The 57,033-nt window shown below is 70.6% G+C and carries 52 protein-coding genes (1 of these 52 only partly in view); 24 read left to right on the top strand and 28 right to left on the bottom strand.

The annotated features are described in order from the left end of the window. The 6 genes in view from KME78_RS67680 to KME78_RS53375 are tightly spaced (at most 51 nt apart) and all read left to right on the top strand, a layout consistent with a single transcriptional unit that may run on beyond the window. Window positions 1-677: the 3' portion of a DUF418 domain-containing protein gene (locus tag KME78_RS67680; RefSeq protein ID WP_219537723.1), read on the top strand. It extends 274 nt beyond the left edge of the window; the window shows 677 of its 951 coding nt (coding positions 275-951); its start codon lies off the left edge, out of view; the stop codon is at window positions 675-677. Next, a complete protein-coding gene (locus KME78_RS53395; RefSeq protein WP_219537722.1) occupies window positions 637-1,428 on the top strand; it encodes a carbon-nitrogen hydrolase family protein in 792 nt (263 codons plus the stop codon). The genes KME78_RS67680 and KME78_RS53395 overlap by 41 nt, the downstream gene beginning before the upstream one ends. A gap of 9 nt (window positions 1,429-1,437) precedes the next feature. Next, window positions 1,438-1,884: a hypothetical protein gene (locus tag KME78_RS53390; RefSeq protein ID WP_308127475.1), complete on the top strand. Its 447-nt coding sequence runs from the start codon at window positions 1,438-1,440 to the stop codon at window positions 1,882-1,884. Continuing rightward, window positions 1,881-2,279: a UCP033725 family protein gene (locus KME78_RS53385; RefSeq protein WP_219537721.1), complete on the top strand. Its 399-nt coding sequence runs from the start codon at window positions 1,881-1,883 to the stop codon at window positions 2,277-2,279. The genes KME78_RS53390 and KME78_RS53385 overlap by 4 nt, the downstream gene beginning before the upstream one ends. 51 nt (window positions 2,280-2,330) lie before the next feature. Continuing rightward, the gene (locus tag KME78_RS53380) at window positions 2,331-2,810 is read left to right on the top strand and encodes a SigE family RNA polymerase sigma factor (RefSeq protein WP_219537720.1); all 480 of its coding nucleotides are present in this window, start codon (window positions 2,331-2,333) and stop codon (window positions 2,808-2,810) included. Beyond that, the gene (locus KME78_RS53375; protein ID WP_219537719.1) at window positions 2,807-4,813 is read left to right on the top strand and encodes a hypothetical protein; all 2,007 of its coding nucleotides are present in this window, start codon (window positions 2,807-2,809) and stop codon (window positions 4,811-4,813) included. The genes KME78_RS53380 and KME78_RS53375 overlap by 4 nt, the downstream gene beginning before the upstream one ends. On the opposite strand, the gene KME78_RS53370 is transcribed toward KME78_RS53375, so the two are convergent. Both KME78_RS53370 and KME78_RS53365 read right to left on the bottom strand, forming a co-directional pair. Further along, complete coding sequence (locus KME78_RS53370) at window positions 4,810-6,300, bottom strand: carboxyl transferase domain-containing protein (protein ID WP_219537718.1); 1,491 nt, start codon at window positions 6,298-6,300, stop codon at window positions 4,810-4,812. The two genes, KME78_RS53375 and KME78_RS53370, sit on opposite strands and share 4 nt — an antisense overlap. A 70-nt stretch (window positions 6,301-6,370) precedes the next feature. Further along, window positions 6,371-7,543 carry a CaiB/BaiF CoA transferase family protein gene (locus tag KME78_RS53365; RefSeq protein WP_219537717.1) on the bottom strand — a complete coding sequence of 391 codons (1,173 nt, stop codon included), beginning with the start codon at window positions 7,541-7,543 and terminating at the stop codon, window positions 6,371-6,373. 78 nt (window positions 7,544-7,621) lie between these two features. Here KME78_RS53365 and KME78_RS53360 point away from each other — a divergent pair, with 78 nt between their 5' ends. Beyond that, window positions 7,622-8,155 carry a uridine kinase family protein gene (locus KME78_RS53360; RefSeq protein WP_219537716.1) on the top strand — a complete coding sequence of 178 codons (534 nt, stop codon included), beginning with the start codon at window positions 7,622-7,624 and terminating at the stop codon, window positions 8,153-8,155. 13 nt (window positions 8,156-8,168) lie between these two features. Here KME78_RS53360 and KME78_RS53355 read toward each other — a convergent pair whose 3' ends face one another. Further along, window positions 8,169-8,426 (bottom strand): hypothetical protein, encoded by a 258-nt coding sequence (locus KME78_RS53355; protein WP_219537715.1) that lies wholly within the window; start codon window positions 8,424-8,426, stop codon window positions 8,169-8,171. Between the two features lie 80 nt (window positions 8,427-8,506). Then, on the bottom strand, window positions 8,507-9,835 hold the full coding sequence (locus KME78_RS53350; protein WP_219537714.1) for an MFS transporter: 1,329 nt from the start codon (window positions 9,833-9,835) through the stop codon (window positions 8,507-8,509). Between the two features lie 304 nt (window positions 9,836-10,139). Here KME78_RS53350 and KME78_RS53345 point away from each other — a divergent pair, with 304 nt between their 5' ends. Further along, window positions 10,140-10,721: a hypothetical protein gene (locus KME78_RS53345; protein ID WP_219537713.1), complete on the top strand. Its 582-nt coding sequence runs from the start codon at window positions 10,140-10,142 to the stop codon at window positions 10,719-10,721. A gap of 110 nt (window positions 10,722-10,831) precedes the next feature. Further along, a complete protein-coding gene (locus tag KME78_RS53340) occupies window positions 10,832-10,987 on the top strand; it encodes a hypothetical protein (RefSeq protein ID WP_219537712.1) in 156 nt (51 codons plus the stop codon). A 342-nt stretch (window positions 10,988-11,329) separates the two neighbouring features. On the opposite strand, the gene KME78_RS53335 is transcribed toward KME78_RS53340, so the two are convergent. Then, complete coding sequence (locus tag KME78_RS53335) at window positions 11,330-13,318, bottom strand: zinc ribbon domain-containing protein (RefSeq protein WP_219537711.1); 1,989 nt, start codon at window positions 13,316-13,318, stop codon at window positions 11,330-11,332. A gap of 327 nt (window positions 13,319-13,645) precedes the next feature. On the opposite strand from KME78_RS53335, the gene KME78_RS53330 reads away from it, so the two are divergent. Then, a complete protein-coding gene (locus tag KME78_RS53330; protein ID WP_219537710.1) occupies window positions 13,646-13,954 on the top strand; it encodes an acyl-CoA dehydrogenase in 309 nt (102 codons plus the stop codon). Between the two features lie 42 nt (window positions 13,955-13,996). Here KME78_RS53330 and KME78_RS53325 read toward each other — a convergent pair whose 3' ends face one another. From KME78_RS53325 to KME78_RS53310, 4 genes are all read right to left on the bottom strand, one after another. Further along, window positions 13,997-15,367, bottom strand: a complete 1,371-nt coding sequence (locus tag KME78_RS53325) for a DegT/DnrJ/EryC1/StrS family aminotransferase (protein ID WP_219537709.1) — start codon at window positions 15,365-15,367, stop codon at window positions 13,997-13,999. Window positions 15,368-15,470: 103 nt separating this feature from the next. After that, window positions 15,471-16,187, bottom strand: a complete 717-nt coding sequence (locus KME78_RS53320; protein WP_219537708.1) for an amidohydrolase family protein — start codon at window positions 16,185-16,187, stop codon at window positions 15,471-15,473. Beyond that, entirely contained in the window at window positions 16,184-16,882 is a 699-nt protein-coding gene (locus KME78_RS53315; RefSeq protein ID WP_219537707.1) for an amidohydrolase family protein, read from the bottom strand. Before KME78_RS53315 ends, KME78_RS53320 begins: the two co-directional genes overlap by 4 nt. A gap of 10 nt (window positions 16,883-16,892) precedes the next feature. Next, window positions 16,893-18,869: a PQQ-binding-like beta-propeller repeat protein gene (locus KME78_RS53310; protein WP_219537706.1), complete on the bottom strand. Its 1,977-nt coding sequence runs from the start codon at window positions 18,867-18,869 to the stop codon at window positions 16,893-16,895. An 83-nt stretch (window positions 18,870-18,952) separates the two neighbouring features. Here KME78_RS53310 and KME78_RS53305 point away from each other — a divergent pair, with 83 nt between their 5' ends. Genes KME78_RS53305 through KME78_RS53295 form a run of 3 tightly spaced genes read left to right on the top strand, consistent with a single transcriptional unit; the run spans window position 18,953 to window position 22,479 of the window. After that, window positions 18,953-19,732, top strand: a complete 780-nt coding sequence (locus KME78_RS53305; RefSeq protein ID WP_219537705.1) for an amidohydrolase family protein — start codon at window positions 18,953-18,955, stop codon at window positions 19,730-19,732. After that, window positions 19,729-20,472 carry an amidohydrolase family protein gene (locus KME78_RS53300; RefSeq protein ID WP_219537704.1) on the top strand — a complete coding sequence of 248 codons (744 nt, stop codon included), beginning with the start codon at window positions 19,729-19,731 and terminating at the stop codon, window positions 20,470-20,472. The genes KME78_RS53305 and KME78_RS53300 overlap by 4 nt, the downstream gene beginning before the upstream one ends. Window positions 20,473-20,532: 60 nt before the next feature. Then, entirely contained in the window at window positions 20,533-22,479 is a 1,947-nt protein-coding gene (locus KME78_RS53295) for a hypothetical protein (protein WP_219537703.1), read from the top strand. Between the two features lie 7 nt (window positions 22,480-22,486). On the opposite strand, the gene KME78_RS53290 is transcribed toward KME78_RS53295, so the two are convergent. Then, window positions 22,487-23,455, bottom strand: coding sequence for a helix-turn-helix domain-containing protein (locus KME78_RS53290; protein ID WP_219537702.1), 969 nt, complete (start codon window positions 23,453-23,455; stop codon window positions 22,487-22,489). A gap of 134 nt (window positions 23,456-23,589) precedes the next feature. Between KME78_RS53290 and KME78_RS53285 the strand changes: the two genes are divergently transcribed. Then, a complete protein-coding gene (locus tag KME78_RS53285; RefSeq protein ID WP_219537701.1) occupies window positions 23,590-27,543 on the top strand; it encodes a S8 family peptidase in 3,954 nt (1,317 codons plus the stop codon). On the opposite strand, the gene KME78_RS53280 is transcribed toward KME78_RS53285, so the two are convergent. The 5 genes from KME78_RS53280 to KME78_RS53260 form a co-directional block, all read right to left on the bottom strand. Next, the gene (locus tag KME78_RS53280) at window positions 27,544-28,437 is read right to left on the bottom strand and encodes a dihydrodipicolinate synthase family protein (protein ID WP_219537700.1); all 894 of its coding nucleotides are present in this window, start codon (window positions 28,435-28,437) and stop codon (window positions 27,544-27,546) included. Between the two features lie 10 nt (window positions 28,438-28,447). Beyond that, window positions 28,448-29,257, bottom strand: a complete 810-nt coding sequence (locus tag KME78_RS53275) for a carbohydrate ABC transporter permease (RefSeq protein ID WP_219537699.1) — start codon at window positions 29,255-29,257, stop codon at window positions 28,448-28,450. Continuing rightward, window positions 29,254-30,120, bottom strand: a complete 867-nt coding sequence (locus KME78_RS53270) for a carbohydrate ABC transporter permease (RefSeq protein WP_219537698.1) — start codon at window positions 30,118-30,120, stop codon at window positions 29,254-29,256. The genes KME78_RS53275 and KME78_RS53270 overlap by 4 nt, the downstream gene beginning before the upstream one ends. Window positions 30,121-30,123: 3 nt before the next feature. Next, window positions 30,124-31,365: an ABC transporter substrate-binding protein gene (locus KME78_RS53265; protein ID WP_219537697.1), complete on the bottom strand. Its 1,242-nt coding sequence runs from the start codon at window positions 31,363-31,365 to the stop codon at window positions 30,124-30,126. A gap of 86 nt (window positions 31,366-31,451) precedes the next feature. Further along, complete coding sequence (locus KME78_RS53260) at window positions 31,452-32,594, bottom strand: DegT/DnrJ/EryC1/StrS family aminotransferase (RefSeq protein WP_308127474.1); 1,143 nt, start codon at window positions 32,592-32,594, stop codon at window positions 31,452-31,454. A gap of 39 nt (window positions 32,595-32,633) precedes the next feature. On the opposite strand from KME78_RS53260, the gene KME78_RS53255 reads away from it, so the two are divergent. Next, window positions 32,634-33,860 (top strand): response regulator, encoded by a 1,227-nt coding sequence (locus KME78_RS53255; RefSeq protein ID WP_246654443.1) that lies wholly within the window; start codon window positions 32,634-32,636, stop codon window positions 33,858-33,860. Window positions 33,861-33,951: 91 nt separating this feature from the next. Here the strand turns inward: KME78_RS53255 and KME78_RS53250 are convergent, their stop codons facing one another. The 6 genes from KME78_RS53250 to KME78_RS53225 are packed head-to-tail and all read right to left on the bottom strand — an operon-like array spanning window position 33,952 to window position 41,256. Further along, window positions 33,952-35,007 carry a dihydrodipicolinate synthase family protein gene (locus tag KME78_RS53250; protein WP_219537696.1) on the bottom strand — a complete coding sequence of 352 codons (1,056 nt, stop codon included), beginning with the start codon at window positions 35,005-35,007 and terminating at the stop codon, window positions 33,952-33,954. A gap of 55 nt (window positions 35,008-35,062) precedes the next feature. After that, window positions 35,063-36,070: an NAD-dependent epimerase/dehydratase family protein gene (locus KME78_RS53245; protein ID WP_219537695.1), complete on the bottom strand. Its 1,008-nt coding sequence runs from the start codon at window positions 36,068-36,070 to the stop codon at window positions 35,063-35,065. A gap of 58 nt (window positions 36,071-36,128) precedes the next feature. Next, window positions 36,129-37,016 carry a Gfo/Idh/MocA family protein gene (locus KME78_RS53240; protein WP_219537694.1) on the bottom strand — a complete coding sequence of 296 codons (888 nt, stop codon included), beginning with the start codon at window positions 37,014-37,016 and terminating at the stop codon, window positions 36,129-36,131. 51 nt (window positions 37,017-37,067) lie between these two features. Beyond that, the gene (locus KME78_RS53235; protein ID WP_219537693.1) at window positions 37,068-38,876 is read right to left on the bottom strand and encodes a hydantoinase B/oxoprolinase family protein; all 1,809 of its coding nucleotides are present in this window, start codon (window positions 38,874-38,876) and stop codon (window positions 37,068-37,070) included. Beyond that, entirely contained in the window at window positions 38,869-40,875 is a 2,007-nt protein-coding gene (locus tag KME78_RS53230; RefSeq protein ID WP_219537692.1) for a hydantoinase/oxoprolinase family protein, read from the bottom strand. Before KME78_RS53230 ends, KME78_RS53235 begins: the two co-directional genes overlap by 8 nt. Window positions 40,876-40,881: 6 nt before the next feature. Further along, window positions 40,882-41,256 carry a hypothetical protein gene (locus KME78_RS53225; RefSeq protein ID WP_219537691.1) on the bottom strand — a complete coding sequence of 125 codons (375 nt, stop codon included), beginning with the start codon at window positions 41,254-41,256 and terminating at the stop codon, window positions 40,882-40,884. Window positions 41,257-41,332: 76 nt separating this feature from the next. On the opposite strand from KME78_RS53225, the gene KME78_RS53220 reads away from it, so the two are divergent. Then, a complete protein-coding gene (locus tag KME78_RS53220) occupies window positions 41,333-41,968 on the top strand; it encodes a thymidine kinase (protein ID WP_308127473.1) in 636 nt (211 codons plus the stop codon). A gap of 52 nt (window positions 41,969-42,020) precedes the next feature. Here the strand turns inward: KME78_RS53220 and KME78_RS53215 are convergent, their stop codons facing one another. Then, window positions 42,021-42,425, bottom strand: coding sequence for a MarR family winged helix-turn-helix transcriptional regulator (locus KME78_RS53215; RefSeq protein ID WP_219537690.1), 405 nt, complete (start codon window positions 42,423-42,425; stop codon window positions 42,021-42,023). Between the two features lie 59 nt (window positions 42,426-42,484). Between KME78_RS53215 and KME78_RS53210 the strand changes: the two genes are divergently transcribed. Then, window positions 42,485-43,354 carry an LLM class flavin-dependent oxidoreductase gene (locus tag KME78_RS53210; RefSeq protein WP_219537689.1) on the top strand — a complete coding sequence of 290 codons (870 nt, stop codon included), beginning with the start codon at window positions 42,485-42,487 and terminating at the stop codon, window positions 43,352-43,354. 85 nt (window positions 43,355-43,439) lie between these two features. Here KME78_RS53210 and KME78_RS53205 read toward each other — a convergent pair whose 3' ends face one another. From KME78_RS53205 to KME78_RS53195, 3 genes are all read right to left on the bottom strand, one after another. Beyond that, complete coding sequence (locus KME78_RS53205; protein ID WP_308127472.1) at window positions 43,440-44,111, bottom strand: DsbA family oxidoreductase; 672 nt, start codon at window positions 44,109-44,111, stop codon at window positions 43,440-43,442. Window positions 44,112-44,365: 254 nt separating this feature from the next. Beyond that, window positions 44,366-45,262, bottom strand: coding sequence for a hypothetical protein (locus KME78_RS53200; RefSeq protein ID WP_219537687.1), 897 nt, complete (start codon window positions 45,260-45,262; stop codon window positions 44,366-44,368). Window positions 45,263-45,601: 339 nt separating this feature from the next. After that, window positions 45,602-46,468, bottom strand: coding sequence for an SRPBCC family protein (locus tag KME78_RS53195; RefSeq protein ID WP_308127471.1), 867 nt, complete (start codon window positions 46,466-46,468; stop codon window positions 45,602-45,604). 144 nt (window positions 46,469-46,612) lie between these two features. On the opposite strand from KME78_RS53195, the gene KME78_RS53190 reads away from it, so the two are divergent. The 3 genes from KME78_RS53190 to cydB all read left to right on the top strand — a co-directional run bounded on the left by KME78_RS53190 (window position 46,613) and on the right by cydB (window position 50,110). Then, window positions 46,613-47,659: a polysaccharide deacetylase family protein gene (locus tag KME78_RS53190; RefSeq protein WP_308127470.1), complete on the top strand. Its 1,047-nt coding sequence runs from the start codon at window positions 46,613-46,615 to the stop codon at window positions 47,657-47,659. 218 nt (window positions 47,660-47,877) lie between these two features. Continuing rightward, window positions 47,878-49,221 carry a cytochrome ubiquinol oxidase subunit I gene (locus tag KME78_RS53185; RefSeq protein ID WP_219537686.1) on the top strand — a complete coding sequence of 448 codons (1,344 nt, stop codon included), beginning with the start codon at window positions 47,878-47,880 and terminating at the stop codon, window positions 49,219-49,221. Window positions 49,222-49,231: 10 nt separating this feature from the next. After that, the gene (gene cydB / locus KME78_RS53180; protein WP_219537685.1) at window positions 49,232-50,110 is read left to right on the top strand and encodes a cytochrome d ubiquinol oxidase subunit II; all 879 of its coding nucleotides are present in this window, start codon (window positions 49,232-49,234) and stop codon (window positions 50,108-50,110) included. A 6-nt stretch (window positions 50,111-50,116) separates the two neighbouring features. Here the strand turns inward: cydB and KME78_RS53175 are convergent, their stop codons facing one another. Both KME78_RS53175 and KME78_RS53170 read right to left on the bottom strand, forming a co-directional pair. After that, window positions 50,117-51,427: an aspartyl protease family protein gene (locus KME78_RS53175; protein WP_219537684.1), complete on the bottom strand. Its 1,311-nt coding sequence runs from the start codon at window positions 51,425-51,427 to the stop codon at window positions 50,117-50,119. Window positions 51,428-51,650: 223 nt separating this feature from the next. Beyond that, window positions 51,651-52,679, bottom strand: coding sequence for a GlxA family transcriptional regulator (locus KME78_RS53170; protein WP_219537683.1), 1,029 nt, complete (start codon window positions 52,677-52,679; stop codon window positions 51,651-51,653). 118 nt (window positions 52,680-52,797) lie between these two features. Here KME78_RS53170 and KME78_RS53165 point away from each other — a divergent pair, with 118 nt between their 5' ends. Together KME78_RS53165 and KME78_RS53160 are read left to right on the top strand one after the other, a co-directional pair. After that, a complete protein-coding gene (locus KME78_RS53165; protein ID WP_219537682.1) occupies window positions 52,798-53,673 on the top strand; it encodes an NAD(P)-dependent oxidoreductase in 876 nt (291 codons plus the stop codon). Further along, window positions 53,670-54,272: a maleylpyruvate isomerase N-terminal domain-containing protein gene (locus KME78_RS53160; RefSeq protein ID WP_246654426.1), complete on the top strand. Its 603-nt coding sequence runs from the start codon at window positions 53,670-53,672 to the stop codon at window positions 54,270-54,272. The genes KME78_RS53165 and KME78_RS53160 overlap by 4 nt, the downstream gene beginning before the upstream one ends. 45 nt (window positions 54,273-54,317) lie before the next feature. Here the strand turns inward: KME78_RS53160 and KME78_RS53155 are convergent, their stop codons facing one another. After that, window positions 54,318-55,223 carry a helix-turn-helix transcriptional regulator gene (locus KME78_RS53155; RefSeq protein ID WP_219537681.1) on the bottom strand — a complete coding sequence of 302 codons (906 nt, stop codon included), beginning with the start codon at window positions 55,221-55,223 and terminating at the stop codon, window positions 54,318-54,320. A gap of 133 nt (window positions 55,224-55,356) precedes the next feature. On the opposite strand from KME78_RS53155, the gene KME78_RS53150 reads away from it, so the two are divergent. Both KME78_RS53150 and KME78_RS53145 read left to right on the top strand, forming a co-directional pair. Next, window positions 55,357-55,950, top strand: a complete 594-nt coding sequence (locus tag KME78_RS53150; protein ID WP_219537680.1) for a short chain dehydrogenase — start codon at window positions 55,357-55,359, stop codon at window positions 55,948-55,950. Window positions 55,951-56,262: 312 nt separating this feature from the next. Beyond that, on the top strand, window positions 56,263-57,033 hold a 771-nt coding region (locus tag KME78_RS53145; RefSeq protein WP_308127469.1), incomplete at its 3' end, for a zinc-binding dehydrogenase.

Here is a 57,033-nt window from a genome sequence, read left to right as displayed (position 1 = left end):
AGGTGCTGACGATCTACGCGGTGTTCGGGGCGCTGGTGCTGCTGCCCGCCTCGTTCCTGGCCGGCGGGCCGCCCCTGCTGATTCTCGGAGTGGCCGCGGTCGTGTGGGCGGTGCGGATCGGGGCCGGGCCGTTTCTCATTCCCCCGTTGTTCCTGCTCGGCATGGCGCTGATGGAGTCGCGCCCGTCCGGGCGGCTGCTGCTGCCGGTCTTCGCGGTCAGCGCGCTGGCCACCGCCCTGCTCACCGCCGCCTGGTTCGTCACCCGCGCCCCGGGCGCTGCCGGCAACTGGACCGTCTACAGCGTCGCCGCGCTCACCGGAGCCGCCGCCTACACCACCGGCCTGCTGCTGGCGCTGCGGGCCCGGTGGGCGGCGCCGCTGTCGGCGGTGCTGGAACCGCTCGGGCGGATGGCGCTGACCACCTACGTCTCCGGCACGCTGGTGATCTTCCTGACGAGTCACCTGCTCAAGAGCGACCCGACCCGCCTTTCGGTGCTCGCGGTCACGACGGCGACGCTGGCCGTTCAGATTCCGTTCAGCGTGTGGTGGCAGTCGAAATACAGGTACGGGCCGCTCGAGTGGATGTGGCGATGCCTGACCTGGTTTCGACGGGTGCCCAACCGGTTAGAGTCGGGCCGTGACCAGAATCGCCCTCTGCCAGATCCCGGTGTCTCCTGACCCGTCTGCCAACCTCAAGAGGGTCCGCGAAGCGCTCGCCAAAGCGGACGGCGCCGATTTGGCGATCTTCCCGGAAGCGACGCTGACCCGCTACGGCAGCCGCATCACCGAGCTGGCCGAGCCGCTCGACGGGCCGTTCGTCTCCGGCGTGGCCGAGGCGGCCCGCGAACACGGCGTCGCGGTGATCGCCGGCGTGTTCGAACCGGGCCAGGACCGGGTGCACAACACCGCCGTGGCCATCGACGCGCAGGGCGCCATCCGGGCCGCGTACCGGAAGATCCACCTGTTCGACTCCTTCGGCGCGAAGGAGTCCGAGCTGGTCGCCCCCGGCGCCGAGCCCGTCGTGGTGGAGCTGGCGGGGCTCCGCGTCGGGCTGATCACCTGCTACGACGTCCGCTTCCCCGAGCTGGCCAGGGCACTGGTCGACCAGGGCGCCGAGCTGTTCGCGGTGATCGCCGCGTGGGGGTCGGGCCCGCTCAAGGAGGACCACTGGACCACGCTGGTACGGGCACGGGCGCTGGAGAACACGACGTGGACCGCCGCCGTCGGGCAGGCGCCCAATCCGGCCGAGTCGAGTGACGGATTCGGGGTCGGCCGTAGCATGCTGGTCGACCCGCTCGGCGTGGTCCGCGCGGACCTGGGCACCGGCCCGGGCATCCAGGTCGTGGAGGTGGACCCCGAGGTGACCGCCGCGGCCAGGACCGCCCTGCCATGCCTGGAACATCGCGTACTAGGTGTCAAGCGATCGTAAAATGAAACAGTGAGCAGAACGCAGATGCAGAAGGTCGTCCCGCCGCGTCTGCTCGTGCCCTACCTTTCAGGTAAACGCACGGTCATCTCCGGCTACGTCTACCGGTTGCAGGACTGCGCCCGGCTGACGACTCCCAGGCAGCTCTACTACGGACTCGACCTTTCGTTCGAGGGATCGGAGCTGACGGCGGACGTGCCCGAGCTCTATGTCATGCGCTGGTACGCCCGCGACGCCGACACCTACGCCGTCCCGTACGGACCTCATATGGGCGGCGACTGGAGCGACGCGCCGCCGTTCGCCGGAAACGGGTTCACCACCTCACGCGACCACGTGATCCCGCAGTTCCACACCACGCCGATCCCCATCCCCGCGGGCGCGGAGATCGTGCACATCACGCCCGAGCAGGAGCGCCCCTTCGCCGCCTACGACGGGCTCACCTGGCGGCCCGCCACATGAGCGACGACATCACCCCCGTGGCCTCCGGCTTCGTCGCGCGCTTCGCCGAGCGCACGCTGCCCGCCGCGCTCGGCCCCGACACCGACCAGGTCGTGCTGTTCAGCGAGGAGGAGCTCGACGGGTTCGAGGCGGGCTCCGGCGGCTACTGGCGACGCTCGGTCAACCGCTCCGAGCTCGAATGGCTGGTGCTGATCCGCACCGTGGGGGCGTTCGGCGGCGAGCCGTGCATCGTGCTCGACGAGGACGACGACGGCCTGCACATCGCCTACACCGGCCACAGCGGCATGAAGGCGGAGGCACTCGGCTACTGGATGGTCGACCACGGCGCCTACGAGGTCGTGGTGCCCCGCGAGGAGGTCTTCTCGATCCGCGTCGAACGGATTCCGGTCCCCTAGTCAACCGACACCCGCCTCGGGTGTCTCTGTACTGTGATCGACTCCTCCACCATGGCGCAGCCGTCATTCGCCGAACTGTTCGCCGCCCACTACCAGCCCCTGGTACGGCTGGCGGGCCTGCTCGGCGCCGACGACCCGGAGGACATCGCCCAGGAGGCGTTCTCCCGGCTGCACGTCAGACGGCTGCGCGACGACGGGGCCGCGGTCGCGTACCTGCGCTCGATCGTCTGCAACCTCACCCGCAACCGCCTGCGGCACCTCAGGCTGGTCCGGTTACGCCGCCCCGATCCTCCAGAGCCGCAACACAGCAGCGAGCACGCGGTGATCGTCGCCGAGGAGCACCGCGAGCTGCTGGCGGCGCTCGACCGCCTCCCGCGCAGGCAGCGCGAGGCCCTCGTCCTGCGTTACTGGCTCGACCTGTCCGAACGCGAGATCGCCGACGTCATGGGCGTCTCGGCCGGGTCGGTCAAGACCCACGCCAGCAGGGCCCTGGCCGCGCTGGGCAAGGCGCTGAAGGAGGAGGACCAATGAGCGATCTGGAAGCACGACTGCGCGCGGCGCTCGAAGCCCAGGCCCAGACCTTCCCGGCCAGCCCGAACGCCTGGATCGACGTCCAGCGCCGCACTCCCCCGCCGGTGCCCCGCGGGCGGTGGCTGCTGGCCGCCCTGCCCATCGCCCTGCTCGCCATCTTCGTCCCTTTCCTGCTCAACGGGGGTCTGGGCCGGAACAGCGCGAACGATCCCGACGGGGTCTACAAGCAGCTCATGGAGGGCAGGACGGCGGCCGGGGAACAGGTGGTGATCGACGACCCGGCGACGGGCAAACCGCTGCGCCTGTGGTTCGCGCGGGACAAGGCCGGCGCCCCCTTGGTGTGCTACGTCGCCCAGCCCGTGGACGGCGATCCTTTCGGCTCGTGCCATGACCTGCGAGTAGCCGAGATCATGGAGCGCAGCGGCACGTACGAGGGCTCCACCCGGACCGACACCCCGTCCGCGTACGTGGACTACGGCGTGACCCAGACCGACGTGACGAAGGTCACGGCCGTGCTGACGGACGGCAGGCGGGTGGAGGCGACCCTGCACCGGTCCGAGGGTGCCCCGATGGTCATCTGGACGCTGGCGCTGTCGGCCCAGGACCGGGTGTCCAAGGTGGAATTCGCCGACGCCAAGGGCCGGCAGGGCTCGGACCTGACGCCCAAGTACCTCATCCACGAGAGCAGTAGGGGCACGCCGATCGGCCAGGCGATGCGGCTGCCCGGCGAGGTCACCATGCGCCCCTACGACTTCAAGGTCCTGGGCCGCAGAATCTTCTGGTTCCGCCAGGGCAAGGAGCTCGGCTGGATCAACCTGGACTCGAAGGATCCGACACCGGACCCGGTGCCGATGATCTTCTCCGACGAGGGTCTGATCTACACCGCCACGAGAAGGGACACCGCCAAGATCCAGCTGGCGACCGGGTCGGAGGCGCCGATCACCTTGGAGGGCGTCCCGGATCCGTGGAACCTCGACAGCAACCTGTTCACCCTCGCACGCCTGGCGCCGCTCGACTGGACCGCCGGCGGCTGGGTGGCGGGCTATGACGCCGCGGGCAAGCAGCTCTGGCGCAAGGACTACCCGCGGCGTACCGGGCAGTCGAAGTCGAGCTTCAAGCGGACCGGCGAGCCCATCACCATCCCCGGGACCGACGACTTCACTAACGGGCCGGTACAGCTCTTGTTCGGCACGTACACCTACAAAGGCATCGAGAACGACCTGAAGCTGTGCGCCTCCGGTGGCAGCTACTCTGAGGGCGTCCCCCAGCTCAGTTGCTCAAGCGTGAAACGCGAAGCCCTGTCCGACTCGATCTCCGGCAGCCAGGTGAAGACCTACCTGCCACTGCCGGGCAGCGTCGTCGCCTTCGGCGTGGCCGAGGACGACTGGCTGTCCATCGACGCGGTGCTGGAGGACGGACGCCGCCTCCCGGCCACCCTGATGCACGGCAAGGACCTGCCCGCGCCCGTGTGGTGGGTCAGGTATCCGCTCGACGTCAAGATCGCCGCCTTCGCGTACAAGGTGCGTGGCAAGCAGGTCGAACAGGTCGATCTGAAACGCCAATGGTGCTGGAGCGACAACAAGCCCCTGGACGCCGGCCACGTCTTCGACGGCGGGCTCACCGCCAACCTGCACGACGGCGCGTGCATCAAGTGGCGGAAGAACGGCAAGTCACGGGCGGGCTCCTTCCAGCCCGTCCCGGGCGGGAAGTTGAGCGACATGATCGCCGCTCCGGAACTCCCGCTGCAGTGGGCGCAGGACCGGGAGGATTGGTACGGCTTCACCCTGCCCGGCACGGCCAAGGTCGACGTCACGCTCGAGGGCGGCGGACGCGCCACCGCGAGCACGACGCCCGATCCCTGGGGCCAGGGCGTGCTGCTCTTCGCCGGGCCGGTGCCTGAGGCGGTCGCCAAGCGGGGGCTGTCCTGGCCTGGCATGCGGTTCACCGGCTACGGAGCCGACGGCCGCGTGCTCTGGACGTACCAGCCGAAGGAGCCGGGCTAACCGCCCAGGCCGCGGAAACGGGCCTGGCGGGCCGCACGACGGTCCGCCGGGCTCCGCGCCAGCAGCCCGGCGATCTCGTACTCCAGCGCCCGCCCCACCCGCTCGCAGAACGCGCGCGGCTCGTACGCGGCGTCGGGCACCTCCGGGATCACCCGGTCGACGATCCCGTTACGCCGCAGGTCGGTGGCGCGCACCCCCTGCAGCTGGGCGATCTCCGGCGCGAAGTCCACGCTGCGATACAGGATCGCCGAGGCGCCCTCCGGCGGCAGCGGCGACAGCCACGCGTGCTGGGCGCACAGCACCCGGTCGGCCGGCAGCAGGGCGAGCGCCGCACCGCCCGCGCCCTCGCCGAGCAGCAGGCACACCGTCGGCGCGTCGAGCATGACCAGGTCGGCCAGGCAGCGGGCGATCTCCGCGGCCAGCCCGCCCTCCTCGGCCGCCTTCGACAGTGCCGCGCCCGGCGTGTCGATCACGGTGACCAGCGGCAGCCCCAGCTCGGCGGCCAGCCGCATGCCCCGCCTGGCCATCCGCAGCCCGCCGGGGCCGAGTGGCGAGCTGGGCCGCGCTCTGCGCCGGTCCTGGCCGAGCACGACGGCCGGCGCGCTGCCGAACCGCGCCAGCGCCAGCACCAGGCCCGGCTCGTTCTCGCCCGCGCCGTTGCCGGTGAGCGGGGTCACGTCGGTGGCGGCCAGCTTGAGCAGCGTGCGAGCGCCGGGGCGGTCGTCGCGGCGCGAGCGGGTGATCGCCTCCCACGCCTCCACCGGCCGCAGATCCTCCTCGGGCGGCTCGCCGGCGACCAGCCCGGTGCGCTCGGCGCACAGCACGTTCAGCGCGCCGATCGCGATCTCCCGCGCGTCGTCGGCCGCCACCACCGCGTCGACCAGCCCGTGCTCGTGCAGGTTCTCCGCCACCTGGACGCCTTCGGGGAACGGATAACCGTGCAACGACTCGAACACCCGTGGCCCGATGAACCCGATCAGCGCCCCCGGCTCCGCGGCCGTGACATGCCCGAGCGACCCCCACGACGCGAACACCCCGCCGGTCGTCGGATGCCGCAGATAGACCACGAACGGCAGGCCCGCCGCGCGATGCGCCTGCACCGCCGCGGTGATCTTCACCATCTGCACGAACGCGAGCGCGCCCTCCTGCATCCTGGTGCCGCCCGAGGCGGGCGCGGCCAGCAGCGGCAGCCGCTCACGGGTGGCCCGCTCGGCCGCGAGGACGACCCGCTCGGCCGCCGCCACCCCGATCGACCCGGCCATGAACGAGAACTCCGAGACCACGACGGCGACCCGGCGCCCGTCGAGGAGACCCTCCCCGGTGATGATCGACTCGTCGTAGCCGGACTTTGCGCGGGCCGTGGCCAGCTCGTCGGCATAGGAAGAGCCCGGCGCCACCGGATCGGCGGGCGGCGCGTCCCACGACTTCCACGATCCCGCGTCGAGGACCGTTTCGATCAGCGTGCGCGCGTCCGGACGGCTCACCATGGCTCCCTACTATCCGGCGATGTTGCAATGTTGACGCACGAGAGCGCCCGCCGGTGCCACCCGATCCGCATCACCCCTCGCGCTCTTCGAGCCAGCCGAGCACGGCGTCGCCGTCCTGGCCCAGCGCGGGCGGCGCGGTGTGCGCCACCTCGGGACCGTTCTCTTCCGGGCCGCTGTCGAAGCGCAGGGGCGGGCCCGGCAGTTCGATGCGGCCGAGTACGGGGTGGTCCACCTCGATCACCAGGCCCTGCGAGCGGGTCTGGTCCCAGGAGTAGACCTCGTCGATCGAACGGATCGCGCCCGCGGGCACTCCGGCCTCGCCCAGCCTTGCCAGCCAGTGGCCACGGTCGTGCGCGGCCAGAGCCTTCTCCATGTCGGCGATCAGCTCATCCCGGTGCGCAAATCTCTCCCTGTTTGTCGCATATTTAGCCAAATTTGGATCTATGTCCAGTAGGGCCGCCACCTTCTTCCACTGACCGTCATTGGCGGCGGCGATCTGCAGCATCCCGTCGGCGCAGTGGAAGGCGCCGTAGGGGGCGATCGAGGCGTGGTGGTTGCCGTTCGCGCGGGGCACCTGACCGCCCACGGTCCACGCGGTGCCGTGGTAGGAGTGCACCCCGGTGACGGCGGCCAGCAGGGAGGTCCGCACCACCCGGCCCTTGCCGGTCCGCGCACGCTCGTAGAGCGCTCCGGCCACGCCGTACGCGCCGTGGATGCCCGCCAGCAGGTCGGCGATGGACGCGCCGACACGGTACGGCTGCTCGGGCGAGGGGCCGGTCAGCGACATCAGCCCGGCCTCGCCCTGGGCGATCTGGTCGTAGCCCGGCCGCCCGCCCTCGGGCCCGTCGTGGCCGAACCCGGTGATCGACAGGATGACCAGGCGCGGGTTGAGCTCGTGCAACCGCTCGACGGAGAAGCCCAGGCGGTCGAGCACGCCGGTACGGAAGTTCTCGATGAGCACGTCGCTCTGCCGTACCAGTCGTTCGACCAGCCGCTTGCCCCCAGCGGACTTCAGGTCGATGGCGATGGACTGCTTGTTGCGATTCGCCGCCAGGAAATAAGTGGAAATATCGTGATCCGGCCCGACGAAAGGCGGTCCCCAGCCCCGAGACTCGTCACCCCCGTCCGGATGCTCCACCTTGATCACCCGCGCGCCGAGGTCGCCGAGCATCTGGGCGGCATGCGGACCCGCCAGGGCCCTGGACAGATCCAGCACCACAATGTCACCAAGGGGTCCGGACAAGGTCAGCCTCCAGAATCGCGTTCGTGGCGAAAGAGTATTCTTTCAGGCTTCGTGTTCCCCTCATCTACCCTGGGAGCCGTGAAATCGCCCGCCCGCCGCATCCAGGCACTCGATCCGTCGTGCGGGCCGGTCCGCCTGGTCGCCATCGACGGGCCCGCCGGGTCCGGCAAGACCACGTTCGCGGGCGAGCTGGCGGCCGAACTCGGCTGTCAGGTGGTGCACAGCGACGACTTCCCGGTGCCGTGGGACGAGGGCCCCGGCGGCTGGTTCGACGCCCTCGACACGCAGGTGCTCCGGCCCCTCCAGCGCGGGCTCCCGGGCGCGTTCCGCCGCTATGACTGGGTACGCGGTGAATACACCGACCTGATCACCGTCCCTGCCGCGCCGGTCCTGATCATCGAAGGCGTGGGCACGGCCCGCAGGTCGGCGGCTCACCTGTTGGCGTTCACCATCTGGGTGGAGGCTCCCGAAGACGTGCGGTTGCGCCGGGTTGTCGAGCGTGACGGGCCTGAGCTCGAACCTCGGTGGCGGGCCTGGTTCGCCACCGAGCAGGAATGGTTCGACGCCGACGACACGCGGGCCCGGGCGGATCTGGTCAACGTCAACTGTTGATCTCCGATGCCTGTCACGTGCACCTCGGCGAGCCGCCCGGCGATCTCCTCGGGCTGCCGAACAGACAGAATCGCCGCGCGAACGCCGCGAGCGCCTCGTCGCTGACGTACGGATCGCAGGCGCGTACGGCGGCCGCGGCGAGGAACGGAGCCCCGCCGTTGCTCACGATGCCGAAGCCACCGGACAGCAGGATGGCGTCGTCGGCGATCTCCCCGGCGAGCCGGAGGTTACGCGGCCCGCCAGCGCCGAGGTGGACAGCCGACGCCGACACCGAGCGCGAACCGGTGGGGCGCGACCTCGGCGGCACACGGAGGGACGCGTATCCCCACTCTCATCGGAAGAACTCGGCTCTCACGTCGCCGCGGCTTCAGGATCGAGCCCGGGTCGCGTGACCGTTGCCTCATCCGGGTCGGTTTCGGGCGCCCGCAGCAAGAGGCCGGCCGCGAGCGTCACGACCGCGGTCCCCGCCATGTAGGCGGCGATGCCGATCCAGCCGCCGGACGCCTCCAGGATCGATGCGGCGATCGCGGGCGCGAAGGCGACGCCCCCGATCGTGCCCACGGTGAAGCCGATCGACATGCCGCTGAACCGCAGCGGAGTCGGGAAGACCTGGGAGAAGTACACGGGGAACACCGCGTAATTGGCCGAGTAGCCGAAGAACAGCAGGCCGAACCCGAGCAGCATCAGCCCGTACTGGCGGGTGCCGAGCAGCGCGAACCACACGAACGGCAGCACGATGAGCGAGGCCGCCCCGTACAGGAACAGCGGGCGGACGCCGATCCGGTCGGCGATCCTGCCGAACAGCGGCACGCCGACCAGGGCCACCACCCACGCGGGAAGCAGCACTCCGAGCGTCGCCGCCGTGCTCATCCCGAGCGCCACCTTGCCGTAGGTGAGCGCGAAGACCGATGTCATCGAGGACACCACGCCCGCCGCGATCGTCCCCAAGGCCACCAGGACCACCCGGCCGCCGCAGCGGCGCAGCACGTCCACGATCGGCAGCTTGCGGACCGAGCCCTGGTCCTTGGCGGTGGCGAACTCCGGGCTTTCCCCCAGCGTCATCCGGATGACCAGGCCGACGATCACGAGCACGGAACTGAGCAGGAACGGGACCCGCCATCCCCAGGACATCAGCTGCGTCTCGGGCAACTGGCTCACCAGGAGGAAGACGCTGTTCGCCAGGACCATGCCCGCGGTCGTCCCCGTGTTGATGATGGACCCGAACAGGCCTCGCCGGTGCGGTTCGGCATGCTCGACGGTCATGAGAACGGCGCCGCTGTACTCGCCGCCGAGCGAGATGCCCTGAATGATGCGGAGAGTGACCAGCAGCACCGGTGCGGCGAGCCCGATCTGGGCGTATGACGGCAGGAGGCCGATGGCCGTGGTCGCGGCGCCCATCAGCGTCAAGGTGATGACCAGGATCGTCTTGCGGCCCACGCGGTCGCCGAGGTGGCCGAAGATGAGCGCGCCGACCGGGCGCGCGACGAAGCCGACGCCGAAGCTGGACAGCGAGATCAGCGTGCCGACCACGGGGTTCGTCGCGGGGAAGAAGATCTTCGCGAACAACACCGACGCCGCGAAGCCGTAGAGGGCGAAGTCGTAGTACTCGACGGTGGTGCCGATCCAGCTGGCGAGCACCGCCTTGGCCGGCTGGCGTCGCGGTGGAATGGGGGCTGACATGGGGGTGCCTCCGATGTTCGAACTGAAGTCGTTCGGCAGAAACCGCACCTGCTCTGAGATTGCGACCAAGGGTGTGCAGCCTGGCCGATCGAATCAATTCGGCAGGTTCGGTCAGTGGACCGCCGCTCCTGGCCTTCGACACGCAGGTGATCCGCTCGCTCCAGCGGGAACTCCCGGGTGCGTTAATTCGCGCGGTCGCCTTTACAAAGTAGATCCATGCAGAAACATGGCCATTTCTCGGTACGCACGGTGCGGTGCCGAGCCGGGAATGCGCTGTGTGTCTCTATATTCTCGAACAGTGGACATGGATGGCAGAGCCGGCGATTCCAGCCCGGAAAGGAAGCGCGGCCTCCCCGAAATCGACCCCACGCTTCGGGCCACCGCGGCGGCGTCGGCGGGCGGCACACTCGCCATCTGGTGGCCTGCGTTCACGCTAGGCGCGTACGACGCCATCTTCTTCGACGCCGTGATGGGGATCTGGGCCGTGGCCGCGGCCATGCTGCTCTCGGGCCTGCTGCTGCGCAGCAGACGCGCCCTGCCCTGGGCGGGCTGGGTCGCGCTGGCACTCCCCTCGACCTGGATCGTGCTGGCCGTCCTGGCGCCGAGAGAGCACGGGTTTCGCTATCTCCACTATTTCGAGGTGGTGCTCACCCTGGCGGGCGCGCCGGCCCTTGCCTGGCTCATGACGAGAATCCTGCTGCCCGAATACGCCGAACTCCCCGCGCTGCACCGGCTGCGGGCCATCGCCGTCATCGTCGTCGTCGGAATCCTGGCCTTCCTGCTCGGCAAATTCAATTATCTGTTCCTCACCTGCGCTGATTTCGACGTCAGCGGCAACAACACCCCGCCCGGCTGCGTGCAAGGCCCGCCCTTCCACCTCCTCTGAGAGAATCGCGCCGGTCAGTTGTAGACCACGTCGCAGAGCGTGCCGGCGAGCCTGAAGGCGTACGCCCACATTGGGGCGATAGGCCGGGATGGTGAACACGGGGGTGCTGCGTGTCGCCTACGGTCAGGATCGCGTCCCACGCGACCTGGGCGGCCGAGTTCGCGGGGAGGAGCATCGTGACCTGCCCGGTGGGCGGGATGATGCTGCGGTTGGTGACGGCGACCAAGGCCATGAAGCCGTTCACCCAGATCGGGCCGACCGTGTAGGTGACCAGGCACGGGGCCATGAGCCGTTTCGACTCGGCCGCTCGGTCCGCAGCGCAGAGGGCGGCGAGGAGCAGCAGGGCAGTGATCGCTAATCGTCTCGCGAAGCGCATGGTTCACCTTTCTCCGGCATAAGGAGAGAGTTCGACCAGGCGTGCACAGCGCCGTCACGGCCTCCTGATCGTGATCAGGAGGCGAGGTTCCAAGGATGCCAAGCGCGGTCACCCCGAACAACTCCTTTACCTAATGCGATCAAGAAATCACAATAAGCAAAAGAAACGTCAAGGATCCACTACAACCTGTTCCTGGGCAGCGTCTTGAATTCTCTGTAGTTTCCTGAAGGAGTCAGGTAACTCGGACGGGCGTGGCCTTGCCTGGGCTGCTCCCGTGCTCGGTGAAGGTGAGTACGGGGGTGGCTTTGGCGTGGTGGAAGCCGGTCCGGTGATGGGAATTCCTGACATGCCCTGTCCGGTACGGCTGGTGCCGTCCCGGCTTGGGTGCATGGCCCGCCGGACGCTGTCCACCGCTGGCGGGCGATGGGGCGGGCACCGTGCGCCGGTCGGGCACACGGCTGGAAGTCATTGAGTTGTTTCGTGGGTTGGCTGAGGTGCGGGTGGGCCGTTTCGGGGTGGGGCGGTTCTTGGCTCTGTCGCGTGCTGCCGGTCGGGGGTGCAGGTCGGTTCGGGTGCGGCGGGCGCGGCGGGCCGCCCGGGTAGGTTTGCGCGTTCGGCGGGCGCGAGCGACGTTGCCCTCCACGATCGTGGCGATGGTGCGCGCCCCGGTGGAACGGTGGGTGCGGGTAGCCTTCTGGCCGAGCAGGCCACGGGAGACGATCCGCTCGGCCGCTGCCCAGTCCCGATCACACGACAAGCCACACGCCGGGCAGCAAGCCCACCTCCAACCCAGCTCGCCGAGCCGATCCGGAGCCGGGCAATGCTTGAGCACCGAGGTGCCGTCCCCGCACCGGGGGCAGTACCGGGAGGTGCCGCGCGCCGGGACGGTGACCACCGCGATGGCGTGCTTGGCGGCCAGGTGCCGGATCGCCTCGATGATCCGCCCGCGCACCTGCCCCGACAGCCGCGAGTTCGCCCTGCCTCGGCGCCCGCGCGCTTCCAAGGTGGCCAGATCTTCCAGGTAGATGACTGTCGCCCCGGAGGCGGCGGCCTGATCGACCGCCCAGCGGGCCGCCGACCAGGTCAGCGCCTTGTTCAGATTGCGGATGCGCGCGCACAACCGCTCATGCTCAACCCCGAGCACCTGGCAGGCCGCACTCAGCGCGGCAAAGCGGGGATCGGCGACGGTGATCCCGGCCAGCAGCTTTTCCAGGTGGCGGTGCTTGGCGGACAGGTGCTCACGCTCGGCCCGCAGCCGGTGCAGCTTGGCCGAGACACCGCTGGCATCGTAGGCGAACGGCCGCCCATCACTGATCACCCGGCCATCGGTCAACTCCCCCACGACGCCGACCAGCAACCCGTTGAGGCCCCAGTCGAACCCGCACCCGACCCGATGACCGGTAGCGGGCGCGAAGCCGACCGGGATCTTGAACGGCAGATCGACGCGCACCCGCCCCTTTGCCACCCGCACGGTGGGGGCGCACAACGCTGCCTCAAGCGGCACCGTCGGCGGCAACGCGACCGGCAGCACATGCCACGCCCAGTCCCTGCCGCAGGCGGGAAACTCGACCAGCGGAAGCCGCACCCGCAGGCGGGCGCTGCGGCTGCCGGTGCGCTCCAAGGTGAGCAGTTGCCGGTCGGCCGCCGCCAGCACGACCTGCGCCGCAACGTTCGGCGGCTCCTCCAGGTCGGTCAGATCGGCCGGGAACACCTCATGCTGGTCGCGATAGGCGCGGATCTGCCGGGTCCGGTTACGGATGTCCGCCGCGCTTACCCCGTCCGGCAGCACCTTGCGCAGCGCCTCCCACTCGGCGCCGGTACGCGCACTCCGCTCCTGCGGCCACGTCGCCACGATCGCCGCCACCAGACGGCGCCGGTGCAGCGCCAGCCGCAACAGGCGGGCGGCCTGCTCCTGCGCGCACCGCACCACCCGATCACACACACGCACGCCCGAGGGCGAGCTCACGCCCCAGCCGAGCCGCCTCAGCGCCATCCAGCCCTTCGACGGCAACACCCGCCCGTCCAACCCCACCCCGGACCCCAGCGCGTCCAGATCAGCAGCATTCCACCGGGCCGCGATCAAGTAGGCGCTCAGCCCCCGCGCAAGAGCGGCCAGCCAGGCCACCCGCCGCGCCAACAGCGCCTGCGCGACGACCTCACCGGTCGCCTCCACCATGGCAGCGTGGACGGTGCAGGGCGCGGTAGCGGTCAGCCTACTCACCCACCGCCCCCATCAGGTTAAGGGTGGCCAGGCAGCATCGACGCGTTTACCTCACGGCCTGCCCACCCCTGCCACCACGATTTGCGATCGTAACGCTACCAAGAGTTTGCGGCATTGGGCAGAACACCTGAGCGATACGCGTCCGCCGGATATCGATCCATCCCGCGGAGCAGGTTCCACCAGCACAGCACGGACTACGAGCCCAGAACCGAATCCTAGGTTTTCATAGCGAATATTAAGTACGGTTCATACCCTGTACGACCACGCCCCGCACGAGCGGCGCGGCCTGCGCGACTACGCCCCGCTCCAGCGGACCGGGACGTTCCTGTGCACCGAGCTCGTCCACGGCAACAGCGCCGCCGAGCTGGAGACCACCGGGTCTTCGCCCTGCGGCGGATCTCCTCACAGAGTGGAAGCCTGATGGCCGCGGGCCACCTGTCGGCCGAGCAGGTCGAGCAGCTCCCCATCGTCCTCGATGAGGCCGTCGCACGGCTCGCGCCGTACGCGCTGCTCCTTGTGGACGCCTTCGCCATCCCGGAGGAGATCCTTGATCGCTACCCGATCGCCAGATTTCCGGATAAATCCAAGCAGAGCACTCCCGGAGCCCTGCTGACCGAACTGAGCGGGCACGGATGACGGCGGAGATCACGCCCGAGCGGACACGACCGACGGCGGAGGTCACGCCTGGGCGCGCGGTGGCATGGCGGCCAGCACCTTGGACAGGGCCTCGGCCAGGTGGACGGCGTGGCGGGGATCGTCCATGAGCATCGACTGCCGGACCCAGACCACCTCCTGAGCGGCCGCCTCGGCCGCCGGACACGGCTCCGCGCGAGCACCCTCCCGGGCGAGCGCCGCGAACGTCCCGAGCGGCGGATACCCGGCATCGAGCGGCACCCCCTCGGCGACCATCGCGGCCAGCAGGAACTCCCGGTCCACCGGCATGTGGAGGCGGAGCATGAGCAGGTGGCGGGAGTCACGGGTGGTACCCGGCGGTTGCGGCACCACACTCACGGGCAGCTCACGACCGTACGGCAGCCGCACATCAGACGGACCGCCGCCGCACGCTGGTCGCACACCCACCGACCCACGATCGGACGCTGAGCCCACATCCGCCGACTCTCCATCACGCACCCCTGAACCGGCACCCGTCCCTTCGCTGCCACCCGCCGGCCCCGCACCTACCGGCTCACCATCGTGCGGTTTCCACGGCTGGGCGGTGAGCGCGTGTTCGGCGGCGGTGCAGAAGGACTCGCGGTGGTCGATCTCGGCGTCGAGGCGGTCGAGCCAAGGTAGGAGGAGGGCGGCCTGGATTTCGGTGAGCCGGAGGTTCCAACCGATCGTGGGGTGGCCGTACCACTGGCCGCCGCGTTTGCGGCCGAGGTTGCATACCGACCAGATCGCCTCGTACGTGGCCTCGTCGCGGCAGACGATCAGGCCGCCCTCGCCCGCCGTCATGGCCTTGCTCGCCTGGAAGCTGTACACCCCGGCGTCGCCCAAGCCGCCGACCGGGCGGCCCTTGTAGGTCGCGCCGTGTGCCTGGGCGGCGTCCTCGACCACGACCAGGCCGTGGCGGGCCGCCAGCGCGTTGAGCGGGTCCATGTCGGCGGGGCTGCCGGCCAGGTGGACGGGCATGATGGCGGCCGTTCTGCTGGTCAGCGCGGCTTCGACGGCCTCCGGCGACAGGTGCAGGTCCACCGGGTTCACGTCGGCGATCACGGGCGTGGCTCCGGCGAGGAGTACCGCCGTGGCCGAGGCGACGAACGTGTAGGCGGGCACGATCACCTCGTCGCCTCGCCCCACGCCCAGTCCGCGGAGTGCGGCGAACAGGCCCAGTGTCGCGTTCCCGACCGCCACGCCGTACGGCACGCCGGACCTGCGGGCGAACGCGGCGACCAGGTCCGTGACGGCGGAGCCGCCCTGGGTGGCGCCCCACAGGCCACTCTCCAGGACCTCGGTGACGAGGGCGCGCTGGGCCGCGTCGAGCGGCGGCGGCCAAGCGGGCCAGGGCGCCGAGCGGACCGGCGTACCACCGTGGAGGGCGAGTGTCACGGCAAGCATCCCTTTCGAGGTGAGGTCGAGACAGACGGGCATCTGGGAAGGCGGGAGCGGTCAGAGGGCGGGTGTCGGAGAAAGCGGGTGTCGGAGAAAGCGGTCAGGTGGGAAGGGTGAGGAGGCGGGCGAGGTTGGCGCCCTGGACGAGGGTGCGGTCGGGGGCGGTGAGTGGGGCGAGGGCGATGCGGCCGAGGCCCGTACGGAGGTCGAGGAAGCAGGCGTCCGAGCCGAACACCACCCGGTCCGCCCCGACCATGGCGACGAGGCGGGCGATCCAGCGGCCGGTCATCTTGGAGCCGCAGGTTTCCAGGTAGACGTTCGGGTGGTCGGCCGCCAGGCGGGCCGCGCGGGCGAACCCGTACGGCCAGAGCCCGGTGTGCCCCATGAGCAGCGGCACCTCCGGATGGCGGGCGGCGACGGCGGCGAACTGGGCGGGGTCGCTCCACGGCGAGTCGGTCTGCGCGTGGGCGAGGACGGGCAGGCCGAGGTCCCACACCGGCCCGTAGAGCGGATCGTCCAGACGGCACTGGTGGACGTCGGGATGCAGTTTGACCCCCCACACCCCACCAGAGACCAAGGGTGTGCGGTGGTGCGGGTTGTAGACCTGCCAGACGCCGAACCGGCCGGGGAAGCGTTCGGCGATCTCGGTGGCCAGCCGGTTGCCGTGTTCGGCGTCCGGGCCGACGGCGAGCAGGTGGCTGATGCCCATCGCCGTGACGCCGATCCGGTCCATCACCGCCACCAGCCCTTCCGCGGAAGGGTCGGGGATGAGGAAGTCGGGCCAGGAGCCTACGTGGCCGTGCGCGTCGAGGATCACAGGAGCCCGCTCAGGGAGTCGGCGGCGATCAGGTCGACGGCGGACGGCTCCAGGTCGAGGTGGTCGAGGAGGAAGCGGGGGCCGCAGTCGTCGGCGATCGGGGCGCCCGTGCCGAAGACCAGCCGGTCCGCCCCGAACCGGTGGGCGAGCCATTCGACGCCGCCCTGGGTGTTCACGGTGCCCATCTCCACCCAGACGCGGCGGGTCTCCGCCATCAGTTCGGCCACCGCGCGCAGGCGGCGGTAGCCGGGGTTGAGGAGAAGAACGCGCTGTTCGGGCAGCCGCGAGAGCAGCGTGTGGAGCTGGGCGGTCGAGGTCTCCTCCAGGTCGATCGCCACGGGCAGCGCCAGGGCGGCCAGACAGCGCAGGGCGATCGGGCCGGTGAGGTCGAAGCGGTGCCGTTCTGGACAGAGCCTGATCATGCGGACGTTCCACTCCAGCACCTGGTGGAGGTTGGCGGGCGCGGACGCCCCCGGCACGCCGGGCACCACGACGGGCACCGGGATGAGCCGGGGGTCGTCCAGCCGGAGGAGGGCGTCGTTGCCCGCCTGCGCGTCCGAATAGAGGCTGAGCGTGTGGGTCACGCAGGCCCGGTCGATGCCCAGCCGGTCCATCTCGGCCCGGGGGTCCGACGGCAGGTCGTCGAACGGTACCGGGCCGATGAGCCGGTGGGCATCGATCACAGATTTCGGCACAGACCGAAATCTAGCCAGTGGTCGTCGGGACGGTCAAGGGCGGGCAGGCGGGGTTCAGCCTGATCCTGGCCAGGTTCCGGCCGACCAGGGCCCAGGCCCGCCAGGTGCCGGGCTCGAAGTGGAGTTGGGGGTTGGTGTACCACTCGTCGCCCAGGCCGGTGGCCAGCAGCTTTTCGGTGGCGCCCAGTTCGTAGGCGTTGCCGCCGCCGAAGAAGGTGGAGACGAACACCTTGTTCCGATGGACGGTCAGCTCGCCGTAGCCGGAGAGCTTGCCCTGGTGGACCACCTTCTTGGTGGCCAGGTCCAGCGCGATCCAGACGCCCGAGTCGCGCTTGTACACCCCGTACAGCAGGCCGTTGTGCACCTTGATGTCCTGGAACGTACGGTAATTGGGGACCGGATCGACCTGCCAGCGCACCTTGCGCGTCCGCAGGTCGAAGGCCGCCACCGAGGCGGAGGTCTTGACCGGCGGCGTGCCGCCACCGCCCAGCACGTCGCCGCCCAGGTAGACGACGCCGAGGCCCACCGAGAGGCTCATCAGGCTCTGGCCGGGGATGACGTCCACGTACACGTCCATCTTCCCGGTGTCCGGGTCGACCACGGACAGGGCGCCCGAGAGCTTCGCGCCGAGCGGGGCGCTGGCCACCAGGAGCTTGTCGGTCAGCGGGTCGTACTCGATGTCCCATGGCCGCTGCTGGTCGTGGCCCAGGTAGCCGAGTCCGCGCACCTGGTCGGTGCGGATGTCGATGGACAGGATCTGGCCGCTGGGGTACATGGCGGCGTAGATCTTGTTACCGCGCCGCACCAGGTCCTTGGGCTCGCCGGGCAGGCGGAACCTGCGCTTGGCGCCCGTACGGAGGTCGCGGACCTCCATCGAGAAGTGACCACCGATGTAGAGGGCGCGGTTGGGCACGAGCAGCATGCTCTGCGGCCGTTCGGCACCGGCGGGCAGTCCGGCCTCGATCAGGTCCACGAACTCCGACTTGCCCGTACGCAGGTCGAGCCACCACATGCCGCCGCTGCCCGAGACGCCGAAGAGGGTGTTGTCGTCGAGCAGTTGCAGCCGCCTGGTCTCGTCGCCGGGGGACGGCGGTTCGGCGATCTTGGTGAGCGTGGTGTCGCCGGGCCGGTAGCGGTAGACCGCGCCGTCCGGGCGGGTGGTGGTGTAGACGGTGCCGTCGGCGGCCACCGTGAGCATGTCGAGGCTGCCCGCCTCCAGGGTGGGCTGTTTGGCGTCAGTGCCGTCCTTGCGTATGTCGATGAGCGTGCCGCCGCTGGCCGCGAGCACGCGGTCGCCGTGTTCGGCGACGGCGCCGACGCCCGTGGGGCCGGTGGCGAGCCGCGTGACCGCGCCGCTCGCCCGGTCGATCGACACGAGCTGGGCCTTGTCGAGCAGGCCGGCGTAGACGTGCCCGGCGTCCGCGGCGACCGCCCTGACGTAGCGCTCACCGGGTGCCAGCACACCGAAGTCGCGGACCGCGCCGGTGCTGGGGACGTACTCCCAGACCTTGCCGTCCGGATAGGTCCCGGCGTAGAGGGTGCCGTCGGGCGCCGCCGTCAGGCTCCAGACGAAACCGCCGTTCTTCCCGAACGAGTGCAGCCGCTTCACCTCACCCGTCGCCGGGTCGAAGCTGTAGAGGTCGGGCACCGGGTACGTACCGACATAGATCTTGCCGCCGGACACGGCGGTGGCCCAGCCGCCCTCGGCCTCGCCCGCGGCCGGCCCGTCGGGGAGCGTGACGCTCCTGACGACCTTGCGGGTGGCCAGGTCGATGTCCGCCAGTACGGGCGGCTTGGGGCCGCGTTCGACGACGTAGGCGTGTCCTTCGTGGACGACGGCGCCGACGATCGCGCCCGTGACCGATGCCGGCCCGAACGTCTCCACACCCGGGCTGTCACAATCGACGGCGACGGCGGCGGCAGCGGTGGGAGCCGTGAGCAGCGCGGGTAACAGGCCTGCCACGACGACGAGGAGTGAGCGGAGCATGTGGGCCTCGCGTTCATTTCTGAGCAATTTTGGCCCTGACCGTAATCTTATGCGCGCTGTTCGTCAATGGCATCATTGCCCGCATGGCGATTAGGGACAAGACCGGTATGGCGTTCGACGCCTGGGAGCTGATCGGTGGGCTGGAGGTGGCCCTGGACGTCGACGTGCTCGTGGGCGCCTACCCGGACCGCGACGGACCGCCCGGGACGCCGGCTTCCGTACGGGCGATGCTGGCCGAGCACCGGATCCGGGCGGGCGCGGTGGCGAGCCTGCGCGCGGCGCTCTTCGACATGCGCTCGGGCAACGACGCGACCCTCGCCCTGACGGCGGCCGACGAACGGGAGCCGGTGGGGTTCACGCCGGTCGGGGTGGTGGATCTGCGCGATCCCGTGGGAGCGGGCCGCGAGATGGACCGCCTGGCCGCGGCGGGGGTCAGGGCGATCCGGCTGTTCCCGGACGAGCAGGGGGTGGAGGCCGGTTTTCCATCGGTCCGGCATGTCGCCCGGCGGGCGGCGCGGCTGGACATGGTGGTGCTGACCGGTGGTGACGTGCGCAGGTTCTGGCAGCCGTTCGCCGGGCTGGACCTCAGCGTGGTCTTCCTCGACACGCACTTCTACCACCTGGGCGACTTCCTGGTGGCCGCCGCCGACGAGCCCGGCTTCCACACCTCCACCCGCCTGCTCAACTCCCCCGACGCGCTGGAGACGGTCGCCGCGGAGATCGGCGCCGAGCGGCTGCTGTACGGCTCCAGGACCCCCCACTACGAACCCCTCGTCCCCCTGCTCAGGCTGGCGACCAGCGGCATGAAGGCCGACGAGGTGGCCGCCGTGGCGGGCGGCAACGCCAGGAGGCTGCTCGGATGATCATCGATGTGCACGCCCACTGGGGGCCCTGGTTCTTCACCATGGACGTGGCCGGGGCGACCCTGGCCACCATGGACCGCTACGGCATCGACCGGGCCGTCGTGTCGTCCACCGAAGCCGTCATCTACGACGCCCCGGCCGGCAACCGCGCCCTGGCCACGGCACTGGGCGGACAGGACGACGGCCTGGAGCGGCTGTCCGGCTACGTCACTGTCAACCCCCGCCGGCTGCGCGAGGCGGAGCGCGACCTGCGCGCCTATCTGCCGACCGGACGGTTCGTCGGCGTCAAGATCCACACCGACTACACGGGCTCGCCCGTCACCTCGCCGCAACTACGCGCGGCCCTCCAGCTGGTCGCCGAGGCGGGCTGCCCGGCGCTGGTCCACTCGTGGGGCGCCTCGGTGCTCGAGCTGGCCCAGGTCTGCCTCGACACGCCGGGGCTCAGGGTGATCGCCGGCCACATGGGCGCCGACGGGTTCAGGTACGCGATCGAGGCGGCCCGCGCCTGCGACCGCCTCTACCTGGAGCCCTGCTGGTCCCACGCCCCGGCGGGCCGCATCGCCGAGGTGGCGGCGAAGGTGGACGCGCGGCAACTGCTGTTCGGCACCGACGCGACGCTGATCGACCCGTCGTCGGCCTTCGGCGCGGTCGCCGCGGCCAAGCTCACCGGCGAGACGGCCGAGCGGATCGCCTGGCGCAACGCGGCGGAGCTGTTCGGCCTGGCCGCCGGTCTCCAATGATCTGGACATTACGGCCCGGTCCGTTATAGCGTGCGGCGAAACTTCACCAAGGGAGCCGCCATGATCCCCCGTCGCCGTTTCCTGCAAGCGGCCGCCACGACCGTCTCCCTGGCCGCCCTACCGGTCCACGCCGCCGAAGCCCAGGCCGCGAAGACGACCCGTGAGCCCGAGGGCACCGTCACCGGCCTCGGGCCCGCGAGCGTCGCCAGCCCGCTGGGCAACGGCGAGTTCGTGGGCGGGGTCCTGTACGTGGGCTCCCGCGGCCTGTCCCCCAACGTCGTGGGCGCCTACGACCTGGCCAAGGATGCGGTCACCACCCATGACGACATCCCGACCGGCGTGGGCATCTGGGCGATGTGCCGGGTGGGCACCGACGTCTACGTGGGCACGCACGCCCGCTCCGACCTCTACCGCGTCGACACCGTCGCGGGCCAGGTGACGAAGGTCGCCGAGTACCCCGACCACTACATCTGGACCATGGCCTCCTCCCCCGACGGCAAGGTCTACATGGGCACGTCGGAGCCGGGCCGCGTCTGGGAGTACGACCCGGCGACGGGCACCAGCCGCGACCTGGGCCAGCCCGCCCCCGGCGAGGCGTACGTGCGCAGCATCCAGGCCGACGACAAGTACGTCTACGCGGGCGTCGGCTCCCACGCCCACCTCATCGCGATCGACCGGACGACCGGCGAGAAGCAGGAACTGCTCCCGGCCGCCCTGGCCGACCGCGACTGGGTTTCGAGCATGAACGTCTCCGACACGCACATCGCGGGCGGCATGAACTCCCTCGCCGAGCTGGTCGTCATCGACAAGACCAGCAGAAGCTACAAGGTCGTCAAGGCCACGGCCCCGGGCGAGAAGTACGTCGTCGCGGTGCTGATCCACGACGGCCACGTCTACTTCGCCGGCCGCCCCTCCGGCACCTTCTACCGCTACGAACTGGCCACGGGCACGCTGGAAGTGCTCGGCGTGCCGTACTTCGAGGCGCTCACGCACCGGCTGCTGGCCCACGAGGGACGCGTGTACGGCATCCAGGACAGCGCCGTCTTCGTCTACGACCCGGCGACGGGCACCCTCGACTACCTCAACCTGGTGCAGCGTGGGCTCAAGGCGGCACCGGAGGAGCCGATGTCGGTCCACTCCGACGGCCGCCGCGTCTACGTGGGCGGCAAAGGTGGCGCCGACATCCACGACCTGGCCACGGGCAAGGTGAGCAGGCTCGGCATCTCCGGCGAGCCCAAGACGCTGCTGACCGTCGGCGGCACCACCTATCTCGGCGTCTACACCCAGGCCGCGCTCTACTCCTACCGGCCGGGCGACGCCGAGCCGAAGCTGCTCGCCCGCACCGGCAACCAGCAGGACCGGCCGCGCGACCTGGCCTACGACTCCCGGACGGGCCTGATCGTGATGCCCACGCAGCCGGAGCCCGGCCACATGAACGGCGCGCTGTCGCTCTACTCACCGCGCACAGGCAAGTACGAGACCTACCGCCCCGCCGTCGAGCGGCAGACCGTCTACTCCGTCACCGCCCGCCTGGGCACCGCCTATCTCGGCACCACCACCCAGGAGGGCCTCGGTCTGCCGCCCGTCACGACGAGCGCCAGGCTGGCCGCGTTCGACCTGGTCAGGCGGAAGCTGCTGTGGCAGGTCGAGCCGATCCCGGGCGCGCGGTACATCTCCTCCCTCGCGCTGGGCCCGATCACCCTGTACGGCATGGCGAGCACGGGCGAGGTGTTCGAGTTCGACCTGATCCGCAGGAAGGTCACCAGGACCCTCAAGGTGGGCGCGAAGGGCGGCGAGCTGTTCGTCACCGGCCGCGTCGCCTACTGCACCGACGGCGACAAGGTGTACAAGCTGGACCTGGCCGCGTTCACCGCCACGACGATCGTCGAGGGCCTGGCGGGTCAGTGGTTCGGCGGCGAGCCGAAGCTGGCGCTGGACCCCTCGGGACGGGCCCTGTACGGCGTGCGCGGCCGCGACCTGGTCCGGATCGCCATCTCGGGCCGCTGAGCAGCCGTCAGATCCAGCCGCGTTCCCTGGCCGCCATCCCCGCCTGAAAGCGGGTGATGGCGTTCAGCTCCCGCATGAGGTCGTGGATGCGGCGTTGCACGGTGCGCAACCCGAGCCCGAGCGCCCGCGCGATGCCCTCGTCGGTCAGCCCCCCGGCCATCAGCGCCAGCAGATCCCTGGCCAGATCGTCGGGCCCGTCGGCGGGCGGCCGGGGCGCCGTGCGTAACGGGAAGCCGCGCAGCCACTCCCGCTCGAACAGCGCGATCAACGCGTCCAGCAGCGCCGAGTGGTGCAGGATGAACGCCGCGTCGATCGAGTACGCCCCGCTGCGGATGGGGATCAGCGCGAGCGCGTCGTCGGCGATCCAGATCTTCACCGCCGCGTCCGCCACCACGCGGATCTTCTCTCCGCGCGCCGCCGCGGCCTGGATCAGCTCCAGCCGGCCCGGCATCGTCAGCGCCTCCAGGTCGTAGACGCTGCGGTAGTCGACCCCCGCCTGGAGCATCCGCAGCTCGCGCTCCGTATTGCCGGACAGGTCCGGCATGACATAGGGAGGCTTGTCGATGTTGCGGAACATGCTCTGCGCGCTCTCCTGGAGCGCGTACGCCCGGCTGATGATGTTGTCGGTGCCCATGACCACCTCCACCTGCTCGGCCGGGTGCGCGGCGTACCGTGAGGCGCGCTGGAACGACGTGGTGAGCTCGTGGATGGCCGTCCGCACCTGGTGCAGCTCCTCCTCCTGGCGGCTGAGCATCGGCCGGATGGCGATGTCCGGAGCGACCGCCACATACCGGGCACGACGGCCCGGCAGCCGGCTGGCCAGCCCGCGCCTGGCGAACCCCGCGAGCATGCGCGCGGCCAGCGGCGTCGACACGCCGCAGTGCGTGGCCAGTTCGGCGGCCGACGACCTCGGGTTCTCGACGAGCATCGCGTACAGGCGGCTCTCGGCCGGTGACAGGCCGATCGCTTCGAGCATGGCGACACCATCCTCCCCCGGTGGCGGGATGCCGCCACCTGGCGGGTTTTGGCCCGTTCGGCGTACTTGTGCCCTGACTGATTCCCAGATTAGGTCAGCGAAGAAACGATCTCCATATACCTCTGGAGTGTGTTGTGCCCAAACTGCCCCTCCCCCGGCGCCGTGGACTCGGGCCCTTACTCGGGCTGGCCCTGGCGGTGCCGCTGATCGCGGTGCCCGGACCGGCCACCGCCGCGGCGACCGCCACCACCGCCGCCGTCCCGGTGGCAGTCGGTACGGGCCCGGTCAAGGTCACCCTGATCACCGGAGACACCGTCACCTACTCCAAGGACCGCTCGGGCCGCGCGTCGGTGGTCGTCGACCCTGACGAGGGCCGCGAGGCGCGGACCTACCAGGCCGAGCAGGACGAGCACGGCTACTACGTGATCCCCGCCGACGCCGGGCCGTACGTGAGCAGCGGCATGCTGGACAAGGAACTGTTCAACGTCGACTACCTGGCCGTCAACGGCTACGGCGACGCCAAGGCCGACCGGCTCCCCCTCATCGTCCAGTACCAGCCGCAGGTGAAGTCCGGCGACGTCGCGGGCAAGGCCCGGTCGCTGAAGGGCGGCGCGGAGCCGCTGGTCCTGAAGAGCATCGACGGCGCCGCGCTGAAGGTCGACAAGAAGCAGGCCCGAGCCTTCTGGCAGTCCGTCACCGGGGAGACGACCCCGGAGGCCACGGCCAAGGCGAACCCGGCCCTCGAGAACGGCCTGCGCAAGGTGTGGCTCGACGGGAAGGTCAAGGCGCTCGACGACGTCAGCAACCCGCAGATCGGCGCGCCGAAGGCGTGGGCCGCCGGGTTCGACGGCACCGGCGCCACGGTCGGCATCATCGACACCGGCATCGACGACAAGCACCCCGACCTCCAGGGCAGGATCGCCGCGGCCCGCAGCTTCGTCCCGGCGGGCAGCCCCGGCGGCGGCGACCCGGCCAACGCCTCCGACAAGTTCGGCCACGGCACCCACGTGGCGGGCATCATCGCGGGCAGCGGCGCCGCGTCCAGCGGCCGCTACAAGGGCGTCGCGCCCGGCGCCCGGCTGACCATCGCCAAGGCGCTGGACGACACCGGCAGCGGCAACAACTCCGAGATCATCGCGGCGATGGAGTGGCAGGCGGCCACCGAGCACGCCCGGGTGGTCAACATGAGCCTGGGCAGCAACGGCGCGACCGACGGCACCGACCCGCTGAGCCAGGCGGCCAACGACCTGACCGCCCAGTACGGCACGCTGTTCGTGGTCGCGGCCGGCAACTCGGGCCCCGGCCGGTTCACCGTGGCCGCGCCCGGCGCGGCGACCTCGGCCCTCACGGTCGGGGCGGTCGACTCCGCCGACAAGATCGCCTCGTTCTCCAGCCGCGGCCCGCGCCTGAGCGACGACTTCGCGATCAAGCCGGAGATCACCGCGCCCGGCGTGAACATCGCCGCGGCCCGCGCCGCCGGGACCTCGCTCGGCGAGGGCAGCAGCGTCCCGGGTGGCGGCCCGATCGACGCCAACTACACGAGGGCGTCCGGCACCTCGATGGCCACCCCGCACGTGGCCGCCGCGGCGGGCATCCTGTCCGCCCAGCACCCCGACTGGACGGCCGACCAGCTCAAGACCGCCCTGGTGGGCACCGCGCAGCCCCTCGACGCCACCTCCCCGTACGACCAGGGCGCCGGGCGGCTGGACATCGGCCGGGCCGTCACCCAGCAGGTCTTCGACGACCTGTCGGTGGTGTCGGCCGGGTTCACCGACCCGTACACCGGCCAGACGCTCACCAAGAAGGTGACCTACCGCAACACCGGCAAGGACCCCGTCACGCTGAACCTGTCGGTGGCGCTGGCGCGCGGCGAGGCGCAGGCGCCCGCCGGGATGGCCTCGATCACCCCGTCGTCGCTGACCGTCCCCGCGGGCGGCACCGCCTCCGCGGACCTCACCCTCGAGCCCAGCCTCGGCGAGCCCGGATGGTACGAGGGCCGGCTGACGGCGACGGCCGGGACCGACCGGCTGACGGCGCCCATCGCCTTCCGCAAGCAGGCCAAGATGGACACGGTACGCGTCAAGCTCGTCGGCAAGCCCGAGTGGGCGCTGCACCCCGGGCCGCTGTCCGTGATCAGGGTCAGCGACACCGATCCGCTCCTCGACGGTGAGCCGCTCACCGTGGCCACCGAGAACTGGCGGACCACCGACGTGCCCGGCACGGTGGAGGCCGTGGTCAAGCTCGCCCACGGCGGCGTCTACTCCACGAGCGCCGCGCCGTCGTGGTACACCATGCCGGACCGCCAGATCCAGTCCAGCCTGCTGGTCGCCCCGGAGACCAAGCTCGACGGCGACACCACGATCACCCTGGACGCGACCAAGGCAGAGCAGCTCAAGATCAGCACGCCGCGCGAGTCGGAGCCGGTGTTCCTGAACACGATGAACGCGCGGACGACCGCCGCGGGGCGGATGTACGCCGGTGCCTCGCTGCGGAGCTACGAGCCGGTCGTCACGGGCGGCTACTGGGTCACGCCCCTCAAGTCCAAGCCGTCCGTGGGCACCTTCACGTTCCTGTTCGACGAGATCCGCCGGGCCCCAGAGGTCTCGCTGAGCGTGCCGGGCCTGCGGCTGAACCCGCACTACGTCAGCGAGCACGACGCCCTGGTGCCCAAGTTCGCCGCCGACCAGCGCCTGAGCCTGACCGTCAGCGGCGCGGACGTCCGCGGCAAACTGGTCTATCTCCCCGCCAGGAACTCGCTGCAGCTCCTCCTGGCCGACCTGGACCTGGCGATCAAGGGCGGGGCGGCGGGTGTGATCACCAGTGACCGCTTCGCCTGGATCCTCAGCGCCGACGCGTACAAGGCCCAGAACAAGCTGCCCCTCCTGTGGATCGACAGCGCCGAAGCCGACGCCCTGGGCAAGGCCATGGCCCGCAAGCCGTACCCGACCGGCAAGCTGACCGTCCAGCCGACCAGCCCGTTCGAGTACAAGCTGGCCTACTACCTGAAGGGCACCACCGCCGGCCGCCTGACCTTCGCCCCGAAGGCCCGCGACCTGACCGAGATCGACACCACGTACCACGCCGAGTTCCCCATGCAGCAGGGGACGTGGGGGCCGTACCCGAACTTCAACGAGGTCGACCACACCTTCATCCCCGTCCAGCCGCTCAGCGTCCGCGGCTCGCACCTCTTCAACACGCCGGTGACCCGGACCGAGTACTACAACACAACCGGCAGCGAGGTGCTGTGGCAGCGGGACTACCAGTTCCGCGACCCCGCCACGGACGCCAGCCGGCTGGCCACGTCCGAGCGGGCGTTCACCCGCGCCACCCAGGAGCGGGAGGACTGGAACGAGGCTCTCATGCCCACCCAGATCACCACGGGGCCTGACCGGCCGGACTGGGCCGATCCGGCGATCGTCTGCGACATGTGCCGCCAGGGCGACCGGATGCGGCTGCGCTCGCTCCCCCCGTTCGGCCTCGGCCAGTACGCCGACGCCTCCGACCCCAGCCACACCTACGTGGGCGCGCCGGGCGACGAGCAGACCCACCTGTTCAGCGGCGACACGGAGGTGCAGCCCCAGGCCGACGAGATCGGCGTGCCCTACTACAGCGTGCCCGCCGGGTCGGGCACGTACCGGCTGACCAACGTGTGGAAGGACGCCTTCCCCGGCAAGCACTCCGGCACCAGCGTCGAGTCGACCTGGACGTTCCGTTCGGCCCGGCCGGTGAAGAACAACGCCCCCTTCACCTGCATCGACACCGTGCTCTTCGATGACAAGCAGCCCTGTGGCAAGCTGCCGCTGATCCAGCTCCGGTACCAGCTCAACCTGCCGGGCAACGACACCGTGGCGGCGGGCCGCCTGTTCACCTTCACCGTCAAGGCGGAGGGCACGTCCGCGCTGCGGGTCTGGACCTCGGCCGACAAGGGCGCCCACTGGTCGCCGGCCACGGTCCTTCCGGGGCTGGGCGGCTCGTACAAGGTGCTCACGCTCAACCCCGCGGGCAGCATCACGATCAAGGCGGAAGCGAGGGACAAGGACGGCAACTCCGTCTCGCAGACCGTCGCCGACGCCTACCTCGCGAAGTAACTAGCGGGCGGCGAAGCCGCCCGCGCTCACCACCTCGGCCCGTTCCCGCTCCGGCAGGGACGGGCCGTTCGGGTCGTGGGCGTGGGACTCCGGGATCCGGCCCTCGGCCGCCGCGAGCCACAGCATGCGCTGTACGTAGCCCTCCATGGGCTCGGTGAACGTGGCCGTGGCCAGGCGGTCCAGGCGGCCCGACGCGGCGTCGAAGGCACGCAGGTCCGAACCCCGGTAGGCGTCCATGACCGCGGCCGTCACCCCCACCGACGCGGCCGCTAGGCCCACCAGGGCGGCCTCGGCGCCCCACAGGAGCGACGGGCCGAACATGCGGTCCTCACCGGTGATGGCCAGCCTGCCCTCCTGCCTGGCGAGGGCGATGGCCCGCTGGCAGCCCATGGCGTCGGACAGCAGCGCGGTCTTGAGCCCCGCCACGCCGGGGTGCCGGAGGAGGTCCAGCATGGTGCCGGGCGGGCAGGGGCGGGTGTAGAGGTCGAAGGCGATCATGGGGAGCCGGGCGGCCCGCCAGATCGCGTCGTGCCCGCCCAGCCGGTCGCCCTCGGCGGGGAAGACCAGGACGCCGTGCGCGCCGAGGCTCGCGGCCACCCGCGCCTCCTCCGCCGCGCCGGAGGGGTCAGGGGAGCCGCCGACGCCGACGAGGACCGGCACGCCCAGCGCGACCGCGCGCTCGATCACGGCGGCGCGTACGTCCGGCGCCAGGTACGGCCCTCGCCCGGTGTGGGCGAGCACCGCCAGCCCGTCGGCACCGTCCTCGACCAGCCCGGCGAAGTAGCGCGACACCACGCCGAGATCCACCTCGCCCGACTCGGTCATGGGGGTGGCCGCGGCGGCGATCAGGGTGCCGCGAAGACGATCACGGAGAGCTTGTGCCGAAATATCCACCCGAGAGAGCTTATTTCAGCCCGGTCATCGCGATGCTGTTGACCAGGTACCGCTGCAACAGGAAGAAGACCAGCAGGCACGGCACCACGGAGATCGCCGCCGACGCCATCAGCACCGACAGCTGGATCTCCTCGGTCCGCAGCGTGGTCAGGCCGACGGTCAGCGTACGCGTGGCGTCGCTCTGCCCCACGACCAGCGGCCACAGGAAGTCGTTCCAGTGCCACAGGAACACGAACACACCCAGCGTGGCCAGCACGGGCCGGGTCAGCGGCACCACGATCGTCCAGTAGACCCGCAACTCGGAGGCGCCGTCCACCTTGGCCGCGTCGAACAGCTCGTCGGGCAGCCCCAGGATGAACTGCCGCATCAGGAACACGGCCTGCGAGTTGGCCAGCGTCGGCACGATCAGCCCCCAGAACGTGTCCACCCCGTCGAGGCTGTTGACCAGCACGAACGTCGGGATGAGGGTGGCCTGGAACGGCACCATCATGGTCGCGAGGAAGGTCCAGAACATCACCTGACGGCCGGGGAAGCGCTTCTTGGCGAAGGCGTACCCGGCCATCGAGGCGGTGATGAGGATGATCACCACCGAGACCACCGCGTACACCAGCGAGTTGACCGTCCACCCCACGAAACCGGACGCGGACAGCACCCGCGTGAGGTTGTCGAGCGTGAGCGAGTCCGGCCACTGCGCCGGCAGGGTCGGCTGCCCCGCGGGCGACAGGGCGACGATCAGCATGGCGGCGAACGGGCTGACGGTCAGCACCGACAGCACGCCGAGCAGCGCGATCAGCGGCCAGCGGCGCCGCGTGCGCGTCATGTGTTCCCCCGGTCCAGGAAGCGGCGCTGGATCAGCGACACGATGAGCACCAGGGCGAACAGGACCATCCCCCACGTGGCAGCGTAGCCGAAGTCGAAGGATCTGAAGCCGTGGTCGTAGATGCCGTAGATGAGCGTGTAGGTGGCCCTGGCGGGGCCGCCGCCGGTCATCACGTAGACGGTGTCGAAGGTCTGGAACGCGCTGATCGTCTCGATCACCAGGACGAAGAAGAGCGCGGGCTTCAGCAGCGGCAGCGTGATCCGGTGGAAGCGCTGCCACGCCGACGCCCCGTCGACCCGGGCCGCCTCCAGATAGGAGCCCGGGATCGCCTTCAGCCCGGCCAGCAGGATCAGCATCGAGTAGCCGAAGCCCTTCCACGCCGACACCACGGCCAGGGCCGGCAGCACCAGCGACGACTGCTCCAGGAAGGCCACCGGGCCCAGTCCGGCCTTGCCCAGGATCCCGTTGATCAGCCCGTCGAACTCGTAGATCCACCGCCAGATGACGCCCGCCAGCACGAAGCTGGTCACGTACGGCAGGAACAGCATGCCGCGGAACAGGCCGCGCAGGAACACGACCTGGTTCAGCAGCAACGCCGTGCCCAGCGAGACGATCAGGGTGAGCGGCACGTAGACGGCCACGTACACGAGCGTCACGCGCAGGCTCGTCCAGAAGATCGCGTCGTCGAGCAGCCGGGCGTAGTTGTCGGCGCCGATGAAGTCCCACTCGCCGCCGATGTTCCAGTTGGTGAGGCTCATCCCCGCCGCGGCGAGGGACGGGAAGATCCGGAAGATCAGGAAGAGCACCAGCACGGGCAGCACGAACAGCAGTCCCGTGACCGGGTCACGCAGGCGATGGCGCATCCCCTATCCGCCGTTGCTCAGCAGCGCGTCGGCCTCCTTGGCCGCCGCGTCCAGCGCCGTCTTGGCGTCCTCCTTGCCGAGCAGGGCCGCCTGGATGTGCGGGGCGATGATGGCCATCACGGGGCGGGCCTTCGGGTGGGCGTCACCGGGGAAGGCGTACTGCAGCGACTTGGCGAACTCCGTGGCCTCGGCCGACTGTCCGGGCACGGTCACGCCGGTGCGGGCCGGGAAGAAGCCCGACTCCTTGGCCAGGTCGGCGGCCACCTCGGGCGAGGACAGGTAGGTGGCGAACTTCTTCGCGGCGTCCTTGTTCTCGGTGTGCTTGGCCAGCACCAGCGCGCCGGGGATGCCGAACGCGACCCGCTTGGTGCCCTCCAGCGGCAGGCCGATGCCGACGTTCTCGGCGCCGATCGCGGCGCCGAGCTGGGTGGCCTGCAGGGCGGTGGCCGCGTGGTACATCGCGGTCTTGCCGCTCGCCAGGGCGCCGCCCTCGATCTCGTTGCCCTTGCTGGCGGCGTCCGCGGGCAGGCCGCCCGCCGCCTTCAGGTCGAGCAGCAGTTGCAGGCTGTCGACGCCTTCCTTGCCGTTGAAGGCCGCGTGCTTGCCGTCGGGGGTGAAGACTGAGCCGCCGTTGGCCCACAGGATGGGGTAGAAGCTCTGGTTGAGGCTGACCTCGGGCTTGCCGGGGTAGTCGAGGACGGCGACCTTCTTGGCGGCCAGCTTGGGCGCCGCCGCCTTGAGCTCGGCCAGCGTCTCGGGCGCCTTGTCGACGCCCGCCTCGGCGAACAGCTTCTTGTTGTAGATGGGGGCGGTGATCGTCTGGTAGATCGGCACGCCGTACAGCTTGCCGTTCACGGTCAGCGCGGTGAGCGCGCTGGGCAGGTAGGACGCCTTGTCCTTGGCCACCACGTCGTCGACCGCCTCGATGGTGCCCTGCTGGGCGTACTGCGGGATCTGGTCGGGACCCAGGACGACCAGGTCGAAGCCCTTCTTCGAGACCAGGGCCGTGGTGACCTTCTCCTGACGGCCCTCCCACGGCTGCTGGTCGATCTTGATGTCGATCGTCGCGTTCTTGGCCTCGAAGTCCTTCTCGATCTTGGCCCAGAACGCCTGGCTCTTGGCCTGGTCCCCGATCACGGGGTACATCCAGAGAGTCACGGTGGCCTTGTCCGAGCCGCTGGATCCGCACCCTGCGGCGGCGAGGGCCAGGGCGGCCGTCAGGCCGAGTGCCGCGGTCTTCCTCATCGGCGGATTCCTTTCACGTAATACCGGTCCTGACCGAAACCTAATGACGGCGGCCGGTCGGGTCAATGGATGATGCCTGAACGTAACTACCGCCACGCCGCTATCTCGCGGGCGACGGCGTCGGCGTGCTCGGTGGTGTAGTTCTCGTTCCAGTCGATGATCAGGAGCGTCTCGGCGACCAGGCGCTCGGCTTCCGGGCACGGGTTCGGGACGTAGCCGTCCAGCGGATAGCGCGAGGTCCCGTAGATGGGCCGGCCCCACAGGGGGGCGCGGTTCAGCGGCTCCTCCAGGTAACCGGCACGTGCGGGTATCCCGGCCTTGGCCAGGTGCGCGGCCAGCTCCCGGGCGTCGCCCGCCGGCCGCACGATGGGGAACAGCCACCAGGCGTGACCTTCCGGCCGCGGCAGCCGTACTCCCGGCAGGTCCCGGAGGGCTTCGAGCAGGTGTACGGCCGTGCGACGGCGGGCCGCGACCACGCCCGGCAGCTTGGCGAGCTGGGCCCTCGCGACGGCGGCCTGCAGCTCGGTCATGCGGTAGTTCAGGCCGAAACCGGCGTGCGACCGCCCGGCCGCGCGGTCCCAGCCCTTGTCGGCGAACAGCCGCATCCGGCGGGCCAGTTCGTCGTCGTCGGTGAGCGTCAGGCCGCCGTCGCCGCAGGTGATGTGCTTCCACTGCTGGAGGCTGAGGGTGCCGACGTCGCCCACCGTGCCCGCGAGCCGCCCGCCCGGCAGCTCGGTGAGCCACGCCTGGGCACAGTCCTCGATCAGCGCGAGCCCGTGCTCGTCGGCCAGCGCCCGCAGCTCGTCCACCCGGGCCGGCGCGCCGAACAGGTGGACGGCCATGATCGCCCGAGTCCGCGGGCCGATCAGCTTGGCCACCGCGGCGGGGTCGAGATTGCCGTCCGAGGGGTCGACGTCCGCGAAGACAGGGACCGCGTTCTGCGCCAAGATGGGGGCCACGGTCCCGAAGTCCGTGATCGGCGTCGTGATGACCTCGTCTCCGGGGTCCGGCGCAGCCGCCACGACCGACAGATGGAGGGCAGCGGTGCCGGAACCGCAGGCGACGGCGTGGCGGACGCCGTACGTCGCGGCGACCTCGCGTTCGAGCGCTCGCGTCTCGGTCCCCCAGACCGAGCTGAGCATGCCCGAGCGGATCACCCGCGTCGCGGCGGCCACCTCCTCGTCGCCGAGCGTGCGGCCCGCGGCCTCCGCCATGGACGGGAACTTCACAGGGGCTCCTCACAAGATATGATTGCGGTCTTGACCGAAATGAGCGAGAGGGAGGCGTGGGTGGGAATCGTCATCGGGGTCGTCGGCCCGCATGATCTGGTCGACGACGTCGCGGCCACGTGCGAGGAGCAGCCCGGCGTCAGCGCGCTGCGGCTCGACTACGACCACGAGTCGCAGGCACCCGAGATCGTCGAGGCGCACGCCGCCGCCGTGGAGGGGTGGCTGTTCACCGGCATCGTGCCTTACATGCTGTCGCGCGACGCCGAGACGCTGACCCGTCCCGCCGCGTTCGTCGACTACTCGGGCGCGACGCTGCTCAGCGCCCTGGTACGGCTGCAGCACGAGGGCCAGGACGTGACCAGGCTGTCGATCGACACGCTGCCCACCGCCGACGTGGTCGCCACGTTCGCCGAGGCCGGGCTGCCCGCCGACACCCTGCGCACGCTCTCCTACCGGCCGGAGATGACCTCCAAGAAGGCGGTCGCCTTCCACCGGCGCGGCCCCGACCATCCCGTGATCACCTGCCTCAGCTCGGTGCACGAGGCGCTGCGCGGCGAGATGCACGTGCTGCGCCTGGCGCCGTCCGTCCATTCGGTCCGGGTGGCGCTGCGCCAGCTGCTGCTGACCGCCGAGGGGCAGGCGCAGGAGGACGCGCAGATCGCGCTCGGGCTGATCGAGGTGGTGAACGAGGAGGGCCTGCTGCGCGAGGCCACCGCGCTGGGCGGCACACTGGCCGCCTTCCGGGGCGGCATCCATCTCCTGGTCACCACCCGGGGCCCGCTGTACGACGCCACGGGCGGCTTCACCGGCCTGCCCATGCTGGGCCGCCTGGCGGCGCACAACCAGGCCGTACGCGTGGGTTTCGGGCTGGGCCGCAGCGCGGCGGAGGCGGAGAGCCTGGCCCGCCGGGCCCTGGCCCGCGCCCGGCGCATCGGCGACGTCGCGGCGGTGCTGTCGCTGCGCGCCGACACGGACATCGTCCTGGAGTCGGTGGCCGGCGTCCCGGCGTCGGGACGGAACCTCTCGGTGATCGCCCGCCGCGTGGGCCTGTCGGTGGCGACGATCGAGCGCCTGCTGGAGGCGCGGGCGGCGGCGGGCGACGAGCCGCTCACCACCAGGGAGATCGCCGACCGCCTCGAGGTCCAGCAGCGCACGGCCCGGCGGATGCTGCACCGGCTGGAGCTGGCCGGGCTGGCCGAGCGTACGGGCAACCTCACCAGCGGCTCCAGCGGCCGCCCCCTGACCCTGTACCGCCTCACTCTCTGAGACGGCACGCTCGAGGACCGCGTGCGCCGCGCGCTCGGGGACCGCATGCGTGGGGACGGCGGGATCGGGGACGGCGCGGGCTCGCATGAGGTCAGGCCAGCCAGCGGGACAAGCCGTCGCTGACGAAGTCGTCGTCGCGCAGCCACGGGTAGGCGGCCCAGATGCGGTCGAGCTCCGCGAGCTGCCCCGGCGAGAGCTCCTCCGCCGGGTCCAGGCACCAGCGCCCGGCCAGCAGCCCCTGGCGGCGCAGCACCTCGTGGATGCCGGGGATGCAGCCGTGGAAGCCGTTCGCCGAGTCGAAGATGGCGGCGTTGGCGTCGGTGAGGTGGCCGTCGAGGGTGAGCAGCCGCCGGACGGCCGCGTCGTCGCCCGCACGGGCCAGCTTGGCCTCCTCCAGCAGCTCGACCGCCCGCCGCACCCAGACCGCCCACTGGCCGAGCAGCCCGCCGACGAACTCGATCTCGACCTCGCGCCCGTCCACGACAACCCGGTGCGTGGTGACGAGGTCGGCCAGGATGTGGTCGTCGTTGCCGGTGTACAGGGCCACCTCGGCCGCGCGCCCGGCCCGCACCACGCCGTGGAGCACGTCGAGCGTGCGGTAACGGTCGAAGGGGGCGACCTTGATGCCTACCACGGACTCAATCGACGCCAACCTTGTCCAGAAATTTCTGGATAAGGTGCGACCGCCGACGGCGGGCTGCAGGTAGAAGCCGATCACCGGCAGCACCTCGCCCACCGCCCGCGCCCGCTCGATCAGCCCGTCCTCGTCCAGTTCCCGGCACGGGCTCAGCAGCACCATGTGGTAGCCGAGCGACCTGGCCAGCTCGGCCTCCGCCACGGCCTGCCGCGTGGTCCCGGTCGCCCCGGCCACCAGGACGACCTCGCGCTCGTACTCGCCGGCCGTACGCGCGGCCAGCTCCAGCACCGGCGGCAGGAGGTCGGTGCCGTGGATGGCGAACTGCGTGGTGTGCACGCCCACCGCCAGCCCGCCCGCGCCGGCCTCGACGTAGTAGCGGGTCAGCGCCCGCTGGCGGCGCTCGTCCAGCTTCCTGTCCTCGGTCAGCGCCAGCGGGTGGGCCGGAATCACCAGGCCGCGCCTGAACAGGTCACGCACGGACAGCTGTGCGTCTGGAACCGTGCTGAGCACGTCGAATCCCTTCGGTCATCGGGCAGGGCGGGCAGTCAATGGGCAGGGCGAACGGTTAGAAGCGGCCGTCACGGCGTTCGAACTTGGTGGGCTTGCCGAGCAGCGGGCCACCGTCCGCCACCCAGCGGGCCGTGTGCTCGATCAGCTCGGCGGGCGTGAGCTCCGGGTAGCCGAACAGGCGATGGCACCTGCCGGCGTTCGACAGCAGCGCCGTGGGCGCCTCCTCGCCGGTGAACACCGGCTCCTTGCCCAGCGCCGCGCCGAGGTCCCGCGCCGCCTGCCGCACCGAGATCAGCTCGGGTCCCGTCACGTTGAGCACGTACGGCGGCGACTCGGCGAGCAGCAGCGAGCGGAGCACGACCTCGTTGGCGTAGCCCTGCCACACCACGTTGACCTGGCCGGTGGACAGGTCGATCGGCTCCCCGGCCAGGATCTTCCCGGCCAGGTCGACGAGCACGCCGTAGCGGAGCTCGACGGCGTAGTTGAGCCGGATCAGCGACATGCGCGTGCCGTTCGCCTCCGCGAAGTGCGACAGCACCCGCTCCCTGCCCAGGCAGCTCATCGCGTAGTCGCCGACGGGCCCGGTCGGCGAGCCCTCGGTGCTGCCGCCGCTGGTGACGGGGACGAGCGGGTAGACGTTGCCGGTGGACAGGGCGGCGATCCTGGCGTCCCTGAACCGGTCCGCGACCCGGCCGGGCAGGTACGCGTTGGTGAACCAGGTGGCGTGCTCGCGGCCCTCGGTGCCGAACTTGGCGCCGACCAGGAACACCACGTTCGGCGCGTCCGGCAGCTCGCGCAGCGCCCCCTCGTCGGCCACGTCGGCGGCGACCACGGTGGCGCCGTCGTCCTGGAGCGCCCGGGCCAGCCCGGGTTCGGAGAACCGGGACACCGCGATGATCCGCCGGTCGCCGCGCGTGGCGTTGAGCGCCAGCCGGACCAGGCTCGGGCCGAGCTTGCCGCCCGCGCCGAGGATCAGGATGTCGCCGTCCAGCTTGCCCAGGTCTTCGACGAGGGCGTCGCCCGGCCGCGCCAGCCGCTCCTCGAGTTCCACTGTCGTCCGCACGCACTCTCCTCCGTTACGTATTTACGGTCCAGACCGTAACTGCGGCGGAGTTCGGCTGTCAATGGGCGCTCTCGCGCGCCGCGACCAGGATCTCCAGGATGGCCCGGGTCTGCGCCCACGGGACGGGGCTCGGCGCGCCCCCGATCATGGCCAGGAACGCCTCGATGGTCCCCTCGTAGCCGAGGCCCCGGACGTGGTCGTCGCCGCCCTCGATCACGATGGCGTCGCTGCCGCCGCGACGGTGGACGGTGACGGTGTAGGACTCCTCGTCGGTCACGCCGAGGATCTCGACGGTGCCCGTGACGCCGTTGCCCCAGCGCAGGGCCATGACGCCGGTGTCCTCCGAGCGCAGTCCCGCGTAGTGCCGGGTGGCCGAGGCCGCGCCGGCCAGCCGTACGTCCGGGCCGAGCAGCGCGACCAGCAGCTCCACGCCGTGGATCCCCATGGTCACCAGCGTCCCGCCGCCCTCACCGGGGGTGTCCTGCCAGGCGTTGTAGCCGTTGGCCCAGAGGCCGACGTCATGCCGTACGGTGGCCCGGACCGCGAGCACGTCGGCGGGGTCCACCCGCGTTCCGGCGAAGGCCGGGGCGAAGCGGAGCACCGAGCTGGACAGCACGCGGTCGTGGATCGGCAGCCGGTCCAGCTCGCGCAGCTGGGCGCGGGTGGCGACGGCGGGCTTGTTCACGAAGCAGGCCGCACCGGTGCCGAGCACGGCCGCCAGCGCTTCGGGCACCCGTGGGTTCGGCACGGTCAGCACCACGCCGTCGGGCTCGGCGGCCAGCAGCGCGGCCAGGCTCGGCAGCACCTTGGCGGCGGGGTGCGCCTCGGTGAAGCGCGTCAGCCGCTCCGGGTCCTCCTCCCACACCAGCAGGTCCGCGTGGCGGGCCAGGGTGTGGGCGTCGGTGAAGGGATGGCTGGTGGCAAGACCGGCGAGGGCGACGCGCATTGGCGTCCTCCATTTCTGGATTTATCCGGAAATGGTGCCCATCATGGCAGCCTAGAGTTCGTCCACCTCCGCGTAGGAGCGGCCGCCCGACAGCTTCGCGTAGCCGGGGCCGCGGTCGAAGAAGCGGCCCGCCGGCGGGCGCAGGTTGGCGCGGAGCTCGGCGGTGCCCTGCTCGTCGATGCGGTCGCCGTCCAGCACCACGCCGTAGTCGCCCAGGGCGCCCGCGATCGACACCTTGCCGTCGCGGACGTCCGCCGCCACCGCGCGCGGGTCCCGGTCGTACGGCGAGCCCCAGCCGCCGCCCCCGGTGGTCCGGATGCGGATGGTCTCGCCCGCCTGCACCTGGTGGTCGTCCACCAGGCCCTCCATCTCCTTGCCCGCGATCTCGACCCGGAACGGCCGTCCGGCCAGCCCGCCGTTGACGCCCCAGCACGACAGGATCGACCGGTCGGCGATCGACATGTACGAGGCGTCCCTGAGCATCCTGATGTGCTTGTCGTAGCCGAGCCCGCCCCTGAACATGCCAGGCCCGCCCGAGTCGCAGGCCAGCGCCAGCCGCTCGACCCGGAACGGCCAGCGCGCCTCGGCGAACTCGACCGGGATGTTGCGCGAGTCGGGCACCACGTGGATGGTGTCCTCGCCGTCGGCGTACCAGCGCCCGCCGGAGCCGCCGCCGAGGACCTCCCTCATCAGGTACGGGACGCCGTCGGCGTCGGCGCCGTGGACGCCGGTGTAGCGGATCGTCTCCTGGTCGGCCGGCATGCGGCCGCCGGTGGCCTTGGCCAGCACGCCCGCGAGCACGCCGAGCAGGCGCAGGATCACGAACGTCCGGGCGTTGGTGGGCGCGGGGAAGATCGGCGTGAGCAGCGTCCCCTTCTCCGGGAAGACCATCTCGATCAGGGGGACGACGCCCTCGTTGACGTCCAGCTCGGCCATGCGCTCGGGGGTGTCGGCGAGGTTGCGCAGGACGGGGGCCAGCCACTTCTTCAGGAACACGCCGTCGGCGTAGTCACCCGCGTGGTTGATCGGCCCCTTGGCCTGCGGTGACGTGCCGGTGAAGTCGATCTTCAGCGGGGCGTCCGCCGCGTGGTCGACGGTGAGCGTGATCCGCTGGGCGTGCAGTCTCGGCTCGTCCACGCCGTCGTGCTCGGCGTAGTCCTCCCAGACGTAGGTGCCCTCGGGAATCTTGGCCAGCAGCTCGCGCCGGAACGTCTCCGTCGTCTTGCCGATGATCGCGTCGAAGCACTCCTCGACCTCGGCCTTGCCGTACCTGTCGAACAGCTCGCCCAGGCGGCGCGCCCCCATGAGGCAGGCCGAGCACTCGGCGTCCAGGTCGCCCGCCAGCGAGTCGGGCATGCGCGAGTTGCGGGTCATGATGCGCAGCACGGCCTCGTTGGGCACGCCCGCGTCCCACAGCTTGGTCGGCGGGACCATCAGCCCCTCCTCGAACACGCTGCGCGCGTGCGAGGGCATCGAGCCGGGCACCGAGCCGCCGATGTCGTCGTGGTGCCCGAACGCCTGCACGAAGGCCACCACAGAGCCGTCGTGGAAGACCGGGACGGTGACGCACAGGTCGGGCAGGTGGCCGATCCCGCCTTCGGACAGGTAGACGTCGTTGTGGAAGTAGACGTCGCCGGGCTTCATCGTGTCGATCGGGAAGTCACGGACGATCGGCTGGACGAGCGCGCTGTAGGAGCGGCCGGTCAGCTTGCGCAGCCGGGCGTCGTGGATGCCCGCGCGGAAGTCGTGCGCGTCGCGGATCATCGGCGAGCGGGCGGTACGCGCGATCGCCGTCTCGACCTCCTTCTCCACGGAGGCCAGGGTGCCCTCGACGATCTCGACGAGAACGGGGTCAGCCACGCCGTACCTCCACGTTGCCGTACTCGTCCACCTCGGCGGTGAAGCCGGGATGGATGGGGATCGTCGAGCCGTACTCCTCGATGACCGCCGGGCCCTCGACCACGGTCCCGGGGTCCAGGTCGGACCGCTGGTGGATCGGCGTGTCGGCGGCCGACTCGAAGTGCACGCTCCTGGTCGCCGCCGCCGGCCGCTCGCCGTCGCGGGGCTCCCTGCGGCGGATGGCCGGGCGGGTGATGGGGCCGATGCCGGAGACACGCAGGTTGACCCATTCGACGCCGTGCCGCTCGTCGTCGCGGTAGCCGTAGCCGTAGAGCTTCTCGTGCGCCGCGTGGAAGCGGTCCAGCACCTCCCGGCGCCACTCCTCGTCCACCTCGCCCGCCGGGGCGGCCACGCGCACCTCGTACGCCTGGCCGTAGTAACGCAGGTCGGCGCTGCGGGCGTAGACCGGGTCGTCGAAGCCCTCCCGGTCGAGCGCCTGCGCCGCCTCGCCCTCCAGCTCGCGGAAGATCTCCCCGGCCGTCTCCAGGGACAGGTCGCGGGTGACGTACGTACGCACGTAGTCGTTCTTGACATCCACCGTGAGCAGGCCGAACGCCGACACGTTGCCCGGATCGGGCGGCACGATCACCGCGGGCAGGCCCAGGATGTCGATCAGCCGGCAGGCCAGCAGCGGCCCCGAGCCGCCGAAGGTCACCAGCGGGAAGTCCCGCACGTCGAGCCCGCGCTTGACGGTGAGCTGGCGGATGGCGTTGCTCTGGTTGAACGCGCTGATCTCCAGGATGCCCGTCGCGGTCCGCTCGGCGCTGAGCCCGAGCTTGTCGGCCAGCCCCTCGATGCCGGTGCGCGCGGCCGCAACGTCGAGCGGGATCTCGCCGCCGAGCAGGTGCGGCGGGATGCGGCCGAGGAAGACGTGCGCGTCGGTGACCGTCACCTCGGTGCCGCCCCGGCCGTAGCAGAGCGGTCCGGGATCGGCCCCCGCCGACCTGGGGCCGACCTTCAGCGTGCCCTCGGGCGAGATCCAGGCGATGGAGCCGCCGCCCGCGCCGACGGTGACGATGTCGATCATCGGGATCTTGCACGGGTAGCGGCCGATGGCACCCTCGGTGGTGATGGACGGCTCGCCCTCGATCACCACGGAGACGTCGGTGGAGGTGCCGCCGCCGTCCAGGGTGATCACCGACGGGTGCCCCGCCGTGGACGCGATGAGCGCCGCGCCCAGCGCGCCGGCCGCGGGTCCTGACAGCACCGTGGTGATCGGCTGGTTGACGACCTCGCGGGCCGACAGCACGCCGCCGTTGGACTTCATCACCGAGAACGGCATGCCGAGCCGGGCCGACAGGTTGGCCAGGTAACGGCGCATCGTCGGCTTGACCGCCGCGTCCACGAGCGTGGTGACCGACCGCTCGTACTCGCGGTATTCGCGCAGCACGTCGCTCGACAGCGAGACGACCGCCTCGGGGTGCTCGCGGGCCAGCACGTCCCGCATGCGGCGTTCGTGGTCCGGATTGGCGTACGAGTGCAGGAAGCACACCCCGATCGCGGTGACGCCCCTGGCCTTGAACCAGCGCGCCACCTCGGCGGCCTGCTCCTCGGCGAACGGGCGCACCTCGGCTCCGGTGTGGTCGAGACGCCCCCCGATGGTCTTGACCAGGTGGATCGGGACGATCCTCGGTGGTTTGACCCAGAAGTAGGAGTTGCCATAGCCGTCGGGCACGCTCTGCCGGGCGATCTCCAGGATGTACTCGAAACCCTCGGTCGTGATGAACCCCAGGTTCGCGATCCGGTCCTCGAGCAGTTGGTTGGTGGCCACGGTGGTGCCGTGCACGACGGAACTCGCGTCGAGCCGGCCCAGCTTCTCGATGCCCCTGACGAATCCGTCGGCCGGGTTCGCCGGGGTCGAGGGGGTCTTGGTCGTGACGATCTCACCGGTCTGGTCGTCCACCGCCACCACATCGGTGAAGGTGCCGCCGGTGTCGACTCCGATACGGACGCTACGCATGGCTCCTCAGCTTCGGCGCCGGCCGAGCACTTCATCGATGACACGGGGCGCGTTCTCAGTGCCAACATATGCCGCCAACCGCACTACCAGCTCCTGTGACCTGGCCAGTTCGGCCTCCACCCGGGCCTTTCCCGACTGCCCGGCCTGCACGCCGAAGTAGGCGCCGATGATCGTGCCCACCACCCCGGCCACGCCCGCGAACAACGCCGCGAACTCCTTCGTGGCGAACACGGCGGCCCCGAAGGCCACCAGGATCGCGACGATCCCCGTCACGACGACGAGGAAGCCGTACCGCCACCTCGTGGCGTCGGCCTGCGCCGCCGTGAGGTCGTCGGTCGTCATCATCGCATCGAGCGCGGGTGGTGGCTTCTCTGTGACCACGGATCCTCCTGATAACTCCAGGGGAGAAATGTCCCACGAGGTCATGGAACAAGCCAAGCCGCTAAGGTGGCCCCCTGTGACCGAATCGTTTGCCCTGTCCGCCGTCCCGTCCGGCGCTCGTGATGCCGTGCTGAAGTTCTACTTCGGTCCCATGGACTGCGGGAAGTCCACGCTCGCGCTCCAGATGAACTACAACCACGGCCGCCAGGGCAGGCGCGGGCTGGTCCTGACCAAGCACGACCGCTCGGGCGGACCGCAGGTCACCAGCAGGATAGGGCTCGGTCTTGACGCGATCGAGGTCGTGGACTCGCTCGATCTGGTGGCGCTGGTGACCGGGCGCGACCGGATCGACTACCTGATCTGTGACGAGGTCTGCTTCTACACCGTCGACCAGATCGAGCAACTCGCCGACCTGGTGGACGAGCACGGCGTCGACGTCTACGCCTTCGGGCTGGCCTCCGATTTCAGGTCCGTGATGTTCCCGGCGGCGCAGCGGCTGTTCGAGCTGGCGGACGAGGTGTGCCGGTTGCAGGTCGAGGTGCTGTGCTGGTGCGGGCGGCCCGGACTGCTCAACGGGCGGATCGTGGGCGGGCAGCTGGTCCGTACGGGCGAGCAGGTCGTGATCGGCGACACGGACGCGTCTCCGGTGCGCTACCAGGTGCTCTGCCGCCGCCACCACCGCTCGGGGCTCCTGGGCGAGGGCACCCTCTAGCCCGAGCCAAGATCAGCTAGCTCTAGATCAGCCGGTTGTAGATCAGCCGGTTTCAGATCAGCCGGTCGAGCAGCTCTCTGAGGAGTGCGGCGTCGTCGGCCGGCAGCTTCGCCAAGAACGCCCGCTCCGCCTCCTCGACGGCCTGACCCCCGTCGCGTAGCGTGTCGCGGCCGCGCGTGGTCAGCTCGACCATGTTCTTGCGGCGGTCGTCCGGATGCGGCCGGCGGCTGACCAACTGCTTGCCTTCGAGCGTGTCGATCAGGGCGACCATCGTCGTCCGGTCGATCCGCAGCCGCCGCGCGGCCTCCTGCTGGGACAGCGGGTCGGCCTCGTCGAGCACGTGGAGCACGGCGAGCTCACGACCGTCGATCCCGTACGGCTCCAGGGCCGGGCCGGTGAGCTGGGTCAGGCGCAGGTGGGCGTGCTTGAGCAGGTATCCAAGGCGACGTCTCGACACCTCCCGATTCTCGCACTAGCCTAATCATCAGTCGAACTGACAATCAGTGGAGCTGATACATGCTGAGCTTCGGAATGAAGACCGTCCCCGTGGGTGTCACGTACGACGCGCTGCTGCGGACCTGGCAGCAGGCCGACGCCGTGCCGGTCATCGAGCACGCCTGGCTGTGGGACCACATGCTGCCGCTGTTCGGGCCGGTGGACGCGCCGATCCACGAGGGCTGGACGATGCTCGCCGCCCTGGCCGCGCGGACCTCACGGCTCCAGTTGGGGCTCATGGTGACGAGCAACCTCACCAGGCCGCCGGCCGTACTCGCCAAGATCGCGGCGACCGTGGACGCCATCGCGCCCGGCCGGCTGGTCCTCGGCCTGGGCGTCGGCGGCACGCACCAGCCGGGCGACACGCTCGTGCCCAGGGAGTACAACGCGTACGGTCTGCACATCGCCTCGCCCGCCGAGGGCGTGGCCCGGCTGGCGGAGTCCTGCACGATCATCAAGCGGATGTGGACCGAGGACCGGTTCGACTTCTCCGGCCGCTACTACCAGTTGCGCGAGGTGGTGTGCGCGCCGAAGCCCGCCGTCCCGCCGCCGCTCTTGATCGGCGGGTGGGGCGACAGGACGCTCGGCGTGGTGGCCGAGCACGCCGACATCTGGAACGTGCCGGGGCCGCCGCACAACACGATCGAGTTCATCAGGGAGCGGAACAAGGTGCTCGACGAGAAGTGCGCCGCCATCGGGCGTGACCCGGCGGAGATCACCCGTTCGACGCAACTCGTCATCTCCGCCGACGACCCCGCCACCACCCGGTCATTGATCGGCGAGCTGGCGGACACCGGTGTGACGCACTTCGTCCTCGGCGTCCGCCCACCCGGCCCCGCGAACGTGGCCGAGTGGCTGGCCGAGGAGATCATCGCTCAGACGACGCGATAGGCCGGGGGACGTCATCGCTCGGACGGCGCGACAGGCCGAGGGACGTCATCGCTCAGACGGCGCGGATGCCGGGCGACATCGCCGCTCAGACGGCGCAATAGCCGTCGTCGCAGCCGTCGGCCGGGTCCGCGAGGACCGTCACCGGCGTCTGGCCGGTACGCGCCGCGACCTCGTCGAACGCGGCGTCGAACGTCTCCGCCGGCTGCGCCCCCGACACCGCGAACTGCCCCTCGAACAGGAACAGCGGCACACCCGTTATCCCCAGCGCCCGCGCCCGGTCAAGCTGCTCGCGCACCTCCTGGGCGCCCTCACCCGACGAATAGTCCACGCCCACCTCGGCGGCCAGCTTCGTGAGCACGTCCTGGTCACCGACGTTCAGCCCGTCGGTGAAGTGCGCGCGGAACAGCCGATCCACCGTCTCCTGGCCGCGCCCCTGCCGGGTGGCGAGCTCGACCAGTCGGTGCGCCTCGAACGTGTTCGCGCTGATGGCCTGCTCGAAGCGTACGTCCAGCCCCTCTTCGGCGGCCACGCCGGTGACGCGGGAGGTCATCTGCGCGACGTTCCCGCCGAACTTCCGCTCCAGGGCGGGAAGCAGCGGCTCACCTTCGGTGGGGGCGTCCGGGTTCAGCTGGAACGGGCGCATGGTGATGTCCACGATGCCGCCCTTGGCGCGGAACCGGTCGGCGGCGCGGGCGAAGCGGGCATGCCCGATGTAGCACCAGGGGCAGACGATGTCCGAAAATATCTCGACTTTCACGCTCGATGACAACCTCCAGGACCCGGCCCCCATTCCACCGGCTTCAGAGGTCCCATCAGGCCGGTGGAATGCGCTCATCAGGCCGGTCGTCCGGCGGCCGTTCCCGACAGACCGGTCACCCAGCAAGCGTCCCCGACAAGCCGGTCACCCGGTGACCGTTCCCGGCAGGCCGGGGGACTGCGCTCGGCAGGCCGGTTACCCAGCAGCCGTTCCCGACAGGCCGGTCGTCCTGCGGCCGGCTCTCGACAAGCCGGTCACCCTGCGGCCAGTTCCTCCAGCCGGTAGGGGAGGTAGGCCGAGTCGTCCACCAGGGCGGAGGCGCCGCGCCACCAGCCGAACCACTCCCCGCTCCGCCACATCCAGTCGACCCGCTCAATGGACGCCACCACGTCGCCGACCGTCTGCCACCGCTCACCCAGTTGCTCGCGCGTGGCGCCGTGCCGTAGCGCCCAGGCACGCAGGATGCCGGCCGCGGCGCTGGGGACCTCGCGGGCGTACGGATCGGGGTCCTCCCCCGGCAGCCGGTGCGGCCCGAGACCGGCCGCCACTCCCCAGCTCCACTGCGCCTCAGCGGGACGCGAGTAACGCAACGAGTGGAAGTCGAGGTTCGAGCCCAGGTCCTCGTCAGGCCGCCGGGTGACGACCGCGTCGAGCCGCCCGCCGGCATCGAAGTGCACGACGAGCCGCTGACCCGGCTTCGCCCCCTCGGGCAGCTCGAAACGGTCCTCTGCCTGCCACGAGTTCAGGTCCACCTGGGCGACGGGCTCGCCCCACAGCTGGTCGGCCGCGTCGTCGGAGATCCAGGCGGCCAGCATCTCCAGCGCGGTCAGATCGGTCCACGGCTCGATCGCGACGGCCGTACGCAACACCTCGTCGGGCGCGGGCAACTTGCCGCCCCTGGGCCGCGTCCACCACTCGGCACCCAGCTCGCGGGCGCCGACCAGCAGCGCGGCGATGGCGGCCAGCTCGGCGGACCGCCTGGTGAGGGACGCGCCGAGCGCCAGACTCAGACAGCGTTCGGTCCGCTCGTCACCCAGGGCGGGGCGCGCGTCGCCGATCAGCGCCTCGGCGGTCGGGCGCTCCTCTCCGAGTAGGTTGCGTATGACTCGCCGGGCCTCGGTTCGTGCGTCTTCAGCGTGTGCCTGCCGCATACAGCCACGCTACGCCTGGAGATCCTTTTCCGCGAGAGCTCAATCCCACCCTCATGAGCAGCCGGTTTGACGACCTGGCCCCCTTCGAGGCCCCGCCCCTTCGGCAGCGGCCGGTCTGTCGGCACAGCCATCCCCGAGGCGACGCCGGGCGCCCCTCGAGACGATCTGGACATCCTTCGAGGCGGCACCCAGCGGCAAGCGTCCTTCACCGCATCGCCGTCTCGACCCGATGGGATGGCGCTGGTTCGGTGGGGTGGCGGTCAGGGGCGCGGCTGGCGGCCCGTCCCACCAAGCAGCGGTCAGAGGCACGGACACCGGCCCGTCCCCGCCGAGCAGCGGTCAGGGGCGTGGACGCCGGCCTGTCCGGCCGAGCAGCCAGCCCACGGCGACGCCGGTCAGGGCGATGCCCGCCCCCATCCCGAACGACGCCAGCATCACCCAAGGGCGGGTCTCCGTGTGGCTTCTGGGCGAGCGCTCGTACCCGGCGGATGGGCGTTCGTACACGGCGGGCGCCCGACGCCCCTCCGCACCCGCAGCCTCACCGGCCGCACGCGCCACCGCGGCTCGGCGGGCGGCCAACTCGTCCACGGCCACCCCGCGCTCAGCCTCTCCCTCCGCGACCGCTCCTTGCCCGGCTCCCGAACGCACCATCGCCCCCTGCCCGGCTCCGGAGCGCGCCGCAGCTTGTCCGGCTCCACGGTCCGCTGCCGTTCGGGCTCCGGCCTCTCCGGCCGCGGGTACACCGCCGCGTACGGCGTACTCATCCTCCGGGGCGCGCAGATGATCCTCGACGGCCGCGAAGAACTCCCCCGCCGTCCTCTTGGCCACCGAGCCGAGCATCCGCTGTCCCACTCCGCCGATCATGCCGCCGATGACCGCGTCGGCGTCGTAGTCGACCCGGGTCCCCTCGTCGACCTCGCTGAGCCGTACCAGCACGGTCGCCTCCACCGTCCCCGGAGCGCCCTGGCCGCGCGCTCGCAGCACGAAGCTCTCCGGCGCCGACGGTTCGGCCAGCGACACCTCGCCCTGGTAGACGCCCTTGATGGACGCGACCCCCGCCGTCACCGTCATCCGGTACGTGTCCGGCCCCGTCTCCTCCAGGCGCTCACAGCCCGGGATGGTGCGTACCAGCACCGCCGGATCCTGGAGCGCGTCCCACACGCGATGCCTCTCGACGCCGATCATGGCGCTACCTGCCACCTTCACATCGCCACTCTAGGGACGAACGGACGTTCGCGATAAGGGCAACACTCGCCAGCCGGACGATCGCTCCTTATCGGATGCACCCACCCCGCGATCATGGCTGGCAGGATGGGACCGATGGTGAAGGGTCGAGTCAGGGGACGAAACGTGTCGATCGTGGCCCGTGTGGCCGATGTGCTGGCTGCCCGAGTGGTCCGCACATTCCCCGCCACGCACGTGGCGCTCCCCACCATGCGCGCGGCCGGCGTGGCCCGAGCAGCCCCGACGCGAGCGACCCGAGCGGCCCAAGTGGACGGCCCCGCCCCCGCGGTGCGGCCCGTGCGCGTGGCCGCCGTGGCGGCGGTCGCGATCCTGCTGGCCGGCTGTGCGACCAGCGGCGGGTCAGGCGGTACGGCGGACGGCCCAGGAGGCGCCACGACCGGCGCCACGCCAGGCAGCACGGCCACCGGCACCACCGCCCCCAGATCCGACGCGACCACACAGCAGCCCGACGGCCCGCCCGGCGCGGTGCCCAGGCGCGGCGAGGTACGCGAGATCCCGGCCGCCGGTTCCCTGCCCCAGGTGGTCAGCTCCATCCCCACCACCCGCAAGGTCGTCTTCCTGACCATCGACGACGGCTGGGAACAGGACCCCGGCTTCGTCCAGCAGGTGCGTGACCAGCGGATCCCGATCACGGCGTTCGCCATGCGGGACGCGGTGGAGGCCAAGGGCACGCCCGACCCCGCCGGCGGCCCCGGCCAGTTCGTCGGCGCCGGGAAATGGGGATATTTCCGATCATTACGTGATGCCCAGGTCCCCGTCGAGAACCACACCCTCACCCACCCGAACCTCCGCCTCCTCGGCTACGACGCCCAGCGGCGGGAGATCTGCGGCGCCTCCACCATCATCAGGAAAGAGCTGGGGACCCGGCCGACGCTGTTCAGACCACCGTTCGGCAACTACAACACCGACACGCTCAGAGCCGTCAAGAACTGCGGCCTGAAGACCCTCCTGCTCTGGACGGCCACCGTGCAGCCCGGCGGCAAGATCGCCTACCAGGTGCCGGACAAGAAGCTGCGCCCCGGCGACATCCTCCTGATCCACTTCCGCCCGAACCTGGCCAGGGACTTCCGCATCCTGGTCAACAAGATCAAGCGCCGCGGCTACGAACTCGGCAACCTCCAGGCGTACCTGGACGCCGCCACCAACCGCTGACCCGGCCCCCAAACCCCTCGGCGCCGCGGGTCCACCTCGAGACGTACGCGCGAATCAGACCCTCGGCTGACGCGCCCGAACGCCCTCGCACGCCATCGTGAGACCACCGATCCGCAGGCTTGTGACGAAGATCGCATAGCCCAGCTCTACAGGCTGTAGTACTACTGTAAGTAGATGCACTACAGCTTGTAGAGCAAAGCAACCCGGTGGGGGGGAAGATGGACGCGCTCGATCTCGCGCGGTGGCAGTTCGGGGTGACCACCGTTTACCACTTTCTGTTCGTGCCGTTGACGATCGGTTTGGGCATCTTCGTGGCCGGGCTCCAGACCGCCTGGCACCGGACGGGCAAGGAGCACTATCTCCGGCTGACGAAGTTCTTCGGGAAGCTGTTCCTGATCAACTTCGCCATGGGGGTGGTCACCGGCATCGTGCAGGAGTTCCAGTTCGGCATGAACTGGAGCGAATACTCCACGTTCGTCGGCGACGCGTTCGGCGCGCCCCTGGCCATGGAGGCGCTGCTGGCGTTCTTCATGGAGTCCACGTTCCTGGGATTGTGGATCTTCGGTTGGGAGCGGCTGCCGAAGAAGGTCCATCTGGCGTGCATCTGGGCCGCCGCCATCGGCTCCAACTTGTCGGCCTATTTCATCCTCGCGGCCAACGCCTGGATGAAGCACCCGGTCGGCTACGAAGTGGTCGACGGCCGCGCCAGGATGACCGACCTGTGGGCCGTGCTCACCAACCCCACCGCGATCGCCCAGGTGCCGCACGTCATAGCCGCCGCCTTCATCGTGGCGGGCGCGTTCGTGCTGGCGGTGAGCGGCTACTGGCTGCTGAAGACGAGAGCGCCCATGTGGCGCGGCGCCGCGCGGGCCGCGCTGGTCATGACCGCGCTGGCCGGGGCCGTCGTCGCGGGCACCGGCGACACATCGGCCAGGCTGCTGTACGAGCAGCAGCCGATGAAGCTGGCCTCCGCCGAGGGCCTCGAACACGACACCGCCGGAGCCCCGTTCTCCATCGCCCCCGGCGTCGAGATCCCCAACCTCCTCAGCCTCCTCGCCACCCACGACCTCACCGCCACCGTCCAGGGCACCGAGGATCTGCAGGCCAAGTTCGAGCGGGAGTTCGGCCCCGGCGACTACCGGCCGAACCAGACCATCGTCTTCTGGTCGTTCCGGGTGATGATCGTCTTCGGCCTGACCACGGTGGCGCTGTCGGTGCTCGGCCTCTGGCTCACCCGCCGCAGACGCGACCTGCCCGATTGGCTGGCCCGGACCATGGTGCTGGCTCTGCCCCTGCCGTTCCTCGCGATGATCGCCGGCTGGCTGCTGAGCGAGATAGGCCGCCAACCATGGACGGTGGCGGGCGAACTCCTCACGGCCGCCAGCGTCTCGCCCGGCGTGAGCCTCGCCGAGGTGGCCACCTCGCTGACGATCTTCACCCTCCTGTACGGCGGGCTCGCGGTGGCCGAGGCCGTACTCCTGACCAGGCACGTACGCAAGGGCCCCGAGCAGACGGAGCCCGTCCCCGCGACCGAGCGACTCCAGCCGTCGCTGATGTATTGAGGTGCAGACAGTGATCAACCTGTGGTTCGTCATCATCGCCTTCCTCTGGACCGGCTACTTCGTGCTCGAGGGCTTCGACTTCGGCGTGGGCCTGCTGACACCGTTCGTGAGCAGGGGCCCCGAGCAGCACCGGCAGAGCCTGGAGACGATCGGCCCGGTCTGGGACGGCAACGAGGTGTGGCTGATCACCGCCGTGGGCGCCATGTTCGCGGCCTTCCCCGCCTGGTACGCCGGACTGTTCAGCGCCTTCTACCTGCCGGTGGTGCTGATCCTGGTCGGCCTGATCGTCCGCGGCGTCGGCCTGGAATGGCGCGGCAAGGTGACCAACCCGGTCTGGTGCGACCTGGGCATCGTGGCCGGCAGCGCCCTCCCGGCGTTCCTGTGGGGCGCGGTCTTCGCCGACCTGCTGTTCGACAGCGCGCTCGCCGCGCTCGTGGGCGGCCTCTTCACGCTGGCCATGTGCGTCCTGCACGGCGCCGTCTTCCTGTCGCTCAAGACCGACGGCCCGGTACGCCGACGCGCCCGGGCGACCGCGCTGGCCGCGAGCGCCGTGGTCCTGCCGCTGGCCGTGGCGGCGCTGTCCGCCCTGGGCTCGATCCCCGCCCTGATCTCCATGGCGGCGCTGGCCGCCGCGGCGGCACTGACGTTCCGCCGCCGGGAGGGCTGGGCCTTCGCCGCCACCGCCGGCGCCATCGCCCTGGCCTCCGTGGCGCTCTTCACCGAACTCCGGTGGGCTCCTCTACCCGGCCTCACCCTCACGGACGCGGCCTCGGGGCCGTACACCCTCACGATGCTGAGCTGGATCGGGCTGATCACGCTGCCGTTCGTGCTGGTGTACCAGGGGTGGACGTACTGGGTGTTCCGCAAGCGCGTGGTCCTGACGCACTGACAGGACTCACCCGCGGGTGATGTAGAGGTGCATGTCGGTGTAGTCGAAGGTGATCGCGAAGGGCTTGAAGAACTCGTGGGTGAAGTTGGCGATCAGATCGAAGCCGAACTGCGCCGACTGACCTGGGCCGGGGAACCCGGGAAAGACCTGCTCGGCAGCATGACCGCGCACCTTGCGCCCGACCGCCCCGCCCAGGCTGATCCGCTCGGCCGTGATCGGATAGACCTTGGTTCCGGGCTGCCGGCTGGGATGGTCGTAGTCCACCTCGATGCCCACCCGTTCGGCGATCTCCACTGTGGTGTCGAGGCCGACGCCGATGCCGCCGGTGTCGAGGGTGACCATCCGCGGCCCGTAGTCGCCCAGGCTGCCCAGCGTGCACGGGTAGTGGTCCCCGGCCAGCCACAACGGGAGCCGGTCGGCGGCGCCCGCTCGCGGCGCGGTCTTGGTCTTGCGCCGCAGGATCAGGGCGCGGCCGGCGTAGTTCATCGTGGTCAGGAAGTGGTAGAAGATCGTCGTTCCGAACGCGCCCGCCGCCGGTGACCCGTCAGGCAGGGACGGCCGCTGCGCGTCGCTCCACTGCACCGGAAGGTTGCGGATCTCGATGTTGCCGATCTTGAACGAGTCCAGGACGCCGAGCCAGATGGTGATCGGTTGATTGTTGGCGACTCCTCCCGAGTGGCTGGCCACCGCCCGCAGCCCCGCCGCTTCCGCCACCTCGCGCGACAGGTCGAGCGTCGCGTAGGTGTCGAGCCAGAATTTCCCCGGTGTCCCCCCGTTCAGGCTGGCTTCGACGGCAGGCACGGGATCCAGGGTGACGAAGGGCAACTCCGCGCTCCTCGCCCCGTGAATCTGCCATGGTGTGCCGCTGATATGGGAGTAGAGGTCGGCGTACGCCTTGTCACGAAGGCGGCCGGTGCCCTGGAGCAGCGGTATCGCACGGGCGAGCTGATCTTGCCGGACGAAACACTCGGCCAGCCGCTGCGCCGAGGCGACGTCGCCGGGCTGCAGGGCGACGGCCTTGGCCAGGTGCTTCTCCGCCTCGCCGAAGCGGTTGGACAGCAGGGCGATGTATCCGGCCTGGGCGTAGGCGTGCGCGTTCCGCGGATCCTCGCGCAGGAGGCGCCGATAGCCGCGCTCGGCCGCCGCGAACCGGCCGTCCTTGAACAGCTGATCAGGATCGTCCGCGGCGGCGAACGCCGGGCTCGGGCTCGGGACGGTACCCAGCAGGGGAAGGCTCGCACCCGCGGCCACGGCCAGGCCCGCTCGCCGCAGAAACGCGCGCCGGTCGGGAGCCTGGAAATCGGCTGAAGGGGTCATATCAAGATCCTCACGTCGTGCTCGAAAACTCGCACCTGCAGCGGTGATCGCAGCAGTCGTGAGGCCACACAACCCAGAGGCACGTTTCCCCGGCGTTTCCATGCCGGTCCAGACAGCGAAGTGGTTCCGCGGCGACTTTCCCCAAGCCGCATGTCGCCGACTGCTTCGACCGCCGCGCGGAGCGAGCGGAGCGAGTCGTCATCGGGCGGCTCGGTGGCCTCGCTCAGGCGGGCATCGGCAGACTGGGGCGAGGCCGATCGGGCGTTCGCGATCCCGGCCCAGGAGAGGGGAAGGCCCGACGATATTCGGTGGGCGCTACTCCAAGGTGCGCGGCGAAATGATGGCGAAGGTTGTTCGCGCTGCCGAGCCCACTGCGTTCGCTGATCTGCTCGATGGGCAGGTCAGTGGTCTCCAGGAGGAGTTGCGCGCGGGCGAGGCGTTGATGGAGCAGCCACTTCATCGGGCTCGTGCCGGTCGCCGCCCGCAGGTTGCGGTGGAAGCTGCGGACGCTCATCCCGGCGCGGGTGGCCAGGTCGTCGACGGTGAGTGGGCGGTCGAGGTTCTCCAGGGCCCAGTGCAGCACGGGGGCGATCCCGTCGTCGGTCACGGCGACCGCGCGTTCCACGAACTGGGCCTGGCCGCCGGGCCGGTGCGCGGGGACCACGAGACGGCGGGCGAGCTGGTTGGCCACCTGCGCGCCGAGGTCACGGCGGACGATGTGCAAGCACAGGTCGAGCCCGCCGCTGAGCCCGGCGCTGGTGAGCACGTCACCGTCGTCGACGTACAGGACCGAATCGTCCACCTTTACCTGCGGATACCGCTCGGCCAGCTCGCGGGTGTGCTCCCAGTGAGCGGTGGCGGGGCGGCCGTCGAGGAGCCCCGCGGCGGCGAGCGCGAACACGCCGTTGCAGAGCGAGACCATCCGGGTCCCCGCGGCGCCGGCCCGCCGGAGAGCACTGATCAGCTCCTCGGGCAGCTCGCGCTCGCCGCGCATGTACGACTCCGGCACGACCGGGACGATCACCGTGTCGACCTTCTCCAGTTCGTCCAGCCCGTGTGGCGCGTTCAGCGTGAACCCCGGCACTGACGAGGACGTCCCCGGGCGCAGCCCGCACAACCGCAGGTCGTACCAAGGGTTCACGAGATCGGTATGCGCCACGCCGAAGACTGCCGTGGCGATGCCCAGCTCGTACAGGTCCCACATCGAAATGGTGTCGTCGGTCACGACCAGCGCGACGGAACCAGCACTCATGAGTGCACCCTATGGCACTAATTTGGTGAATATCGGCACTCCTGCCAGTGTCGGCCGACGTCGCCCGCTGCCATCGTGGTGGACCGCCCCCACCGAAACGGACAGGAAAGAGACAGACATGGCAGGAACCCCCGTCACGGTCATCGGCATGGGAATGATGGGCCGGGCGCTGGCCACCGCCTTCATGAACGCCGGCCACCCCACGACCATCTTCAACCGGACCCCGGGCAAAGCGGCGGCTCTGGTCGAAGCCGGCGCGAGCGAAGCCCCGACGGCCGTCGCCGCCGTCGCCGCCGCCCCGCTGGTGATCATCTGCGTGCGGGACTACGACGCCGTACGCGAACTGCTCGCACCGGCCGAGGCGGTGCTGTCCGGCCGCGTCCTGGTCAATCTCACGTCAGGCGCGTCCGACGAAGCACGCGCGACGGCCGCATGGGCGGCGGAACACGGGGCCGAATACCTGGACGGGGCCATCATGATGACCCCTCCCGGCATCGGCGCGCCGGAGACGGTCATCCTCTACGGAGGGTCGCCGTCGCTGTACGAGACACACGAGAAGACCCTCGCGGTGCTGGGCGGCGGTACCACGCTCATCAGCTCCGACGTCGGCCTTCCTTCGCTGTACGACGTCGCGCTACTGGGGATCATGTGGGCGACGTTCAACGGGTTCATGCACGCCGCCGCGCTCATGGGTACCGAGAAGGTCGCGGCCACCGATTTCCTGCCGATGGCCACGGATTGGCTCAAGGGCGTGGCGTCGTTCCTGACGGCGTACGCGCACCAGATCGACGAGGACTCCTACGCCGCCGAGGACGCCACGCTGGAGACCCAGGTCCCGCCGGTCCGGCACCTCATCCACGAGAGCCGGATCCGGGGCATCGACGCGACCATGGCCGAGTACACCGAGAAGCTCCTCACCGAGGCGATCAGCCGCGGCCACGCCCTCGACAGCTACGCCCGCATCATCGACCACTTCAGGGCTTCCGTGGCATGAACGTTCAGCACCTCATGAGCGCCACGTCCTGGGCCGCGCTCGTCCTCGAGGCGGCCGACGAAACGACCGCGATCCTGGAGAAGGGCGCCGACCAGGACTGGACGCGCAACGCGGCGGGGCTGGAGTGGACCTGCCGGAGCACGCTCGACCACCTCGCCCTGGGCGTCGTCGGCTACGCCGGCCTGCTCATCGCCCGCCCAGCCGACCGGTACATCACCCTCTTCGCCTCGCTCGACCCACAGGCTCCGATCAGCGACTGCCTGGAGGGGATCAGGATCGCGGCGAACATCCTGGCCTCCGCCGTACGCGAGGCCGACGGTGCGGTACGTGCCTGGCATCCATGGGGCGACTCCGACGGGCCCGGCTTCGCCGCCATGGGAGTCGTCGAACTGCTCGTCCACGGTATGGACATCAGCCGCGGTCTCGGGCTCGACTGGCGGCCGCCGGAACACCTGTGCGGCCCTGCGGTGCGGCGCCTCTTCCCGAAGGCTCCGGACAGCGGTGACGCGACCGAGACCCTTCTGTGGTGCACCGGCCGAGCCGATCTTCCCGGTCATGGCCGCAGAGACCGCTGGCAGTGGGACGGGACCGTCCGCTGAGGATGGTTTCGTACCCGAGAGTTCAGCGTGGCATCGCCCACCCCTTCAGAGACGGTGCGTCTTGGTGTCCAGTGGCCTGGTGAGCGGCGTAGCGGTCGTAGCGGTGGCGGTCAGGTCGGCGAGCATCCGCAGGGCGGCTTCGGAGGGTGAGCCCGGTTCGGCGTTGAACACGGCCACCCGCTGCCCCTCGTCGTCCGGCAGGACCATGAACTCGGCCATGAGCGCCATGGTGCCCACCACCGGATGGCAGTAGGTACGGGCCGCAGTATCGCAATCACCCACCGCGTGGGCGGCCCAGAGCCTCGCGAACTCGGGGCTTCCGAGGGTCAGCTCGCCGATGAGCTCGCTCAGCGCGGGGACACCTCGGTGACGTCCGGCGATCAGCCGCAGGTCGGCGACGGTGGACCGGGCCTTGCGGGTCCACTCCGGGTACAGCTCCCGCGTGTGGGCGTCCAGGAACAGCATGCGGGCGATGTTGGGCCGGTCGGCCGGTCGGTTCGGCGCGTCGAGGTCGAGGTGGCCGGCCAGCAGGGCGTGCGCCATCGGGTTCCATGCGAGAACGTCGAGGAAGCACCCCATGACCAGGGCGGGCACGTCCCCGAACGACTCGATCATGAGTCGTACGCCCGGCCGTACCTGCTCGGGCTTGGCGGCCCGGCGGCGGGCCTTCGGCTTCGGCCGGGCCAGTGAGTAAAGGTGAGCGCGCTCGGCATCGTCCAGACGCAGAACGCGGGCGACGGCGTCGAGCACGGCATCCGAGGCATTGGGACTCTGCCCCTGTTCGAGCCGGGTGTAGTAGCCGGCGCTCACCCCGGCGAGCTGAGCCAACTCCTCGCGCCGCAGGCCCGGCACCCGCCGCCGCCCTCCGTAGGTGGGAAGCCCGGCGTCCTCGGGCTGCAAGCGGGCTCGCCTCGATCGCAGGAACTCTCCCAACTCCTCATTTGTCGCCATACATCCCAGTGTCGCGGAGCCATGGCCGTCGAGCCTGCACCTGTCAGGTGTACCCCCGGGAGAGGGCTGGGCCCGGCATGCCCACCTGCCGCAGCGTGGCCCTTACCAGCCACCAAACGAAACGGGACATACGGTGAAGATTCTTGCGATCGGGGCGACAGGAACCATCGGCGGCGCGGTCGCCGATGCGTTGGCAGCGCGCCATGAGGTGGTGCGTGCGTCGCGCCGTGGCCCGGTGCGGGTGGACATGGCGGACGCCGCCTCGATTGACGCCCTGTTCACGCAGGTCGGCGAGGTGGACGCGGTAGTGTGCTGCGCCGCGAGCGGCGGCCTGACTCCACTGGACGCGCCATCGGACACGGACTTCTGGAACGGCCTCGACGGCAAACTCATCGGGCAGGTGAACCTGGTACGGCGCGCGCTCACCCACGTACGCGCCGGCGGATCCGTGACGCTCACCAGCGGCCGGTTCGCCGAGCCCATCCCGGGGAGCTCACTCGGCTACCTGGTCAACGCCGGCCTGGAGGCGTTCGTACACGCGGCGGCGACGGAGATGCCGCGCAGCGTTCGCCTGAACGCCGTCAGCCCCGGCTGGGTCCGCGAAACCCTCCTCAGCCTGGGCATGGACCCGGCTCCCGGCACCCCGGTGACCGAGGTTGCCAACGTATTCATGGAGGCCGTGGAAGGCACCGCCCACGGCCGTACGCTCACGGTCGGCACGTCGTGAACGCAGACATAGGTCACCTGCGCGGGCCGGGCGACCGGGGCGAACTCCAGTCCGTCGAGCCCAGCCAGCGCGGAGTCGAGGAACCCATGAACGCCTGACTCATCCCACGCCGTCCGGCCCGAAATCCGGCCTCGACGGCTGGCGCACATCCCCTTCAGCGACCTGCGGTGATTTCTACCTTGTCCCCAGCGACGCCGACCCGAGAACGGGCCGACATGGCGATCGAGCTGTACTGGCGATCGCGAGTTGACCTCGAGTTCGGTTGAGGTTGCATGCTGGGGGCGACATCAACGGAACAGGGGAGAGAGCAACGTGCGCGCGGTGTGGTTGAAGGAGTTCGGCGGGCCCGAGGTGCTCGTACCTGGAGATGCCCCCGACCCGGTCGCGGGGCCTGGGCAGGTGCTGGTCGACGTCGTCTACGCCAACATCACCTTTGTGGAGACCCAGTTCCGGTCGGGCGCGCCATCGCCGTTCACGCGGGAGCTGCCGATGATCCCGGGCAACGGCGTCGGGGGCGTCGTCACGGCGGTCGGCGAGGGCGTCGGCTCCGACCTGGTCGGCCGCCGAGTGGTGACCGCCACGGGCGGCTCCGGCGGTTATGCCGAACGGGCGGCGGTGGACGCGTCCGGGCTCTACACCGTCCCCGACAGCCTCGAATTGGACGACGCGGTCGCGATCTTGGCCGACGGGCGGACCGCGACCATGATGATCCGGGCGACCGCACCGCGGCCCGGGGAACGGGTTCTGGTCGAGGCGGCGGCCGGCGGCGTGGGCTCGCTCCTCGTACAGCTGGCCAAGTCGGCGGGTGCCACCGTCGTCGCGGCGGCCGGGGGTTCGCGCAAGACCGGTGTGGCCCGCGACCTCGGCGCTGATGAGGTGGTCGACTACACGGCCGCGGGCTGGTCCGACCGGGTCGCCCCCGTCGACGTCGTCCTCGACGGGATCGGCGGCGACATCGCCCGGACCGCCTTCCACCTGCTCGGCCACGGCGGCCGGATGGTCAGCTTCGGGCTGGCGAGCGGAGAGTGGGCCGGCATCGAGGAGGAGGCCGCTGTCGCGCGCGGCGTCACGCTGGTCCAGGCG

Origin of the sequence: Nonomuraea guangzhouensis, from assembly GCF_019396345.1 — a bacterium.
GTDB classification, from domain to species: domain Bacteria; phylum Actinomycetota; class Actinomycetes; order Streptosporangiales; family Streptosporangiaceae; genus Nonomuraea; species Nonomuraea guangzhouensis.
The sequence above is the reverse complement of the archived record's forward strand: the minus strand, read 5'-3'. Positions and strand labels throughout refer to the sequence as shown.

Excerpts from the sequence above, each read along its gene's own strand:
- KME78_RS53170 (WP_219537683.1), bottom strand. The coding sequence starts at position 52,679 with ATGAGTGCTGGTTCCGTCGCGCTGGTCGTGACCGACGACACCATTTCG.
- KME78_RS53230 (WP_219537692.1), bottom strand. The coding sequence starts at position 40,875 with ATGCGTAGCGTCCGTATCGGAGTCGACACCGGCGGCACCTTCACCGAT.
- KME78_RS53295 (WP_219537703.1), top strand. The coding sequence starts at position 20,533 with ATGATCCCCCGTCGCCGTTTCCTGCAAGCGGCCGCCACGACCGTCTCC.
- KME78_RS53385 (WP_219537721.1), top strand. The coding sequence starts at position 1,881 with ATGAGCGACGACATCACCCCCGTGGCCTCCGGCTTCGTCGCGCGCTTC.
- KME78_RS53305 (WP_219537705.1), top strand. The coding sequence starts at position 18,953 with ATGGCGATTAGGGACAAGACCGGTATGGCGTTCGACGCCTGGGAGCTG.
- KME78_RS53290 (WP_219537702.1), bottom strand. The coding sequence starts at position 23,455 with ATGCTCGAAGCGATCGGCCTGTCACCGGCCGAGAGCCGCCTGTACGCG.
- KME78_RS53200 (WP_219537687.1), bottom strand. The coding sequence starts at position 45,262 with ATGCGGCAGGCACACGCTGAAGACGCACGAACCGAGGCCCGGCGAGTC.
- KME78_RS53165 (WP_219537682.1), top strand. The coding sequence starts at position 52,798 with ATGGCAGGAACCCCCGTCACGGTCATCGGCATGGGAATGATGGGCCGG.
- KME78_RS53210 (WP_219537689.1), top strand. The coding sequence starts at position 42,485 with ATGCTGAGCTTCGGAATGAAGACCGTCCCCGTGGGTGTCACGTACGAC.
- KME78_RS53240 (WP_219537694.1), bottom strand. The coding sequence starts at position 37,016 with ATGCGCGTCGCCCTCGCCGGTCTTGCCACCAGCCATCCCTTCACCGAC.
- KME78_RS53265 (WP_219537697.1), bottom strand. The coding sequence starts at position 31,365 with ATGAGGAAGACCGCGGCACTCGGCCTGACGGCCGCCCTGGCCCTCGCC.
- KME78_RS53185 (WP_219537686.1), top strand. The coding sequence starts at position 47,878 with ATGGACGCGCTCGATCTCGCGCGGTGGCAGTTCGGGGTGACCACCGTT.
- KME78_RS53350 (WP_219537714.1), bottom strand. The coding sequence starts at position 9,835 with ATGTCAGCCCCCATTCCACCGCGACGCCAGCCGGCCAAGGCGGTGCTC.
- KME78_RS53345 (WP_219537713.1), top strand. The coding sequence starts at position 10,140 with ATGGATGGCAGAGCCGGCGATTCCAGCCCGGAAAGGAAGCGCGGCCTC.
- KME78_RS53300 (WP_219537704.1), top strand. The coding sequence starts at position 19,729 with ATGATCATCGATGTGCACGCCCACTGGGGGCCCTGGTTCTTCACCATG.
- KME78_RS53310 (WP_219537706.1), bottom strand. The coding sequence starts at position 18,869 with ATGCTCCGCTCACTCCTCGTCGTCGTGGCAGGCCTGTTACCCGCGCTG.
- KME78_RS53255 (WP_246654443.1), top strand. The coding sequence starts at position 32,634 with ATGAGCGAGAGGGAGGCGTGGGTGGGAATCGTCATCGGGGTCGTCGGC.
- KME78_RS53275 (WP_219537699.1), bottom strand. The coding sequence starts at position 29,257 with ATGACGCGCACGCGGCGCCGCTGGCCGCTGATCGCGCTGCTCGGCGTG.
- KME78_RS53175 (WP_219537684.1), bottom strand. The coding sequence starts at position 51,427 with ATGACCCCTTCAGCCGATTTCCAGGCTCCCGACCGGCGCGCGTTTCTG.
- KME78_RS53380 (WP_219537720.1), top strand. The coding sequence starts at position 2,331 with ATGGCGCAGCCGTCATTCGCCGAACTGTTCGCCGCCCACTACCAGCCC.
- KME78_RS53370 (WP_219537718.1), bottom strand. The coding sequence starts at position 6,300 with ATGGTGAGCCGTCCGGACGCGCGCACGCTGATCGAAACGGTCCTCGAC.
- KME78_RS53270 (WP_219537698.1), bottom strand. The coding sequence starts at position 30,120 with ATGCGCCATCGCCTGCGTGACCCGGTCACGGGACTGCTGTTCGTGCTG.
- KME78_RS53155 (WP_219537681.1), bottom strand. The coding sequence starts at position 55,223 with ATGGCGACAAATGAGGAGTTGGGAGAGTTCCTGCGATCGAGGCGAGCC.
- KME78_RS53375 (WP_219537719.1), top strand. The coding sequence starts at position 2,807 with ATGAGCGATCTGGAAGCACGACTGCGCGCGGCGCTCGAAGCCCAGGCC.
- KME78_RS53160 (WP_246654426.1), top strand. The coding sequence starts at position 53,670 with ATGAACGTTCAGCACCTCATGAGCGCCACGTCCTGGGCCGCGCTCGTC.